Below are 57,671 nucleotides of genomic sequence, written 5' to 3'. Positions count from 1 at the left end.
ATTTCTTTGCCGGCTACATCGGCTTCTTGTTTGTCTGTATGCTGGCTTTCCGTTTGGGGTTCCGTTTTGCCATCAAGCGCGTGCGCTTGGGCGGGAAAGACCGCCGGGAAGTGTTGCTGGTGGGAAGCACGGAAAACAACCTGCAACTTTATTATGAACTGACCTCGGAGACGTGGGCCGGTTATGATGTGGCAGGGTATTTCGACAACGCTCCGAATCCCGATTTCCCGAAGGAGTGTCCTTATCGGGGAAAGCCGCAAGCGATTATTGACTTTTTGAAGGCTCACGGGCGCATCCGGGATGTGTTCTGTTGTCTGCCGCCGGCAGAGAAGGATATCATCTTGCAGCTCATCAATTATTGCGAGAACCACCTGGTGCATTTTTACAGTGTGCCGGACGTGCATAACTATTTTCAGAACCAGATGTATCTGGAACGGATAGGGATGGTGCCTTATTTGACGTTGCGGCGCGAACCGTTGAGCCGGCTGGGCAACCAGGTGCTGAAGCGGAGTTTCGACATCGTGTTTTCGCTCTTGTTTCTGTGCACGTTGTTTCCTGTCATCTGGCTGGTGGTGGCCGTTGTGACCAAAAGCACGATGCCGGGGCCCGTGTTCTTCCGCCAGAAACGGAACGGGCTGGACGACAAGGAATTTTACTGTTACAAGTTCCGCAGTATGCGGGTGAATATGGAGGCAGATAACGTGCAGGCCACGCGGGACGACCCGAGGGTCACGCGTTGGGGGCACTTTCTGCGCAGAAGCAACCTGGACGAGACGCCTCAGTTTTTCAACGTGCTGCGGGGAGACATGAGCATCGTGGGCCCCCGGCCGCACATGCTGAAACATACGGAGGAGTATTCGAAGCTGATTAACAAATACATGGTGCGGCATTATGTGAGGCCGGGCATCACGGGTTGGAGCCAAGTGTCCGGCTTCCGTGGCGAGACCAAGGCTTTGGGCGACATGGAGAACCGGATACGCAACGACATCTGGTACATCGAGCACTGGAGCTTTATGCTGGACTTGTATATTATATATAAGACAATGGCCAATGCTATCCGGGGAGAGGAGAATGCATATTAATAATTAAACAAACCTTCAAATAATAGAGTTAAGATGAAAAAATTTACAGCTTGTGTGATGCTGTTGCTGCTCTTTTGCTGCGGCGGCATCCATGCACAGACAGTCGAGGCAGACACTGTGGTAGGAGATGCGAGCCCGGTTGTACAACCGACGGAAGACCGCTACCGGGTGGTGACCAACCGTTTCTGGGACAACTGGTTTGTCTTGGGAAGCGTGGGCGGCCATGCCTTTTTCGGTGATTACGGTACGGTGGGAGATTTCAAAGGAAAACTGTCACCCGATTTCAATGTAGGTGTCGGTAAGTGGTTCACGCCGGGCATTGGTGTGAAGCTGCAGTTTGGAATCGGCAATTCCAGGGGATTCAGCAAAGAGGAGAACATGTTTACACAAGGCGAAAGCATGTTGGCAGATGACGGAACGCCTTATTGGGAGACCAAGTACAAATGGTGGGACTTGAACGCCAACGTCATGTTCAACCTCTCCCGCCTTTTCTGTGGATACGAGGGCATCAATTCAGATAAATTGATGAACCAGTTCATCCTGTCCGCCGGCCTGGGTGCATTGCATCATTACGGCATTTCGGCGCAGCGCAATGAATGGGCCGGACACCTGGAGTTGCAGTACAGTCGTTTCTTTACAAAGAAGAAAGCTGTTTCGCTGGACGTAAAGCTATATACGACGTTGTTTCAGACCAATTTCGACGGAGTGACTATCAAGCAAACCGGCGAAGGCAGCAAGTGGTTCGACAGCAACGTGGGCATCCGCGTGGGGCTGACGTATTACTTCAAGAAGCGTGGCTGGGAGCGTTGCGTGGCTTGCCCGGCACCGGTGTATATCGTGGAACCGGCTCCTGTGACCAATGTCGTGGAGACGAAATGTCCGGAGTATAAGTCTTTCGTGTTCTACGTGTTCTTCCCCAACAACTATTCCGGTCGTGACGATGCGCCTATCGTAGAAGGTGATGCCGTCAATGCCATCGACTACCTGGCATCGGGCATCTTCACGCAGAAGAAGTTCGTGGACGACGGACAGGTGGCTTCGCGCCTGAAGTCCGGCGCTTCGTTGAATCGGTTGGCTACGACGGATGTGCCGACAGGCAAGGCCAATGCCGAGGTTTCGTCCGACGGAGTGGCACGTGGCTATGAGATGAGCAAGAGCCCGATTTCGCTGGAGATGGATGCTGCCAGCCTGGAGGCTTTCAAGGCCCGTGAAGGGTATTACTACGCACCGGTGTACGGTGGAAACAAGACGTGGTACTACCGTGTGGACGATGAAACCAAGAACCAGAGCCTGCTGAGCGGCGACAATTACAAGGAGACTGCTTCGTATGCCCTGAATGCCCATGACGGTTTGGAAGTGGTGAAGCAGAACATGAAAGCCGATCCCGAGTCTGATACCTACAGTTTTGCCGATGTCTATGCAGCCATCGAGGGAGAGGGCGGCTACGTCGGTGCGTGTGCCGATTCGGCAACTGTACGTGCCATAAAAGATATCTTCGAGAATGGACGTATCTTGTATGTGCAGGCCGAGGGACTGGCTACCAGCCAAGACAATTATACGGGGGCTGATGCTGCCAACATCGGCCACGAACGCAACAAGACACTGGCCTTCAACCGTGCCTACACGGTTGTGAAGTGGCTGAAAGGAAATGAGAATTTCCGGAAAGTCGTAGGAAATAACTTTTCACTCAATGCCTTAACGGACCCGATTGCCACAGTGACCGACGAAAGCACGCGGGGATTGAACGCCAAACTGAACCGCTGTGTGAAAGTCAAGGTGCACTACGTAATCGAGTAAATATGGGTCATAATCGTTGTGAAACGATTTTTTGCTTCTTCCGTGCCAAGTGTGGCCGGAAGAACCGTTTGTTTGTTTTGTTTGCAGAGGGTGCCCATCGGGCACCCTCGTTTTTGAATGAAAGGATAAAGGATGTATGAAAAAGACTTTCGATAATGCGGTGCTACTCCCCGAAATCCAGCAGCTTGTGCGTCAGGGCTATGCCGTGACCATACCGGTGCGGGGCAACAGCATGCTGCCGTTTCTGGCCGATGGGCGCGACGCCGTTGTCTTGTGTGCGTACGAAGCGTCGTCTTTGCGCGTCGGGGCGCTGGCTCTGGTGCGGGCGGGCGACGGGCGCATCGTGTTGCACCGCATTGTTCGTCAGGACGGGCAGCGGTTGTGGCTGCAAGGTGACGGCAATGTGCATCAGACAGAAGAGGCTTCAGCCGCCGATGTGTTGGCCGTGGCGGTGTCGGTTGTACGCAAGGGGCGCACGTATCCCGTCAGCGGCCGGGCGTGGCGCATCTACTCGTGGTGCTGGCTGCATCTGGGGTGTTGGCGGCGTTATGTGCTGGCGGTGTATAGGAGGTTGGCGTTATGAGGGGGTGGTTTAAGAAAGAAAGTCTGGCCTATCTGTGGGGAGCCTCCGCCGGATGGAGGCGCAGTATCCTGCTGGACAGCCTGGTGGGCGTATGCTCTGTGCTGTTGTCACTGACATTCATCTATGTTTCCAAGCTGGCGATAGACGTGGCGACGGGAGCGGTTGCAGGCATCCGCTTGTGGCAAGCCGGGGCCGGATTGCTGCTTCTGCTGCTGTTGCAGTTGGGATGCAACGTGTGCGAGGGGTGGATTGGCGTGCGTATGCAGGTAGGTGCGGGCAACGGGCTGCGGCATCGTCTGTTCGCCCATCTGCTGTATAGCCGTTGGAACGAGCTGGAACGGTTTCACACGGGCGACGTCGTGAACCGCGTCGAGCGGGACGTCTCGGCTGTTGTGAGCTTGCTGACGGTCTCCGTCCCCTCCCTGCTGATTGTGAGTGTGCAACTGCTGGCGGCCTTCGCTTTCTTTTGCCTGCTGGACCCCTGGCTGCCTTGGGCCGTAGTGGCCGTGATGCCCTTGTTCCTGCCGGTTGCACGTTTCTATATGCGGCGCATGAACCGGTACACGCATGCCATCCGGCAGAGCGACAGCCATATACAGTCGTTGATACAGGAAAGTTTGCAGCACCGACTGGTGGTCAAGGCTTTGGAGCAGAACCGCCGGCACGTGGGCCGGTTGGACGAGCGGCAACAGGAATGGAGCGGCCAGGTCATGCAGCGCACCCGTTTCTCGCTGGCCTCGCGCCTGCTGGTTTCGCTGGCCTTTTCCGGCGGCTATCTGATAGCATTCTTGTGGGGGACGGTGCAACTGGGCGAAGGGCTGATAACCTTCGGCACGATGGCCGCTTTCCTGCAACTGGTGGGCAAGATACAACAGCCGGTTTTGGGGCTGGCACGCCTGCTTCCGGCCTTTGCCGAAGCCTTCACGGCTGCCGACCGTTTGCTGGAACTGGAACATGTATCGGTGGAGGATGCGGCAGAACCGCTTCGTTTCCGCGAACCGCCTGCTGTGGAAATCCGCGACCTGACGTTCCGCTATTCTCCCGGCGACCGGGCCGTGTTCACACGTTTCTCCTGCGATTTCCCTGCCGGCAGTTGCACGGCCGTGGTGGGAGAAACCGGCAAAGGGAAAACGACCCTCGTGCGTCTGCTGCTGGCGCTGGTCGCTCCCGAGCAGGGAACGGCCTGCCTGCGCGTGGGGCAGCGCGTCTGCCCCTTGTCGGCCGAAACCCGCTGCAACTTCACCTATGTGCCGCAGGGCAACACCCTGTTCAGCGGCACCGTGCGCGACAACCTGCGGATGGGCAATCCGCAAGCCACGGACGAAGACATGTGCCGAGCCCTGCGGACAGCCGTGGCCGATTTTGTCTTTACCCTGCCCGGCGGCCTCGATGCAAGCCTGGGCGAGCAAGGGGGAGGGCTGAGCGAAGGACAGGCACAACGCATCGCCATCGCCCGTGCTTTGCTCCGTCCTGCCGGCATCCTGCTGCTGGACGAGGCCACCTCGGCGCTTGACCCCGACACGGAACGGCAATTCCTCACCCGCCTGAAGCACGACTACGCCGGCCGGACCGTCATTTTTGTCACCCACCACGAGGCCGTGGCCGCCGGTTGCGAGCGGGTCGTCCGCCTCTGATTCCTCCTTATTCGAGTACGGCCACTCCCTGCTCCTCCAGTTGCCGAAGCAATTCCTGCACGTCCCTCCGTGCCACCTCCATGTCCACCTCATAGTTCTCGGCCAGCCGTAGCGCCAGTTCCTCGTCCGTGGCCGCCTGCTTCTTCAGTTCGTTGATGAGGAACGCCGATGTCTCGTTCAGCATCAGCATCTTCGAGAAATTGATTTGTTCTCCGCCGCCAATCAGGATTTGCTCGCCGGCGATGTCGTGGACCAGGAAGTCCGGTTTAAGGGTTGCTTTCATAGAAGTTATGGTGAAATAAAATATCTTTCGTAGAAATCACATACTCGGTATGGAATGATCTGCCAGTCTTTAGCCATCAATAGTTTACGGAGTTTGTTAGATTGCTGCTGGTAGTTCCGGTTTTTCAGCAAAACGACTTTCTCCTCTTCGGTGTGGCAGAAGTTTCCGCAAGACTGCAACAAGAGCTTTGAATATTCTATTTTTTTGATGATACTTTTAGCAATGTTTGCCACATTGTCCACGTCTAACTTGGCTTCTACTAATAGCAGCCAATCTTTTTCCAGGCAAACGACGAAATCCACTGTCTTGTCCCGTGATGAACCCTTTTTCTTTTTTATTTCGACGCGATCGAGATTTAAAGCCATTTCCTTGTCAAAGGGGCATGTCTTCTCTTCGTAATTCTCGGCTTTCAGGATATCGCTTATCAGTTCTATGCATTCAGCCATGAGCGGTTCTCCTGATGCGAACCGCAGTATGCCATCATTCCCCTTGAAATGGTGTTCCGATGGATTCTTCTCACATTTTTTCTTGATTGGCATACAGGTCTAATTTTTCGAACGATTTGTTGAATGACTCGAAAATAGGTTCAATGTCGTGCCCTAACGCTTTGAAATGGAAAAGGAATTTGTTCTTCTCGTCTTGTTCTTCCTCTGCTACGTAGAAACCTACGGCGGGCAGGCATTTCTCTTTCTCTGCGATGTATCTGATGGCGCTGACCATGTCGGTGCTATGGCTGGCAATGAAGAACTTTACTCCGACCCTTTTATGTAGCAAAACAATCAGGCGCGCATATTCCACAATCCATTGCGGATGCAGATGGGCTTCCGGTTCATCGATAATCAACAAGGTGTTCTCGTCTAAGAAACGGTTCTTTAACAGGAGTTGCAGCACGGCGAATGACTTGATGCCCGTGGCGCACTCTTGCAGGTCGAAACTTTGCCCGTCTTTTCTCGTATAGATGAATCCTTGGATAAGGTTGTCCTCATCGTAGGCGGCATCCCCTCCGATGATTTCATTCTTGATGATGTCGTTGATGCTTCTTTTGTAGCCTCTTCGGGGTGGTTGCTTGAGCAAGGTGTTCAATTCGTCCCAATAGGCTGGTTGCCCGGAATAGGGCTTCATGCCTATGAGCATGGGCGTGTCAATGTAGGCCACTTTTTTGATATAGTGCAGTAGGGGTATAGCCGATATGCGTCCGCCAAAGATGGTTTCGCCGTATTCTTTGACCGTGACGTTGGACGACAAGTCTGCGTCAAACACGTCGTAGATGCTCTCGCGCAACAATTTGTAGGGGCGTTGTATGGTTTCCTGTTCGGCTTTGGATACATAGTCTGCTATCCGGCTGAGCAGTGTGTCCAGCAGTTTCCGGAAGTCTTTGTCATTGTTGGCTTTCGTTGTTGACTGGAGAATATAGCGCAACCGTTGCGAGAGGAGGGACTTTCCTTCTTCCTGCAGGCTTTCTTCCATGTTCAGGAACTCCGAGCATAGGCTTCGGGCGCTTTCCAAAAAGGCGCGTGCATTTTCCAAATGGGTGAGGGGAGGGAACTTGTGGCGTGGGACGTTTCTGCGGGCAGACGAACCTATGGCATTCCTGGAATAATACATGGCCATCCGGAGTTGTTCCAGCACGCTACGGTAAGAATAGAGTTGCTCGTTTACACGGGCCAATGCCAACTCGTCGAAGGCATTGGCATTCCGGAACAAGTAGTATAACAACCGGGACAAGGTGCTTTTCCCGCATCCGTTTATGCCGGAAACCACCGTAATGCCGTCCAGCGAGATGTCTGCCTGATGGATGGCGCGCAAGTCTTTGACTGATAATTCGACGTACTTGTTCATGTTCGATTCCCCTCCTGTTTATTTTGCAAAGTAATGTTTTTTTCTTGGCTTTGCCAAATGAAAGGCGGTTTTATTCCGTGTGCTTGGTCGAATGAATGGAAAATCCTTTCATCCCGGGCGCAGCCGAGGGGGCTTACTATGCCCGGCTTGCTGCTGCCGCCACCGTTGCCTGCCGATGGCTGTATCGTTGCCCGATGATGGCGGCATCGCAGGGCGATGATGGCGGCAGTGTTTGGGAACCTTTACAAAAAGAGGGAAAGGGGATGCGCCATACTGCTTGTTATGAGGCATCCCCTTTTCCCGTTGTGGGAGGTATTTGTTTCCCTGTCTGTCTGTCATGTTGAGCGGAGCGCAGCGTAGTCGAAACATCTCGCTAAAAATATCTGCTTATGCTGCACATCGTGGAATCCCTCAGCTACGGGAACAGGGAAAACTATAACTTTACTCTTTTAAAAAATTATTGAATGAAAAATACTTTTCCAGGTTTAATATCTAATTTTTGAGGTTCTTTCCAATAATTACTTTTTGTGTTGGCATCTGTAGATTTTGGAAAAGCTTTAAGCAATTCGTCCACATCATACACGAGAACAATTACTTGTGTCGTGTTAAATTCAGGAGTACCAGTTGACCAATCATAGCTAAAATATTTTGCACCAGAATCGCTACTGGGATCTGTATTGTTATCTTTTATAAAGACATAAGAATAAAAAGGATCTTCATTATGCTCATCATAAGGAGTAATTAAATATTTGCTATTTGCAGTAGACACACCAAATCCTGTGAAATTTTGTGTAACAGTACCTTCTGTACGTGCATAGGTCACAGGAGTAAAACCTGTATATTCTTGTTCATTAGTTACATAGTAACCATCGGAATGTCCTTCTTTGTAGCTTGCAATTCCTGTATTTACATTGTAGAAATTGCTAAAGCAAGGGCCAATATATAGTTTCCCGTTCCATTCTTCTAATGAATGTCCTGTCTTGTCTACAAAATCATCTTCTTCTATAATATAATATTCATTTGTTCCTACATTTCCTGTACCTGGAAGAGTAAACGATGGAGCATCTAATTCTGTGAACAGAAAATATATTCTAAATGCAGAACATTTCCTTTTCATTACAAGTTCTTCACTTAGCCCATTTTCTCCTGTTATTAAGTCCGAAATCTTGTAATTTTTCTCGCTCCTATATAATTCCTTATTTTTTTGGGCATCTCTAATTAAAACTGATTGTCCAGTCACTGGGGATGCTTCTTCAGAGGTACCTTCCCATACTTCGTCCGGAATAGATGAAAAATATATTTGTTCATCTGCATTAAATGTTACCTCTCCTTTAGGTTGCCCCTCAGCATCTAAACCATTAATTAATGTTATAGTTCCATCTTCATTCTTTCTAATTTCAAACTGAAAGCCATCGCAACCGTTACAGCTAGGTAAATCATTTCTTATATTATACCTAACCCATTTATCTGCATCTGTAGTTGAATGAATATAAATGTAGTCATTCTGTAAAGGAGGATCTACAACTCCTCCATCTGGGTCGTCCGGTTCTGGATCGTATTTAGCCGTAAAGACACCTACTCCATCTATGGCTTTTGTTTGGGCATTAGCTGCTTCTTCTACTTGCAGGAATAGTATTCGTGTATACTCTCCTGGCTCAATATTTATTTCGTCATTTGATTTTGTACATCCCATTATTAACAAGCAAACAATGAGGCTTGATATGTATTTACTATTCATAAGCCGAAAAATTAAATTAGAATCCTCGTTCTTTTGTCGTTTCATTAAAATCTTCCCAATCAATTTCTCCCCTGAATGTATTGATTTTAATTTCAGATCTACCGACTTCAGAGGTAATGTTGCATGTGCTAAGAAGCATAACACTATTATCGCACACCGCCTCATTGAAGTCCCATTCCGCGACCCGCATCTCCGGTTTCACGTATTTCTTCTTTTTCTCCATAGATATATCTCTCTTTTTATTATTACACTTCTGTTTTCAGCGTGGCAAAAGTAGAGAATCGCCTCTTGACAGATGGGGCAAATAGTCACGATGTGTTGCCAAAAAGTCCCGATGCTGCTTGGGGGCTTTAGGGGTGAGCTTTTTCCTCTGTCGGGCATGGTTGTCGGCAGTCCGGAACCGTATCTGGGTTCTACCAAAGTCGTACCTCGCTCTTACCTGGTCCGTACCTCGTCCTTGTGTATACACAAGGACGAGGTACGGACCAGGTGGGACGGAGAAACGATTTTGGCAGGATGGAGCCGGGCAGGTTTTTGAAAATAAACGGGGAAAGTTGCCGGGGTGAGTTTTTATGCGTATATTTGCGGCAGTTGAATAATCGGAATGACTTATGCCACTGGAAGGATTACACGAGAGATACGTCAATTTCTATACCGACTTTGCTTTCAAGAAGCTGTTCGGCACGGAGGTGAACAAGGAGCTGTTGCGCAGTTTCTTGAACTCGCTGTTGGACGGTCAGGAGGTCATCACCAACCTGACTTACCTGAACAGCGAGCAGCTGGGTACGCAGGAACTTGACCGGAAGGCCGTGTTCGATGTTTATTGCGAGAACGACCGGGGCGAGAAGTTCCTGGCGGAATACGAAGACAGCCTCAAGGCTTTCCGTGACTGGTACAGCGTGCTGTCCACGGCAGAACACAAGGGCTTTGCATTGGGCATGGAGGAAGGCATGGCAAAGGGGGGGAAAGAACAAAGCCCTTGCCATCGCCAAAGAAATGTTGTCGGACGGAATGTCTGTGGATAGTGTGGCCCGTTATACGAACCTGCCTGTTGAAGACATAGAGCAATTGCAGAAGCTATGATTCCGGGCTTCAGCTTCTTTTCTCCAGATACTCTTGAAACACCTGTTTATAGCTGTCGCTGATGGGTATATAGGTCTTGCCGAAGACGATGCGTCCTCGGTCGATAACCCGTATCTTATCTTTGCGGATAATGTAAGAGCGGTGCACGCGCATGAACTGCGAGGGAGGCAGGAGGTCTTCCATGGCTTTCATGCTCATCAGTGACAGTACGGGCTTGGGGTTGTCTTCTTCGTAAATCTTGATGTAGTCCTTCAGCCCTTCGACGTAAAGGATTTTCCGCAGTTCTATCTGCACCAGTTTGTATTCGCTTTTCACGAAGATGCTGTCTATTTCGTCTTGGGGCGTGCGGTGCATCAGTTCGTGCTGGTGCAGGGCTTTGTTGGCGGCCTGCAGGAAGTCGGGGTAGGAGATGGGCTTTAGCAGGTAGTCAATGGCATTGACCTTGTAGCCGTCGATGGCATATTGGTCGAAGGCTGTCGTAAAGATAATGCACGTTTCGGGCGGAAGCATACGCGAGAACTCCAGCCCGTTCAGTTCGGGCATTTGGATGTCCAGGAATATCAGGTCGACTTGTTGGTTGGCCAGTTCTTTCATGGCTTGTACGGCGCTGGAGTATTTTCCGGCCAGTTCCAGGAACGGGGTCTTTCTGACATAGCTTTCCAGGAGGTCCAAAGCCAAAGGCTCATCATCTACGACGATACATTTCATACTGTCTTTATGGTTAGTTGGGAATAATATTCTTTCTTGTCTGGGCTGACTCCCTGCTTCCAGGAGTATCGGCCGGGATAGGAGAGGTCCAGGCGTTTCTGCACCTGTTCCAGTCCGATGCCGCTTCCACTTTTGTCAGTTTGTGTCTTGGGGTGATAACTGTTCTGTATATCGCAGCATATCTTTCCGGGGCTTTCGCTGAAATGGATGCGGATGAAGCTGGGCTCCGTGGGCGATATGCCGTGCTTGAACGCGTTCTCTATCAGCGATATGAAGATGAGGGGCGCAATCTCGGTGCGGCTGTCCGGGCGTATGTCGAAGCAGGTTTCCACGCTGACATTGGCTGCCAGGCGGATGCGCATCAGTTCGATGTAGTTGCGGATGAAGTCCATCTCCTTATCCAGTGTGACAGTTTTCTGCTGGTTTTCGTAGAGCACATAGCGCAGCAGGCGGCTCAGTTCCTGCACGGCTGTCTGTGCCTTGTCGGCGTCGAAGGCGATGAGGGCATAGATGTTGTTCAGTGTGTTGAGCAGGAAGTGTGGGTTGAGTTGGTTGCGCAGGTTCTTCAGCTCGGCTTCCGTGCGGCTTTTCTCGGCTTCGCGGCGGGCACCTTCTATCTGTGCCCAGCGTTTGCTCAGCCGGATGGCGGTGCTCAAGCCTACGGTGAGCACCATGGAGAAAGCGTCGCGCAGGAGGAAAAGCCACTTGGGTGGTCCGATGTGGAACGGTTTGTCAGGTCTGCCAGGCGGCTGGTGGCGGAACATGTATTCCTGCCAGAGATGCGAACCGAATGCCAGGCAGGCAATCAGTACGATATTTATCAGGATATACTCTTTTGTCCGTCCGCCGAATAGGTAGCGGGGGATGAGGAAGAGATAGTTGATATAGAACACGATGAGAAACGTCAAGGGCACGATGCTGCCGTGGCGCAGGTAGTCTCCCCATGTGAGGTTGACTCCGCTGCGGCTCATCATCAGGTAGGGGAAGCCGAAGACGATGCCCCAGCCGATGATGTGGATGGCGGCTTCGATGTAGCGCAGATGAGTGTCAGTCTGTTTCATACGGCAAAGATAGTGATTTGTTGGTTACGAGCTATGAGCTACGAGTGATAAGCTACAAGCTACGAGTTCAGTAATGAACCGTGGGGTTAGCTACGGGCTACAAGTATGTGGTATCTGTCATTCTGAGCGGAGCCCGTAGGGCGTAGTCGAAGAATCTCCCTATGGCTCCTGTCCCTTGGGTGTGCCGGAAGGAGATGTTTCGACTCCGGCTTCGCCTCCGCTCAACATGACAGCACACACTCTTGTTACTCATAAACCTGTTATTCGTAACTTGTAGTTTGTAGCTTTATTCATATCGTATGGCCTCAATCGGGTCGAGGTCGGCGGCTTTCTTGGCGGGATACCAGCCGAAGAACACGCCCGTGACGGTGCAGACGGCAAAGGACAGGAACACGCTCCACGGCTGGATGTAGATGGGCCAGTGGGCCACGTTCTTCACAATGAACGATGCGCCGCATCCGATGAGCACGCCTATCAGTCCGCCTGTGATGCTGATGAGGATGGCTTCGATGAGGAACTGGGCCAGGATGTCGATGCCCCGTGCGCCGACGGACATGCGCAGGCCGATTTCGCGGGTGCGCTCGGTGACGGAGACGTACATGATATTCATGATGCCGATGCCGCCCACCACGAGCGAGATGCCGGCGATGCAGGCCAGCAGTGTGGTCATCAGGTCGGTGGTGCTGTTCAGCATCGAGCTGAGTTCCTGCTGCGAGCGGATGGTGAAGTCGTCTTCATCTGAGGACAGGAGCTTGTGGTTGCGGCGCAGGATGGTGGTGATTTCGTCCGTGGCATAATCCGTCATGTCTTCGCTGAGAGCGGAGGCGAAGATGCCTTCCAGATAGGTTTGGGCCAGCAGGCGCTTCATCACCGTGGTGTAGGGGGCGAGGACGATGTCGTCCTGGTCCATGCCCATGGAGTTGTAGCCTTTGGCCTTGAGGATGCCCACCACGCGGAAGGGCACCTGGTTGAAGCGGATGACTTTGCCGATGGGGTCTTGCCCGTCGGGGAAGAGGTTGTCGACGATGGTCTGTCCGATGACGCAGACTTTGGCCGAGACCTGTATGTCGGCTTCGGTGAACATCTCGCCTTGCTCGACAGAGAGTTGGCGGATTTCGAGGTATTCCGTGCCCACGCCGTTGATGCTGGAGGGGTAGTTGTTGTTGCCGGCGATGAGCTGTCCGCTGCTGGAGACGTTGGGGCTGACGGCGGCCAGGAAGTTGGTCTCGTCGCGCAGGGCTTCGTAGTCCGTCAGCTTGAGTGTCTGCATCTCGGTGGGGTCCATGCGGACGCCGCCGCGGCGTTCGCCGCCGGGGTGTATCATGATGATGTTCGAGCCCATCTCCGAAATCTGGGCCTGGATGCTCTTCTTCGAGCCTTGGCCGATGGCGAGCATGGTGATGACCGAGGCCACGCCGATGATGATGCCAAGCATCGTGAGGAAGGCGCGCAGCTTGTTGTTGGCCAGGGCGCGCAGGGCTATCTTGAATAAGTTGGTTCCGTTCATAAGATATTATAAATAATGAAGAATTAAGAATGAAGAATGATGAATGGGGAATGACGAACGAGTGCTGTCGCCGCTGTCATTCTGAGCGGAGGCGGAGCCGGAGTCGAAGAATCTCCCTTGGGGCCTTGCCTGTTCGTGCGCGTAGTGAGATCCTTCGGCTGCGCCCTGCGGGCTCCGCTCAGGATGACCGTGCGTGCGGGTGACATTCTTCATTCCTCATTCTCCATTCTTCATTAAATTAGTCGTCGTCGTTCTTCGGCAGCGCGGCCAGTGCCTCGGCGGCCGAGAGGATGCGGGGATTCTCCTTGTCTTCGATGACGTGGCCGTCGCGCAGGCGGATGTTGCGGCTGCTGTATTGGGCGATGTCGGGGTTGTGGGTGACGAAGATGATGGTGCGTCCCTCGCGGTGCAGCTCTTGGAAGAGGACGAGTATCTCGAAGGACGTGCGCGTGTCCAGGTTGCCCGTGGCCTCGTCGGCCAGGATGACGGCGGGGTCGTTGACCAGGGCGCGGGCGATGGCCACGCGCTGCATCTGTCCGCCGGACATCTGGTTGGACTTGTGCTCCAGGCGGTCGCCCAGGCCGACGGCCACGAGGGCGTCGATGGCGCGGCGGCGGCGTTCGGCGGCGCTGACCGAGGGGTTGTACATCAGGGGCAGTTCGACGTTCTCTACGGCCGTGGTTTTCGGCAGCAGGTTGTAGTTTTGGAAGACGAAGCCGATTTTGCGGTTGCGCAGCACGGCGCGCTGGGGCTTCGACATGGTGCGCACGCTGGTGCCGTCCAGCAGGTATTCGCCGCTGGTGGGGGTGTCGAGGCAGCCCAGCGTGTTGAGCAGGGTCGATTTGCCCGAGCCCGAGGTGCCCATGATGGTGACGAACTCGCCCTCGTGGATGGAGAACGACACGCCGCGCAAGGCGTGCACCGTCTCGTCGCCCACTTGGAAGTCGCGGCGGATGTCGTGAAGTTCGATGACTGTTTTGCTCATATATATAATAATGTGTAATGAAGAATGATGAATGAGGAACGGGGATTTGGCCTGTTTTCTCAATATTTATTACTTGATTGAAAATGCGCCATATTGTCGTTGAAAATGCGCCATAGTCCCGTTAAAAATGCGTCAAGGCGCATTTTCAACTCCGTCAAGGCGCGTTTATAACTGCGTCAAGGCGCATTTTTAACTGCGTCGGGTCGCATTTTCAACTGCGTGCGGGCATCAGTCTTTTTTCTCCTTTTTCTCCTTGTCGCTTCCCGGAGGGCCGGGCATGAAGGGGCTGCGTTCGCCGCTCGTCTGGATCTCGGCCTTGGCAGCGGTGCCTCCGAACTCGGCGTCGGCCACGACGGTCGTGCCCTCGCCGATGCCGCCCAGGATTTCCGTGTAGGTGCCGTTCGAGATGCCCGTCTCGACGGCGTGGGCGGTGAAGGTGTTGCCCTCGCGTGTCCACAGCTTATGCTCGCCCTCGCAGTCGTTCACCACCGCATCCGCTCCCACGATGGGCCCGGCGGGCGTGAAGCGCAGCGCCTTGCTGGGCACGGCCAGCACGCCGGGCTTGTCCACGGTGTAGATGTTGATGTTGGCCGTCAGGCGCGGCTTCAGCTTCAGGTCGGGGTTGGGGGCGGAGATGACCACCTCGTATGTCACCACCGTGCTGCTGCTGGACGACGTCGACGAGGCGTCGCTCGACTCGCCCAGACGCACCTGCGTCACCTGCCCGGCGAAGGTCTGCCCGGGGTAGGCGTCGACGGTGAACTCCACGCGCTGCCCTTCCTCCACGCCGCCTATGTCGGCCTCGTCCACGTCGGCCACTACCTGCATCTGCGTCAGGTCGGCGGCAATGGTGAACAGCGTCGGGGTCTCAAAGCCCGAGGCCACGGTCTGTCCCTCTTCCACGTCCTTGCTGATGACCACGCCGTCGATGGGCGCGGTGATGGTGGCGTACGACAGGTTGCGCTCGGCTTTCTCCAAGGCGGCCCGGCTGCTGTCGAAGGTGCTCTTCGAGCGGCGGTAGTCGTAGAGGCTTTGCTCGTAGTCGGTGTCGCTGATGAGTTTCTTGTCGTGCAGGCCCTTGTTGCGGTTGTAGAGGCTCTCCTGGTATTCATACTCGGCCTTGGCGCCGTCATACGTGGCCTGTGCCGAAGCCAGGTCGCTCTCCAGCGTCACCTTGTCCATCTCGGCGATGAGCTGTCCCTGCTTCACCACGCTGTTGTAGTCCACGTAAATCTTGTCGATGATGCCGCTCACCTGCGTGCCCACCTCGACCTCGGTGACGGGTTCGATGCTTCCCGTGGCGGTGACGAAGTCGGCAATGTCCTGCCGGCCCACCACGGCGGTCTCGTACTTCACCTCCTGTTTCTTGGCTCCGCCGGACAATGCCCAGACGGCCACGCCTGCCACCACGATGACGGCGGCGGCGCTGAGGATGATTTTCTTCTTGTTCATATTCGGTATGCTTAAAGATTATATTATGAGTTAGTTTGCGGAGCAAGCGGCGTGCCTTCCCGTTGTATCTGTCATCCTGAGCGGAGCGTAGCGTAGTCGAAGGATCTCCTTCTGTTTTTCTATTTCCGTCTGGAGATGTTTCGACTCCGGCCTCCGGCCTTCGCTCAACATGACAGATTCTGTCGCGTCGTCCGCATCTTTTTGGTTACAATTTCATGATTTCCCCCTGATAGAAGCGCAGCAGCCCGGCGTTGAGCAGGGCCATGTATTTGGCCTGCAGCAGCGATTGCTGGGCGTTGAGCAGGTTGTTCTTCTCCGTCAGCAGCTCCACGGTGTTCTTCATGCCCAGGCTGAATTGCTCGCTGACGAGGTCGTAGCTGGTCTGCGAGCTTTTCACCTGTTGCAAGGCTGCCTCGTACTGTTGCTGGGCGCTGCGGGCGTCGAGCCAGTAGTTCTCGATGGTGCGGTACAGTTCCTTCTGGCTGTCCAGCAGGTCCAGTTGGCTGGTCTGCTTCTGCAGCTTGGCCTTGTTGACGGCGCTCTTGGTCTGTCTTTGGTTAAAGATGGGGATGCTCAGCGTTACGCCCAGCGAGTTGTTCCAGTTCTGTTTGATTTGCTCCGAGAAGCTGAAGTCGCTGCCGTTAGCGTTCGTGCTGCCGATGCCTGCCGAGAGGCTGATGCTGGGGATGTAGCCTGCGCGTGCCACCTTGATGCCCAGGTCGGCCGCTTCGATGTTCAGCCGTCCCGATTCAATCTCCGGGCGCAGGGCCAGGGCCGTGCGGTAGACGTCGTCCTTCAGGGGCAGGGGGTTGAGTACGTCGGTGTTGTCCAGCTCGGGCATGTCCAGTTGCATCTCGTAGTCGCCGTCCAGTTCCAGCAGTTGCTTCAGTTGCAGGCGGTAGTCTTGCAGCGTGGCTTGGGCGGTCACCACCTGGTAGTTGTCGTTGCTCACCTGTGCCTCCAGTTGGGCCAGGTCGGCGGCGGAGAGGCTGCCTGCGTCATACAGTTGCTTGCCCCGTTCGAAGGTGGCGCGGCTCACCTCGAGCGTGCCCTCGTTCACCTTCACTGCCTCGGCGGCGTAGAGTATCTGCATGTAGAGTTGCATGATGCTTTCCTGAATGGAGTTTTCGCTCTCGGCAATGGTCAGCTCGGCGATACGGCTGTTCAGCTTCTGTTGCTTGATGCCGTTCACGCGGCTTCCGCCGTTGAAGAGTGTCCAGTTGGCGTCTATGCCGTAGCTGCCGTTGTACGACGTCTTGCTTTGGCTTGTCGTGATGTTGTCGCCGCTGATGATGGTGCCGTTGTCCGTGTTCGGGCGGTTCACGATGCGCTGGCTCACGTTTCCGCTCAGGCTGGGGAACCACTCGGCCTTGGCCGTCTTCAGGTCTTCTTCTGTGCTTTGTGCGCTGATGCGGTTGCGCTGGATGGTGATGTTGTGTTGCAGGGCGTAGTCGATGCACGTCTGCAAGTCCCACCGTGCGGGCAGGCTGTCGGCTGCCGTTGTTGTGGCGTCCTGGGCCCACAGGGCTGTGCAGCCCAGGGCGCAACAAGCGGTCGCAATCAATCTTCTTACCTTTTTCATATCTTTGCTTATACTTGGTGATTCATGTTGCAAAATACGCCAATGTCCGTTTGGATTACAAAAGGATTGGACGTTGTGCCGCTTTTTATCGTCTGTTTCCGGTTTTCTGTCGACAAGTGCAAGTCCGTGCGCGGTTTTTCCCGAAGTTTGCAGCCGTTTTGTTTGGCAGATAACCAAAGGAACGATATATTTGTAATCGTTATAAACAGCGGATGCTTTCCCCGTGCTTTAACGCAGGCTGTTCCGTGCATGAACGATGGCTGTTCCGTGCGTGAACGATGGCTGTTCCGGAGATGGGCGCAGGGAGGCAGTCTTCTGCATGATAACCGTTAAACCTATGTGTATGATACAAACCGTGACAAACATCTGGCGCTTCTACCGCGACGGCTTCCGCGCAATGACGTGGGGGCGTGTGCTGTGGGCCATTATCTTGCTGAAACTGTTCATCATGTTCGTCATTCTGAAACTGTTCTTTTTCCCCGACTTTATCCGGGAATCGTCCGGCGGGTTGGACGAAGATGACTTCGTGAGCCGCGAACTGATAGAGCGCAGGGTGCCGGGTAATTGACGACTTCTCATTCAAACATTCACAACTAAAAACTGATTCATAATGGTAGAACACATTGACACCTCTCTGATTGACTGGTCGCGGGCGCAGTTTGCCCTGACGGCCATTTATCACTGGATTTTCGTACCGCTGACCTTAGGCCTGGCGGTGATTATGGGCCTGATGGAGACCATCTACTACCGTACAGGCAACGAGTTCTGGAAACGGACGGCTCGCTTCTGGATGAAACTTTTCGGCATTAACTTTGCCATCGGCGTGGCCACGGGCCTCATTCTGGAGTTTGAGTTTGGAACCAACTGGAGCAACTATTCGTGGTTCGTGGGCGACATTTTCGGCGCACCGTTGGCCATCGAGGGCATCCTGGCTTTCTTTATGGAGGCGACGTTCATAGCCGTGATGTTTTTCGGGTGGAACAAAGTCAGCAAAGGTTTCCACCTGGCTTCCACGTGGCTGACGGGCTTGGGCGCCACCATCTCCGCCTGGTGGATTCTGGTGGCCAACGCCTGGATGCAGTATCCCGTGGGCATGGAGTTCAACCCCGACACCGCCCGCAATGAAATGGTCGACTTTCTGGCCGTGGCCACTTCACCGATGGCCGTCAACAAGTTTTTCCATACCGTTCTTTCGGGCTGGGTGCTGGGTGCCATCTTTGTGGTAGGCGTCAGTTGCTGGTATTTGTGGAAGAAGCGCGACAAGCAGTTCTCTCTGGCCAGTGTCAAGGTCGCTGCATGGGTAGGCCTGGTGGCTGCCGTGCTTTCCGCCTGGACGGGCGACGGCTCTGCCTATCAGGTGGCGCAGAAACAGCCCATGAAGCTGGCCGCCATGGAAGGCTTCTACGAAGGTCAGGAAGGGGCAGGCCTGGTGGCCTTCGGCATCTTGAACCCGCAGAAGCAGGCACCTGATGACGGGGTAGACCCTTTCTTGATGCGCATCGAGATTCCCAAGATGCTCTCTTTGCTGGGCGAGCGTGACGCCAATGCCTTCGTGCCCGGCATCAACGACCTGTTGAACGGGGGATATAAGCTGAAAGACGGTTCCACGGCTCTCTCTGCCGAAGAGAAGATTGCACGCGGACAGGTGGCCATCACTGCCTTTGCCGACTATCGCACTGCCAAGGCCGAAGGCGACGAGGTCAAAGCGCAGGAAGCCGCCCGGGTGCTGAAAGAGAATATGCCTTACTTTGGTTATGGTTACGTCAAGAATGTCAACGAGCTGGTGCCCGACGTGCCATTGACGTTCTACATGTTCCGCATCATGGTGATGCTGGGCGGATATTTCATCCTGTTTTTCCTTGTCGTGCTGTTCCTTGTTTATAAGCGCGATCTCTCGAAGATGCGCTGGATGCATCTGGTGGCCATGTGGACCATCCCCTTGGGATATATCGCCGGACAGGCCGGTTGGGCTGTGGCCGAATGTGGCCGCCAGCCGTGGGCCATTCAGGACATGCTGCCCGTGTCTGCCGCCATCTCCAAGCTGGAGGTCGGTTCCGTGCAGACCACCTTCTTCCTTTTCCTGCTGCTTTTCACCGTTCTGCTCATCGCCGAGATTGGCATTATGCTGAAAGCCATCCGGAAAGGTGTGGAGCACAATTAATAATTAACAATTGACTATTAACCATTGAACATTATCGTTTATGAGCTATAGTTTTCTTCAACACTATTGGTGGTTTATCGTTTCCCTGCTGGGAGCGATTCTGGTATTCCTGCTTTTCGTGCAGGGAGGCAACTCTCTCTTGTATTGCCTGGGCAAGACCGAGCAGCAACGCAAACTGATTATGAACTCCACGGGGCGCAAGTGGGAGTTCACGTTCACTACGCTTGTCACCTTTGGCGGAGGCTTCTTCGCTTCGTTTCCCTTGTTTTACAGCACCAGCTTCGGCGGAGCGTACTGGTTGTGGATGATTATCCTCTTCACCTTCGTGCTCCAGGCCGTCAGCTACGAGTTCCAGTCGAAGGCGGGCAATCTGCTGGGACAGAAGACCTACCGCGCTTTCCTGATTCTGAATGGAGTGGTAGGTCCCATCCTGCTGGGCGGTGCCGTGGCCACGTTCTTCACCGGCTCGGCTTTCTATGTGGACAAAGGCAATCTGACAGAAGCCATGCCCGTCATCAGCCATTGGGCCAACAACTGGCACGGGCTGGATGCGCTGGGCAATGTGTGGAACGTCATCCTCGGCCTGGCCGTCTTCTTCCTGTCCCGCATCCTCGGCGCACTCTATTTCATTAATAATATAGACGAGCCCGACCTCGTGGCCCGCAGCCGTCGGACGTTGTGGGGCAACACGGCATTGTTCCTCGTGTTCTTCCTGGCTTTCCTGGTGCGCACACTGGTGGCAGACGGCTTTGCGGTGAATCCGGAGACGGGCGAGATTTACATGGAACCGTATAAGTACCTGAACAACTTCCTAGCCATGCCGCTTGTGCTCATCGTCTTCCTTTTAGGCGTGGTAGGCGTGCTGTGGGGTATCGTCCGCACGTTGTGGAAGCCCGCGTTCGACAAGGGCATCTGGTTTGCAGGCATCGGCACAGTGCTGACGGTACTGGCCCTGTTGCTCGTGGCCGGATACAATAACACGGCCTATTATCCTTCCAACGTGGATTTGCAAAGCTCGCTGACGTTGACCAACAGTTGTTCCAGTGAGTTTACGTTGAAGACAATGGCCTACGTTTCCATCCTTGTGCCGTTTGTGCTGGCGTACATCATCTACGCCTGGCGCAGCATCAACAACCGGAAGATGGATGTAAAGGAGTTGGAAGAGAAGGGCGAACACGCCTATTAAACTCCTGTTGGTACAGTAAAAGAAAAAGGCGCGGATTCCGCGCCTTTTTTCGTATGTTTTGGGGATGAAGTTCAGCTCTGCGCCTCGGCCTGCTGAATCATCTCTTCGCTGGCATACATATAGATCTCTACGCGGCGGTTCTCGGCAGCCGTTTTGGTCTCGTCGTATTCATCGTAGGCCACGCCTTTCACTTCCTTAAACTGTTTAGGTGATACGCCGCAGTCCTGCAAGTAGTTCTCCACGTTGTAGGCGCGTTCTTTCGAGAACTTCAGGTTCACTTCATACGTGCCGGCTTTGTCCGTATGGCCGATGATGGCGATGTCCGTCGTGGGGTCTTCGCGCAAGATTTCGGCCAGTTCGCGCAGGGCAGCCTTTGCCTCGTTGCTCAAGGCGGTGGAGTTGAAGTCGAACAGCACGTTGTCGCCAAAGGTCACCTTCACGGCTGCCAGTCCGTTGTTGTCCGTCACCTGTTCCACCTGCGCCTCTTCGATTTGGGCGGCCGCTGCGGCCTTCTTGTCCATCTTCTTGCCGATGATGACGCCCGCACCTGTACCTACCGCCGCCCCGATGGCCGCTCCGATGCCCGCACCCTTGCCTTTGCCTATCAGCCCGCCGATGATGGCCCCGGCCGTTGCACCCGAACCGCCGCCGATGATGCCACCTTTGGCCGTATTGTTCATGTTGTTAAATGTGCCGCAGCCCGCCAGCAGCAGACAGCTGCACAGGCTCAATGCCGTAAGTTTCATCTTGTCCATAGTTCTTTCTGTTTAAAGTTCATGTTGCAAAAGTAACACTCGCCGCCCGAAGATGGTTGCCTCCGCCGCGTTTTTTAGGGAATTTTGCCTATTTCTCCCGACCTTTCTCACCTAATGACCTTAGAACGTCCTATCTAATGACTTTAGAACTCCCGTTCTAACAACCTTAGACCCCCCGTTCTAAGGTCCTTAGAAATCGGCTGCCCGGCAGGGACCCGTGGACGAAGATTGTCACATAGATATCAGAAAAAGATAAAATCCTATCAATCTGTCTGGCCGAAAAAGCGTACATTTGCATCTGTAAGATTACCTAACTAAAAAAGAACTGAAAACCATGAATCTGAAGAAACAAGTGGCATCCCTTGCCGGGATGTGCCTTCTGGCAGGCGGATTGTTTGCCCAGAACGTGTGTGTATCCACCCCGCATACTTCGTTGTTGCTGAAAGCACCGGAGGGGGGTGAAGTGAGATTTTTATATTATGGTCAGAAACTGACAGAGGCCGATCTGAAAACTTACGAGGAAGATTGGGGAATGGATGCAGCTTATCCGGCTTACGGCTTGAACTGCATCACGGAGACGGCCATCAGCGTACAGCACCCTGACGGGAACTTGTCGCTGCAACTGGCGGTGGTAGACGTGGCTTCGTGGACGGATGATGTGTCCACCAAAACTGTCATCCGACTGAAAGACAAGGTCTACCCCTTCCATGTCAACCTTTGCTACCGTGCCTACAAGGATGTGGATGTCATCGAGGCATGGACGGAGATTGTCAACGGCGAGAAGAAGCCTGTCGTGCTGAACCAGTTTGCGTCGGCTTATCTACCTATTCGCCGCGGACAGGTGTGGCTCAGCCATTTGCACGGGTCGTGGGCTAACGAAGGGCTGTTGGTGCAGGAACCGCTGACGCCGGGCATGAAGGTTATCAAGAACAAAGACGGCGTACGCAATTCGCACACCGATCATGCCGAGGTGATGTTCTCGCTGGACGGGCAACCGCGTGAGAACGAAGGTCGGGTCATCGGTGCGGCACTGTGCTATGGCGGTAATTATAAGTTGCGTGTGGAGACGCACGATAATGACCTGCACCGGTTCTTTGCCGGTATCAACGAAGAGAACTCGGCCTATACACTGGAGAAAGGCGAAACGTTTGTTACACCACCTTTGGCACTGACGTACAGCCAGGAGGGACTAAGCGGGGCCAGCCGCAACTTCCACCGTTGGGGGCGTACCTATAAGCTGGCCAACGGTGACAAACTGCGCAAGATTCTGCTGAACAGTTGGGAAGGCGTCTACTTCGATATCAATCAGGAGGGTATGGACCAGATGATGGCCGACATCGCGGCGATGGGCGGTGAGCTATTCGTGATGGACGACGGATGGTTCGGCGGCAAGTACCAGCGCAACAACGATTCTTCTTCTTTGGGTGACTGGGTGGTGGACACGCGCAAACTGCCCGAAGGCATCGAAGGACTCTTGGCCGATGCCAAGAAGCACGGCATCAAGTTTGGCATCTGGATTGAGCCGGAGATGACGAACAGCAAGAGCGAACTGTATGAAAAACATCCCGATTGGATTGTGAAAGCGCCGCAGCGCGATGCTGTACAGGGACGAGGAGGCACGCAGCTTGTGCTTGACCTGGGCAACCCCGAGGTGCAGGACTTCGTGTTCGGCGTGGTGGACGACCTGATGACCAAATATCCGGAGATTGATTACATCAAGTGGGATGCCAATATGTCTATCATGAACCACGGCTCGCAGTACTTGCCTGCCGATCGCCAGAGTCATCTGTATATCGAGTATCATCGCGGGCTGGAGAAGGTGTGCCAGCGCATCCGTGCCAAGTATCCCGACCTCACCATACAAGCTTGTGCCAGTGGCGGCGGCCGTGCCAACTGGGGCATCTTGCCCTATTTCGACGAGTTCTGGGTGAGCGACAATACCGACGCCCTGCAACGCGTCTACATGCAGTGGGGCACGTCATACTTCTTCCCCGCCATCGCCATGGCCTCGCACATCAGCGCGACGCCCAATCACCAGACTTTCCGCAACATCCCGCTGAAGTATCGCATCGACGTGGCCATGAGCGGCCGCCTGGGCATGGAGATACAGCCCAAGAACATGACGGACGAGGAGAAGGCGCTGTGCAAGCAGGCCATTGCCGAGTATAAGACCATCCGTCCCATCGTGCAGCAAGGCGACATCTACCGTTTGCTCTCGCCTTACGACAAGCAGGGTGCCGCTTCGCTGATGTATGTCACTCCCGAAAAGGATAAGGCTGTCTTTTATTGGTGGAAGACCGAACATTTCGTCAATCAGCATTTGCCACGCGTGCCGATGGCAGGCCTTCAGGCCGATAAGCTCTATCGCATACACGAGTTGAACCGCATCGACAATGAACCTCTTCCTTTCGAAGGTAAGATTTTCAGCGGTGCTTATCTCATGGCCAATGGCTTGGAAATCCCCTATAATCACAAGGTAGATTATCACAAGCAGAGTGATTACGCCAGCCGCGTACTCTATCTGGAGGCTGTGGAAGATTAAGAAATACGGATATTTATTGTTTTTCATGATAAAAAGGGAGCAGGCAGGTGCCCGTGAGGGTATCTGCCTGCAATATTTTTAGCTGCCGGGTGTCAGTATGTTTTCATGATGGGAGCTCGCTGTTCGGTCGGTGTACCACAGACCGGACAGAAGCGGCTGTGACGGTTCCACCAGAGGATTTTAATGGCCTTAGAATTCACGCCCCGTGGCAGTCGTCTGTCCCTGCTCCGGGAGGGGCATCGGGGGTGAAAATGATAAATAGGTATCATAAAAAGATAAAATCCTATCAATTTATGTCCGGAAAGGCTTATTTTTGCGTTGTAATATTACCTAATTAAAAATTATTGAAAACCATGAACTTAAAAAAACTAATGACATCCCTCGCCGGGATGTGCCTGCTGGCAGGCGGGCTGCTTGCCCAAAACGTGTGTGTATCCACCCCAAACACCTCCTTGCTGCTCAAAGCGCCCAAGGGCGGAGAACTCAGAATCCTCTATTATGGCCAGAAACTGACCGATGCTGACCTAAAAACGTTTGAAGCCGATTGGGGCATGGATGCCGCCTATCCGGCTTACGGCCAGGACTGGAACTGTATGAAGGAGACTGCCATTGCCGTGAAACATCCCGACGGGAATCTGACGTTACAACTGGTTGTTGACGAAGTGCTTACGACCGATACCGATCATGCTACTGAAACTTGCATACGTCTGAAGGATAAACTCTATCCTTTCTATGTCAACCTCTGCTATCGTGCTTATAACGATGTGGATATCATCGAAGCCTGGACCGAAATCACCAACTGCGAGAAGAAACCCGTCGTGCTCAACCAGTTTGCGTCGGCCTACCTCCCTATTCGTCGCGGGGATGTGTGGCTGAGTCATCTTTACGGTTCTTGGGCCAACGAAGGCCAACTGGTTCAGGAACCCTTGATGCCGGGTGCAACCGTCGTTATCAAAGACAAAGACGGTGTGCGCAACTCCCACGCAGCCCATGCCGAAGTGATGTTCTCGCTGGACGGCCGCCCGCGTGAAAACGAAGGCCGTGTCATCGGCGCCGCCCTCTGCTACGGAGGCAACTACAAGTTGCGTGTTGAGACGTACGACAATGATTTCCACGATTTCCACGGCTTTTTTGCCGGCATCAACGAAGAAAACTCGGCTTATACCTTGGAGAAGGACGAAACCTTCGTCACTCCGGTTCTGGCTTTGACGTACAGCAACGAAGGCTTGAGTGGGGCCAGCCGTAACTTCCATCGTTGGGGCCGCGAATACAAACTGGCTAATGGTGACAAGTTGCGTAAAATCCTGCTGAACAGTTGGGAAGCTGTCTACTTCGATTTCAATCAGGAAATCATGGACCAAATGATGGCCGACATCGCAGAGATGGGTGGAGAACTTTTCGTGATGGATGACGGATGGTTCGGTGGGAAATACAAACGCAATACGGATAATTGCGCGTTAGGCGATTGGGTGGTAAATACCGAAAAACTGCCCGAAGGTATCGAAGGCCTGCTGGCCGATGCCAAGAAACATGGCATTAAGTTCGGTATCTGGATTGAACCGGAGATGACCAATACAATCAGCGAACTCTACGAAAAACATCCTGATTGGGTTTTGGAAGAACCGCACCGTGGAATCCTGCCAGGAGGACGAGGAGGCACGCAATTGGTACTCGACTTGAGCAATCCCGAAGTGCAGGATTTTGTCTTCGGGGTGGTGGACAACCTGATGACCAAATATCCGGAAATTGACTACATCAAGTGGGACGCCAATATGTCCATTACGAACCATGGCTCGCAATATCTGCCTGCTGACCGTCAGAGCCACCTGTACATCGAATACCACCGCGGGCTGGAGAAAGTCTGCCAGCGCATCCGTGCCAAATATCCAAACCTGACCATGCAGGCCTGTGCCAGTGGGGGCGGACGTGCCAATTGGGGCATATTGCCTTACTTCGACGAGTTCTGGGCGAGTGACAACACCGATGCTTTGCAACGCGTCTATATGCAATGGGGCACTTCTTATTTCTTCCCTGCTATCGCCATGGCTTCCCACATCGGTGGTGTACCCAATCAACTAACGTTCCGCGTCATTCCCTTGAAATACCGCATCGATGTGGCCATGAGTGGACGCTTGGGCTTGGAGATCCAACCCAAGAACATGACCGACGAAGAAAAAGCGTTGTGCAAGCAGGCTATATCCGAATACAAGATTATTCGTCCGGTGGTGCAACAAGGTGATATTTACCGTCTGCTTTCTCCGTATGACAAATTGGGTGCTGCTTCATTGATGTATGTCAGTCCAACGAAAGACAAAGCAGTCTTTTATTGGTGGAAGACAGAGCATTTTATGAATCAACATTTGCCCCGTGTGCCGATGGCTGGACTGGATGCCAACAAACTGTATAAAGTGCACGAATTGAACCGCATTGATAACGAACCGCTCTCCTGCGAGGGAAAAGTTTACAGTGGTGCTTATCTGATGGCTAATGGTTTGGAGCTGCCTTACAATCATAAAGTGGATTATCAGAAACAGAGTGATTACGCCAGCCGCGTACTCTATCTGGAGGCTGTGGAAGATTAAGAAGTACGGATATTATTGTTTTTCATGCTAAAAAGGGAGCAGGCAGGTGCCCGTGAGGGTATTGCCTGTTCCCTTTTTAGCTGCCAGTTGTCAGTATAAAAGTTTCCGGCGTGTGTCAAAACCATGTGGACGTTTGCTGATTTTGTTCGTGCGGTGGAGTTAAGGACGTTCTTTCAGCCAATGGTCGATGAGGCGTCGGGCGATGCTTAGTTTTTGTGGCAGTTCGGGCAAATGGTCGCGGTGATAGAAAGCGCCGGCACTCAGTTCATCGTCTTGCAGTTTGATGGTGCCGCTGGCATAGTCAGCGGTGAATCCTACCATGAGTCCGCTGGGATAGGGCCAGGATTGGCTGTCGAAATAGGTGATGTTGTCGATTTGCAGCCCTGTCTCTTCATGTACTTCACGGCGGACGCATTGTTCCAGTGTCTCACCGGGTTCCAGAAAGCCGGCTACAAGTCCGTAGAACGTACCCCGGAAGTTGCGCGCATGTACCAGTAATACTTCGTCGCGGCCACGGCGTATGAGGACAATAATGGCTGTTGAGATAGGCGGATAAATTTCATAGCCGCAGGCGGGGCATTTTTTCATGATGGGAGCTCGCTGTTCGGTCGGTGTACCACAGACCGGACAGAAGCGGCTGTGGCGGTCCCACCAGAGGATTTGGAAAGCTTTGCCCGCTGCTTTATACTCGCTGATAGGCAAGTAGTCAAACGAAGCCCGTAGGCCGGTCATTTGCCAATCTGCACCTTCGTTCACCTCATGGTCGATAGCAAGCGTGCGGATGGTGTTACCATTGGGCAGCAATACCTCGTGCGAGGGGAGGGGACGGTCTGCCAGGTCCTTGGGTAGTTCGCTTTCGTCGGGAATGCGGCAACGGTGTTCTCCGGCCTTCCTCAGCAGGAGGCGGTCATTGTAGAAAACGTAGGTTTGCATGGAGTTATTTTCGTGTCACAGGTATTTTCTGTACCCTTCGCAGGTGCCGTCCGCCTTCGAAACTTGTGTTGAAGAATGCCTCCATGATGGCATCTGCCTGTTCGTTTGTGATGAAACGGCCGGGCATGGCCAATACGTTTGCATCGTTATGCCGACGTGACAAGGCTGCCAGTTCGGGAGCCCAGCACAAGGCGCAGCGTATGCCTTGATGCTTGTTGAGGGTGATGCTGATGCCTTGTCCACTGCCGCAGATGGCAATACCCGGGTAACATTCGCCTGCCTCGATGGCTTCAGCCAAGGGGTGTGCATAGTCTGGATAGTCGCAGCTCTCTTCGCTGTAAGTGCCAAAGTCCTTGTAGGGCCATCCTTTTGCTTCGAGCCATTGTTTGACGTGTTGCTTCAAGGCGAAGCCTGCATGGTCGGAGCAGAGTCCAATGATTTTCATGCTGGATGATGTAGGATTAATGTAAAGGCTACGGGTTTCCGGCTGCAATTGCTTGCCGTCCGATATGACCCGTAGCCACTGATAGAGTAATTATAACATAGATTTAACCTGCTTGTATATATTTTCTGCCGTGAAGCCCAGTTTCTCATCCAGTACCTTGTACGGAGCTGAGAAGCCGAAAGAGGGCAGCCCCCATATCTTGCCTTGGGAGCCTACGAGCCCTTCCAGGGTAACGGGCAATCCTGCGGTCAGACCGAATACTTTGGCATTGTGTGGCAGGATGCTTTCTTGATAGTCGGTTGGTTGGGTACGGAACAACCCTTCCGAGGGAACTGACAGAATGCGTACTTTCACTCCGTCTTTGCGGAGCAGTTCGGCACCGGCTACCAACGTTGCTACTTCCGAGCCGGAGGCCAGGAGGATGACATCCGGATTTTCATCTGAGCCGGCCACGATGTAAGCGCCCTTGGCTGCCTGTTTATAGTCTGTGCCTTCGGGCAAGTTGTTGATGTTCTGGCGGGAGAAGATGAGACCTGTCGGCGTGGTCGTATTCTCCATGGCCAGACGCCAGGCTTCTGTGGTCTCTTCTGCGTCTGCCGGGCGGAGTACCAGCATGGAGTTGTGCCCTTTGTGGTTTTGCAGTTTTTCCATCAGTCGGATTTGGGCTTCCTGTTCCACCGGCTCATGGGTAGGACCGTCTTCACCTACGCGGAAAGCATCGTGTGTCCAGATGAATTTGACGGGAACTTCCATCAAAGCGGCCATACGGATTGCCGGCTTCATGTAGTCGGAGAATACGAAGAATGTACCGCAAGCCGGGATGACTCCACCATGCAGGGCCATGCCAATGCAGCAGCAGGCCATGGTCAGCTCGGCTACACCAGCCTGGAAGAAAGCGCCGGTAAAGTCGCCTTTGGTGAAAGCGTGCGTTTTTTTCAGGAAACCGTCGGTCTTGTCAGAGTTGGAGAGGTCGGCCGAAGCGACAATCATGTTTTCTACTTGCGTGGCCAATACGCCGAGCACAGTAGCCGATGCGGTACGTGTAGCCGAATTCGGCTTCTGTTGTACGGCACTCCAGTCGATTTGTGGAGCTTTGCCCGAGAAGAACAAGTCCAGTTTTGCGGCTTTTTCGGGGTTGGCCTTGGCCCATTCGGCTTTGATGGCATATTGCTTGGCTACCAGCTCTTTCAATTCGGCAGCTCGTTTTGCATATAGTTCAGCTACTTCTGGGAAAATGACAAACGGATTTTCCGGGTCTCCGCCCAGGTTTTTGATGGTGTTGATGTAAGCATCCCCACCGAGTGGTGCGCCGTGTGTGGCGCAGCAAGCTTCATAGCTGCTGCCATCTGCGCGACGTGCTCCTTTGCCCATGATGGTATGGCCGATGATGAGTGTCGGGCGTTCAGTTTCAGCCTTGGCTTCATTCAAGGCGCTGCGGATGGCATCGGGGTCATTTCCGTTGATTGTGATTGTTTTCCAGCCCCATGCCTCATATTTCTTGGCTGTGTCTTCACATGTTACATCTTTGGTCTTTGTGGAAAGCTGTATGTCGTTGGCGTCGTAGAACATGATGAGGTTGTCCAAACCCAGCGTTCCGGCGATACGGCCGGCACCTTGTGAAATTTCTTCCTGTATGCCACCGTCAGAGATATAGGCATAAATGGTCTGTGGCATGACTTCGGGGAAGCGGGCTTTCAGGAATTTAGCGGCAATGGCAGCACCTACGGCAAAGGTATGTCCTTGTCCCAGCGGGCCTGATGTGTTTTCAATGCCGCGCATGACATCCCGTTCCGGATGGCCGGGTGTCGGGCTGCCCCATTGGCGGAATTGTTGCAATTCGTCCAAGGTGAATTTACCTGTCAGTGCCAATGTGGAATAGAGCATCGGCGACATGTGCCCTGGGTCGAGGAAGAAACGGTCACGGGCTTCCCACGTCGGATTTTCAGGGTCGTATACCAAAAACTCAGAGAAGAGCACATTGATGAAATCAGCACCTCCCATGGCACCGCCCGGGTGTCCGGAGTTTGCTTTTTCAACCATCGAAGCAGCAAGTATGCGGATGTTGTCTGCTGCGCGGGTCATAAGTTTACTGTCATTCATATCTGTCAAAGGTTGATGAATATTTGATTTCCCTATAATATATAAGTCACTTTTCTTTGCTGCAAAGATAGGCGTTTATGGCTAATAATCTTTCAAAAAAAGTTTCTTTTCTTGGGTCGGAATGTTTCATGGAAGTAAAATATACTCTTCATGTCAGCTAAAAGCGGAAATAGCTGGATATAAAAAGAGCGGATTCAACATGCCTCTTCCTACGGAAGTTTCTGCCGAATCCGCTTTGTGCGTGAATGGAATGCATTAAAATCCACTTATTCCAACCTGCGGGCACCGTCACTAATGACGACATCGTAGATTTTAGGATTCCGGTTGAACTTCTTTCTAAATTCTTCTTTGGCCTTTTCGATAAAGGTGCCATACAACTCTTCTTTAACAAGGTTGATGGTACAACCGCCGAAGCCGCCGCCCATGACACGCGAACCCGTAACACCGCAATCGAAAGCCAGGTCGTTCAAGAAGTCGAGCTCTTCGCAGCTTACTTCGTACAGTTTGCTCATGCCGTAGTGCGTTTCATACATCTTTTGGCCGACTGTTTCATAGTCGTTCTTTTCCAAGGCATCGCATACATCCAATACACGTTGGATCTCTTCAATCACGTATTCAGCACGTTTGTAGTCTTCTTCGCTGATTTCAGCCTGTGCCTCCTGCAACATTTCCATGGTGCAATCGCGTAAGAATTCCACATGTGGATGTCTCTTCTGAATGGCAGCCACCACCGTCTCGCAGCTTTGGCGGCGCTTGTTGTAAGCCGATGAAGCCAATTCATGCTTAACCACCGAATCAACCAGCACCAAGCGGTAACCCTTTGGCTCAAAATGATAATACTGATATTCCAAAGACCGGCAGTCCAAGCGGATAAGGCTGTTCTTTTTGCCGAATACAGAAGCAAACTGGTCCATGATGCCACAGTTTACGCCACAGTAATTGTGCTCTGTAGCTTGTCCGACCTTCGCCAATTCGAACTTGTCTATTTTGTTTTCGCCAAACAAATCATTCAATGCATAAGCATAGGTGCTCTCCAATGCTGCCGAAGAAGACATGCCTGCTCCCAGAGGAACGTCTCCGGAGAAAGCCGTATTGAATCCTTTTACGTCTACACCCCGTTTGATCATTTCGCGGCATACGCCGAAAATGTACCGTGCCCAACTGGCCCGTGGAGCATCTTCTTCTTTCAAGCCAAACTCAACATAATCTTTCAGGTCGATGGAATAAGCCTTTACTACATCTGTCCCATTGGGTTTGATTTCGGCAATCATTCCCTTGTCAATGGCACCGGGAAAGACAAAGCCACCATTATAATCCGTATGTTCACCGATGAGGTTGATTCGTCCCGGAGCGGCATATATAGCTCCTGTAGTTCCATCAAAATGTTTGATGAAACGACTTCTTACGTGTTCTATATCCATATCATTTATGTATTAAAGATGACCAAACTCAATCAACAGGAATGTCCTTGTTAACATTCTTGCATCCTATCAGACTGTAGTAAAGCAGATAAGCCAACAAAATGATGATGAGCCAATAGCTTGGCATATAGCCTGCTGCATCCGAAATGAACTGCTGTACCAGCGGGAAGATGCCGCCGCCTACTACCATCATCATAAACAAGCCCGAAGCTTGTGCTGTATACTTACCCAGGCCTTCAACAGCCAGATTGAAAATACCACCCCACATGACTGACGTACACAAACCGCACAACACCAGGAACAAGGCACTTGCCGGCACTTGAGCAATTTGGAAACCTTCGCCTACTGTGTAGCCAGGCATGGAAACTGTGACAGTTTTGGGGATGAAAATAGCAATCAATATAAAGCAGATAGCCACCGACGAAGCAACAATCAATTGCGTGCGGCTGGCTACCTTACCGCTGATGGCACTACTTGCCAGACGTCCTACCAGCATAAGCAACCAATACATGGCAGCAATGGCACCTCCGATGGCTGCGCCATTAGCCGTCAGGCCTGCGCCCTTGTCACTCGCATCAGCCAGATAGAAGTTCAACGTTCCCGGGATACCGATTTCAATGCCCACATATACAAAAATACCAAAAATTCCCAATACCGTATGGCGGAAATTCCAGGGGCTGTATTCGAACTTTTCTTTCTTCTGGGGACCTTTTTTCAAGTGAGGTTCAGGAATGCTGACGCAGGCAATAATCAGGAATGCCACTACAAACACGCCCATAGCGATGAACAACAGCGGAGTGACATCAGACATGGCTGTCTTGTCGGTTACGGTACCAATCAGTGCACCCACAAACAACGGAGTCAGCGTACCTGCCAATGAGTTCAACGCACCACCCGTTTGGATGAGTTGGTTACCACGGTTTCCGCCTCCTCCCAGCAGGTTCAACATAGGGTTGACCACTGTATTCAGCATACATACGCAGAAACCGCAGATGAAAGCTCCTAACAGGTAGATGATGAAGTTCAGTTTAATAATATAATCACCCATGGTGAATACACCGGTTTCTGCCCCGCAGAAGCTGGAAAGATATTGAGTGAACAAACCAATGAAACCTACTGCCATAGCGATAAGGGCAGTCTTTTTATAGCCGATTTTAACGAGCATGTTACCGGCCGGGATACCCATGAACAGATAAGCCAGGAAGTTCATCATGTTACCCATCATTCCCAGTGTGTTTGCACCGGCATACTCGTTTTTCCAAATCGTGCCAAAGGGAGCGGCCAAATTGGTTACGAAGGAAATCATTGCAAACAGGAAACACATTGCAATGATAGCAATAAGGTTTCCGTTTTTCTTTTCTTGTGTCATAGTTTTTTTAGTAATTACAGATTTATAAATTTAGTTTATTATTCATTTTCTCCTTGTATTCCAAATTTGTAGACCGTGATTTGTTGATATTCATCGCCCGGCAACAGTACGGCAGACGGGAAATGAGCCTTGTTAGGGGTATCCGGGAAGCATTGGGCCTCAAAGCAGACTGCACTGCGCGCCGGGAATGTAGCGCCATGGCTGCCTGCAAATCCGTTCAGCCAATTACCCGTATAGAGCTGCACGCCTCCCTCCGTCGTATAAACTTCCATCATACGTCCGCTCGAAGGACACAGACAAGTCGCTGCCAGCTCCAATGCACCACGCTCACCTTTATTCAGTACGTAACAGTGGTCATATCCTGCTCCGTTTTTCAACTGTTCAAAGGTATCATCTATCCGTTCGCCCAATGCATGGGGTGTCCGGAAGTCCATGGGAGTACCTTCCACTTTCAGAATCTCTCCCGTGGGGATAGAAACCTCGTCTATGGGAACATAAAAATCAGCGTTGATAGTTACAATGTGGTCTAATGCGGTAGGGGTGGGATTGGCGATGCCCGCCAAGTTGAAAAATCCGTGGTTTGTCAGGTTGACGACGGTAGCTTTGTCTGTCGTGGCTCTGTATTCGATGGCCAGTGCATTTATTTCGTCTTCCAGCCGATAAGTAACTTCCACTTCCAGTTTGCCGGGAAAACCCTCTTCGCCGTCAGCCGAAGTATAATTGAATATGACGGTTGTCGGCGTCGGCTGTACAGCATCCCATACGCGGGCGTGGAATCCTGTCGGCCCTCCGTGCAGTGAGTTGGGTCCATTGTTGATTGCCAACTGGTGCTCTTCGCCATACAAGGTGAACTTGCCTTTGGCAATACGGTTGCCATACCGGCCGATGATGGTGCTTAAGAAAGGCTCCGGGCTGTTGATGACATGCTCGATGCTGTCATGTCCCAGAATAACATTGCCATAATGGCCGTTCTTATCTGGAACCATAATCGAAAGCAGCGCACATCCATAGTTCGTGACAGCCACTTCCATGCCTTTGGCATTCCTTAATATATATAAATCGGTTTTTTCCCCATTTATGTCTTTTTGAAAATCTTGCCTTTTCAGGCCCGACAAATTGTGTTCTGTTGTAGCAGTGTTTGTCATATCATGGTAGTTTAAATTAATTTTCTTGCAAATAAAGAGAATTTCTTTTGTTCTCCCAAGTAATTGGTAGAAAATATAAGAAGCTTTTTAGGAAAGTTTAGCGTTTGGGAAAATCTTCTTTTCCCGGTTGTCTTCTTTTATTTCTTTATCCAAATTTTGATAGACTACTTATTTTTTTGTATGTTTGCCCCCATAATCAATGTAAATCACATTATTAAAGATTTTATTAAAAACAAATGTATCCTTTAAAGTTTGAGCCTATCTTAAAGCAAACGCTTTGGGGAGGCGACAAGATTATCCCGTTCAAACATCTGAATGAATCTCTCCAGAACGTGGGAGAAAGTTGGGAAGTATCTGCAGTAGAAGGCAGTGAGTCCGTGGTTGCCAACGGTCCTGACAAGGGATTGACCTTGCCCGAAATGGTGCGCAAGTACAAAGAAGAATTGGTGGGTGAGGCCAATTATGCCCGTTTTGGCGAAAAGTTCCCCTTGCTCATCAAGTTTATCGATGCCAAGCTGGATCTTTCCATCCAGGTGCATCCCGACGACGCATTGGCCAAGCAACGCCACAACAGCTTTGGAAAAAATGAAATGTGGTATGTCATCGCTGCCGACAAGGGCGCAAAGCTCATCTCTGGTTTTGCCAAGGAAATCACACCCAAAGAATATAAGGAACGCGTGCACGACGGAACTTTTGCTGAAGTATTGCAGACTTGCAACATACAGCCCGGCGATGTCTTTTATGTTCCTGCGGGACGCGTGCATGGCATAGGTGCAGGAGCTTTTGTAGCCGAGATACAGCAGACTTCTGACATTACCTACCGTATCTTCGATTATAACCGTAAAGACAAAAACGGCAAAACGCGTGAATTGCATACCGCACAGGCCGTAGACGCCATCAATTTTTCCGATGTGCAAGATGACTTCCGCACTGCCTATGACCACGTTCAAAACGAACCCGTCGAAGTGGTAGCATGTCCTTATTTTACAACCTCCGTATATGACATGACAGAGGAAATCTCTTGCGATTATTCGGAACTCGACTCTTTTGTCATCTTCATCTGTGTCGAAGGCTCCTGCCGCTTGATAGACAATGAGAAGAACGAAATTTCTTTGCAAGCCGGAGAAACCGTACTCTTGCCTGCCACAGTGCAAGAAGTCACTATTGTACCGGAGAAGGCAGTGAAACTGCTCGAGACTTATGTATAAGAGACTTGTGGAATGTTTCCCCCTGTTTCCCGCTTCTTTTCTTGACTGTATGAAAGAAAGAGGAGCGTAAAAGTCAGAGCATTCTTTTCAAGGCGCGGGTTACACGGCTTTAGCAGATTATGCTGTGGTCATTTATCTGCATCATCCGTGAAATCTGCGCCTGATTAATGTCCTCTCCGGCGGGAATAGACTGGTGGTAGCATGCTTCCTTTTGGCTTTTTGTAAGAGAAAAGTATATCTCATCCTTTTTTTTAATACCTTTGTAATGTCAAAGCCATACCTTTGTGGCCAAAAGCATACAGTAAAACCATGTATTCAGTAGAAACTCTTGCAGATGAACGCTCATTGGTTCTTCGTCTGATAGACGGAGATGAGGATGCTTTCTGCGAATTGTATGCAGCCTACAAAGAGCGGTTGCTCTATTTCGCCATGCGTTTCCTGAAGTCTAAAGAATATGCAGAAGACATCTTTCAGGACACGTTTGCTGTCATCTGGCAAGGCCGCCGTTTTATCGACCCCGATGCTTCTTTTTCTGCCTATGTGCATACCATTGTGCGCAACCGCATCCTCAACCAGCTTCGCACTTTTGAACAGCAAGAACGCCTGCGCGAACATATCCTTTCGCAAGCGGTGGATTACAGCAATGACACGAAGCAGGAAATCCTGTTCAACGACCTGCGCCGCCTCATTGCCCAAGCTTTGCAGTTGCTGACGCCCCGCCAGCGCGAAATCTTTGAGATGAGTCGTGAAAGACAGTTGTCACACAAGGAGATAGCCGAGCAACTGGGCATTTCCGTCTATACAGTGCAGGAATCCATCTCTACTTCACTAAAGACCCTTCGCGAGTACCTCCGTAAGAATGCCGTGATAAGCGTAGATGCCATTCTGCTTCTTGTTTGCCTGAATGTGTTATAAAAAAAGTTAACGAGACCCCTGTCTTTCCTTCTTCGCGTGTACTTTGATAAATAAGATTCGCGCAATAAGAGCTTGCTCAAAAAAAGAGATTTGTCATGTTGGATGGAATATCGTCTGAACGTTCTACTCTACAAATCATGGGTATTTCCGGTTATTTAGGGTATGCCCGGCAAATAATTTTGAGCAGGTTCTGAGCACATAAAATTCAGATAAAAGATGAAATCAGCAGGAAACGACAAAAAATTGTGGCAACGATACGTTGATAATCTTTATACAAAAGAAGACCTTCGCCAGCTAAGCGACAAATTGAAAGACCCGCAGACGACAGGGGTACTTCACGACCTGATGTCCGACATCTGGGAGGAGTCGGCCGCCCAGTCCTCGGGCAGCCTTTCAGACCGCGAGCGATATAAAGAGGAAGCCCGCCAACTCTTGCAGCGTCTTCGCCCTGCTCCTCGTTTCCCCTTCAGGCGTTTGGCGGCCGTTGCCGCTTCTGTGGCCGCTGTTTGCTGTTTGGTGCTGGGGGGCGTATATTTTTGGCAGACGAGGCAACAGGTGGACATTAACTATCTGGAAGTTTCCACCTCTTATGGAGAGCGTAAGGAAGTCCGTTTGCCAGACGGCACTTTCGTGATGCTGAACGCCTGCTCTTCTGTGCGCTACCCCGAACACTTTGTAGGCGATGAACGTCGGATCACGCTCGAAGGCGAAGGCTACTTCCGTGTGCGCCATGACGATAGCCAGCCTTTCCTGGTCGTGACCCCCAGCCTCCGTGTGCGTGTGTTAGGCACCTGTTTTGATGTGAAAGCCTATTCTTCCGACCAGATGATGTCCGTAGACGTGGAAGAAGGCAAGGTGCAGGTCGACCTGCCCGAAGCCATGATGCGCCTGACGGCCAACGAGCGTGTGCTTATCAATACCCTTTCCGGCGAATATGCCAAGCAGAAAGAAGAAGGAGAGGTGGCTTCCTGGCGTACAGGCAGCCTGCGTTTTTACCGCACTCCGTTGTTCGACGTGGCTCGTGAACTGGAGCGCCGTTATCATTGCCGCATTGTCTTTGCCGACGGGGTAGGTTCGGACAATCTTATTTCCGGCCAGCATGACAACAAAACCTTGGAAGCAGTCCTGCGCTCCATCGAATATGCCAGCGGCATCCACTACCGCGCAGAGGGAGACAGCATCGTGCTCTACAAATGACAGGCAGAAACCTATTTTCAAGTCCCTTGAGTTGTGAGGGGTGGTCTACGCTGCCCAATATGTTCCGTTCGGCAGGCACGTACATCACTTTCGAGATACTGAAGAAAGTTTTCTCCGGGTTGATTTCCATGATGTGCAGTTGTTCACCCAGATACTCGAACAAGTAATGAAATCCTTTGAAACGTAGCTTCGTTTCTGGTCTGAAATAGCTGTCCAGATGGTTGTAGGCTGCATATGTTTTCCTGAACCTGGAATAGCGCATGATGTATTGTGCTGTCAGAGAATGTCTCATCAACGCTTTCTCCAACCACGAAAAAAGCGAGTAAAGTTTAGCAACGGTGCTTTTCCCGGACCCTTGTTCACCTATCGTGACTGTCATTTCTCCGGATGGTTACTTTCGCTTCTTTGATAGGGCCGAAGTTACAGATATATAATCCCTCTGTGTGGAGCATAAACGTATGTTTTTGCATATGTAGCGATTCTTGTTGGAAGCAAGAATAGGGAACTGAGTTTTTTTCTTTTTGCCATTTGCATGACCTGTTTCTCCCATCCAATTTCTTCCTACCAAAGTCGTACCTCCTCCCTACCTTCTCCCTACCTCGTCCCTGTCATACACAAGGACGAGGTAGGGAGGAGATACGACTTTGGTGGCTGTTTGATAAGGCTCGATAAGGCGTTTACATTGCTGGCGGCGCGTAGCTTGTGTGTGTCGATGAAGTCTCCGGACAAAATTTCCTTCTCACGACCTGTGCGGGTAATGGTTTTCAGCATAATGTGTGGCAGTTTCCCGCTTGGAGTCATAGAAAAATTCAAGGCTGCAATACCCCGCAATCAGGAAAGAATTTGTGGGGGTCATGTCATTTCGGTTTAAACGTTGCGTAATTACCGTAACATAGAGCCTGTCGTTTTAAAAATCGCTCTCTCTGTCATGTTGAGCGGGGCGAAGCGTAGTCGAAACATCTCCCTAATACTTTTCAGGCGCGTAGTGAGGTCCCTCGATACCCCCTCTTGCTTCCTCCGTTATCGGGGGAGAACAACGTTCGGGATAACAGGGAAAATGAATTTTAAAAAGATTCTTGGGGTGAGCAAGCAATCAGCCATCGATTTCCTTTGCTAAATAAAGTTAACAAGACCCCTGTCTGTGTGCAATGAAGTGTATAGTAAGATGAAAACAGATTATTCATTCTTAATTTTACAGGCCATGAAGAAAGCACCTACTTGATTGCTTACAAAGAAAAGGGGCCGGCTCCAGGAACCGCCCCTGCGTCATGCGGACGCATGTCCGAATGTTTCGAGGCTGTCGGGCATCGCATCGCAGTGTCGCAAATGTTTGTTCTTAACAATTTATTCAATCATTAAAAACGCGCAAATTTATGGATTATCTTTCGAATGTTGAAAGAAAAGGTAGAAATGTAAACTCATTTTCGGCATTTTTGCTATTTCTATGTATGGTGCTGATGCCCGGATGGGTGTTGGCGCAAGAAAAGACTGTCACGTTGGATGTGCGGCAAGTCAGTTTGGAGTCCGCACTGAAGCAGATAGAGCAGCAGACCGGTTTGACTTTTTTTTATGACCAGGCGGTGGTCGATGCGGCTCCGGCCGTGACCCTCCGTGTGTCCAATGCTTCGCCGGATGCGGCTTTGGACGAGATTGCCCGGCAGACGGGACTGAGCTTCAATAGGGATAATAATACGATAACGGTAGGGAAAAGCAATTTGAAAATGGCTCAATCGGGGAAGCGTATCTCTGGTATGGTTTTAGACCATACAGGATTGTCTATAATTGGAGCCAACGTGATGGTGAAAGGTACCACCAATGGTGTGGTGACGGACATGGATGGACGTTATACGTTGAATAATGTACCGGAAGATGCCGTCATTCAAGTATCTTATATTGGTTATCAGACCCAGGAATTTAAGGCGGGCAGTAGTGGTCTGGCTCGTGTTGTGCTTTCTGAAGATACGGAGATGCTGGATGAAGTAGTTGTGGTGGGTTATGGTGTACAGAAGAAGAGCGATGTTTCTGTTTCGGTGGCTTCGGTAAAGGCTGAAGCTTTAGCCAATAATCCGGCAACGGATTTCCGTCAGGCATTGGTCGGGAAGATGCCCGGTGTGCAGGTAACTATTCCTAGCGGAGACCCAGAGGGAAGTGTGAGCATTCGTGTGAGGGGTATTAGTACAGTCAATGCTGGCAGCGATCCGCTTTATATTGTAGACGGTGTGCCTATGGAGCGTGGTTTTGCCAATTTGAATACGAATGACATAGAGTCCATCGAGGTCTTGAAAGATGCCTCGGCGGCTGCCATCTATGGTAGCCGTGGTTCAAACGGCGTCATATTGGTTACTACCAAACGTGGTAATACAGAGAAGCTAACGGTACAATATGATGGTTACTATGGTTTTCAGAGTGTTTCAAAGAAATTAGACATGATGAATGCTTATCAGTATGCGGAGTTTGCTCGCGACGGTCATAATAATGCTTATCTTTCGGAAGTACCCGGTGCTTCGCCCGACGATCCGAACAGCATACGTCCTCAATCTTATCACCAGATTCCTCCCGAACTGTTTCCTTATTTAGAGGGCGTACCAGGGTTGACGGATACCGATTGGCAAGATGCTATTTTTCGTACAGCAGCTACGACAGGGCATAACATTTCTTTGTCTGGTAAGACGCAAAGCATTAATTATTTCGTATCTGGTAATTACATGAGTAAAGAAGGTATCATTATCAACTCGGATTTCAAGAAATATAGCATGCGCATGAATTTGGATGGCAAGTTTAATCGTTTGAAGTTCGGAGTAAATTTCGCACCTTCTTATTCTACTTCCAATCGGGTAGACGCCTCCGGTGCTAATGGTATTGTACAATCTGCTTTAATGATGCCGCCTGTATGGCCTGTATATAATCCTGATGGCAGCTTCAATTATCAAGGTAACGGTTACTGGAGAATTGGCACTGATTATCAGCATAATGAAGTGCTGAACCCAGTGGCTATGGCTACATTGGCTTCAGATGTGGTAGACCGTATGTCTCTCACTGGAAAAGTTTTTGCAGAGTTGGAATTGTTTAAAGGGCTTTCTTATAAGATTTCTTTTGGTGGTGATTATTATGGGGCACACAATGATACTTATCGTCAGTCGGCCCTTCCATTAAGAGGGAAAGATTATTATGACACTCCCTCTAATCCGGAAGGATATAGTTCCTCTTCGTTATATTTTAATTGGTTGATTGAAAATCAGTTGACATATACAACGACCATAAATGAAAAACATAGCATAAATGCTATTTTAGTACAGTCCGCACAGAAAGAAACTGCAAAAACTAATAGTGTGACGGCTACGGATTATCCTAATGATTACATACAAACAATAACTGGGGGTACGGTGGTATCGGGCAGTTCTAACAAAACCCAATGGTCGATAGCTTCTTATTTGGCACGTGTACAGTATGGCTATGAAGGAAAATATATGTTGTCGGCAGCTATCCGTGCAGATGGTTCTTCTCGATTTGGAAAAAACAATCGTTGGGGATATTTCCCTTCAGTTTCTGCAGCTTGGCGTATCAGTGAGGAAAACTTTTTTAAAGAAACCAAATTCCTGTCATTTATCAATGATATGAAGATTCGCCTAAGTTATGGTGTCACAGGTAATTTTCAGATTGGCAATTACGAACATCTGGCTACTTTGTCGTTCGATGATTATATCTTAGGTTCAGGACAGGGTGCACTTGTTCCTGGATATAAACCCGATAATATAGAACGTGATGATTTAAGTTGGGAAAAGAACAAAATGGTTAATGCAGGTGTTGATGTACAGATGTTTAACGGATATCTGGGTGTGACGGTTGATTATTATAATACAAATACCTCGGACATGTTATTAAGTGTTCCTGTACCTTTGTTGACAGGTTATAGCACTTCTTTAATGAATATAGGTAAGGTGAATAACCGTGGTTGGGAAATCGGTTTGACATCTCAGCAGAATTTTGGTAAGGATTTTGGTTATCAATTTAATGCTAACTGGGCTAAAAATACGAACGAAGTAAAGGCTTTAGGCCCGGGTGATGCACCGATTATCTCCTCGGGAAGTGTGGAACATGCTTATTACATTACAGAAGTAGGACAACCCATCGGAAACTATTATCTGTTGGTGCAAGATGGTATTTTTGCAACGGAAGAAGACTTGAAAAAGTACCCTCACTTTGATAATACTCGGGTTGGTGATTTTCGCTTTGTGGATGTGGATGGAGATGGCGTGTTGGATTTGGATAAAGACCGTACCGTTGTTGGTAATTATATGCCAGATTTTACGTATGGTTTTGGTGGAAAGGTTTGGTATAAAGGTTTTGATTTCGACATTAATTTCCAAGGCGTTTATGGGAATGAGATTTTGAATTTAAATCGCCGTTATATTGATAATATGGAAGGCAATGTGAATGGAACAACCATAGCTTTGAATCGCTGGCAAAGTGAAGAAAATCCGGGTAATGGTCAGATTAATAAAGCCAATCGTAAACAGACGGGTTACAACGGACGTACATCGACGTGGCATATCGAAGATGGCTCTTATTTACGTTTACAGAATGTATCATTGGGATACACCTTGCCTCAGAAATGGACTCGTCGTTTTAGTGTAGAGCGTTTGAGACTTTACGTTTCTGGACAGAATTTGGTGACCTTTACCGATTATAGTGGTTATAATCCGGAAGTGAATGCACGTCCGGATAGTGCCTTGACTCCCGGTGAGGACTATGGTACTTATCCTTTAGCAAGGACATTTATGTTTGGCATCAACTTAACTTTATAAGAATAAGAAAATGAAGAAACATATCTATTTATGCTTGTTGGCAGTTTTAATGTTGCCTTCTTGCACCAATGATTTTTTCGAATTGGATCCGGCAGACAAGGTCGTCATTGATAAAGTTTTTCAAACGGCAGATGACTATAATTTGGCAGTCGTGGCATGTTATGCGAAGTTGCAGTCGCAGGTAAATTTCTATACAGAGTGTTGTGAGTACCGAAGCGATAATCTTTATTTGAGTGCACCGACATCGGGTACGCAAGACCGTTATGACATTGATCAATTTGCGGAAGTGCCTTCTAATGGTATCTTGGATGATTATTGGGCCAATTTTAATAATAATGTGTATCGCTGTAATATGGTGCTTGACCGTATAGACGGTGCTTCTTTTGACGAAAGTCTGAAGAAACAATATAAGGGTGAAGCTTTGTTTGTTCGTGCCTTGAATTACTTTAATATGTACCGTGTCTGGGGGGGCGTACCGGTGGCGCGTCAGGTGTTGAATGTGTCGGAAGCTTTGCAGACAAGACGTGCTACTGATGAGGAAATGTATAACTATATAGCTGGTGATTTGAAGTCTATCATTGATGAAAACATGCTTCCGGCTTCTTATTCGGGGGACGACATCGGTCGTGCTACCTCGGGTGCGGCTATGGCATTGTTGGGTAAAGTCTATTTGACCTTCCATAAGTGGCAAGAAGCTGCTGATGTTCTTTCGCAATTGCGCGGGAAATATGAACTGTTGAAACCCGTGCAAGATGTGTTTGATGTGGAGAATAAAATGAACCGGGAAATCATTTTTGCTGTGCGTTTCAATAAAGAAGTGGAAAACGAAGGACATGGTTACTGGTTTAGTACAACTAATTTAACGGATAATACGAATCAATCGGAAGCTCTTGTAAACTGTTATGAAGCCAACGATGCCCGCAAGGCTTTGATTACCTATGTGCAGGCTGCCAACAATGTCTGCCTGATGCCTAAGTTTATGGATACGCGGAGCACTACTTATAATGTAGTGGGCAATGACCAAATTTTGTTGCGGTATGCTGATGTGCTTCTGATGTATGCTGAAGCTTTGAATGAATTGCATTATGATGCATCTTCGTCTTCTGTGGCATTGGAATGTTTGAACGACGTACGTACACGTTCAGGTATCGAGGCGTTGGACGCTTCGGATGTGCCTGACAAAGCAAGTTTCCGCAAGGCTATTTTGGACGAGCGTCAACGAGAGTTCCCTTATGAGGGGCATCGTTGGTTTGACTTGGTACGCATGGGATATGCTCAAGAAGTGATGGGTATACAGGATTATCAGCTTTTATTCCCGATTCCGCAGAATGAGATGGAAAAGATTGGGAATACGGATATTCTGTGGCAGAATCCCGGGTATGAAGGTGCTAATTAATAAAGAAAGGAGATTTTACTTATGAAAAAGATAGTATATGGCTTGTTTGCTGTCTTGTCTTTGCTCTTTGTTGCCTGCGAAGACGATTTGCCCCAGGCCAGTTGGGATTTATACGAAGTTAATGATTTGACTATTACGCCTTTGGATGCCAGCGCGGAATTGTCTTGGACACCTTCGGACGAGGCTCAGCCTACGGGATATTACATTTCGTGGACTTCCGGATCATTGGAGGCCACAGGCGGAAATCTAACTATAAATGATGCTTCACAGTGTAGTGCGTTGATAGAAAATCTTGTCAATAAGGTTGCTTATACTTTCTATGTACAAGCGGTTTATAATGGTAAACGTTCGGGACGGGTATCGGCATCGGTCACCCCGGTTTCTTCGTTGATTCCTCCTACTGCGTTTACTGCTGTTGCCGGTGATTCTCGTGTTCGTTTGAGCTGGACTAAACCGGCTTCGGACATGGTGAAAGGATATCAGGTGAATATAGAACCAGATGGCCGGACTATAAATATTGAGGATGCGGATGCAGAAACTTATATTGTACCGGACTTGGTAAATGGACAGGAATATACCATTTCTTTACAGGCTGTTTATGATAAAGGAATTTCGGAGGCTGTAACGGCCACTGTGACTCCAGGAGAAGTATCTCCGTTTGTCGGGCTGACAACTTATGTTTTGGCCGGCGAAGAGTTGACAATGAGTTACAACGACATGTATTTCATGGGCGAAGTGCAAGCTGTGGCATGGACGTTTGGAGATGGTACGCAAGCTGATGGAGCGGAAGTTTTCAAGGCTTATGAGAATGGCGGAGAATATACTCTGGAGGTAGAGGTGACTTATGCGGATGGTTCGAAAGAGACGGCAGAGCAGACTGTGTATGTGATTGATGTCGCTTGGGAGACTTCGATGGGATATATAAAGGCTTCTAATCCTGTGTTTTCGCCGGATGGCAGCACATTCTACTTGCCTACGGCGGATAAGGTGGGAGATTTGAATGCTTTTGATGCTGCGACAGGCGAGAAGAAATGGACTTTTGCCATATCCGATGCGATTACATATGGCGGTGGATCTGCCGTAGGGCCGGATGGAGTTATCTATCAAGGGGCTCGTAATTCTACCTTATATGCAGTGATGCCCGATGGCAGTGCAAAATGGCAATATGCCACGGGAGCTGACAACACGAGATTGGATTGTTTCCCGGCCGTGTCGGCTGATGGCACAACGGTATATGCTTTGGATGGAGACAATATGCTCCATGCGGTAGATACCAGCAACGGAACGGCACGTTGGACGAAAGCGTTGGAGGGTACGGCTAACAAGGCAGCAGCCATTGCTATTGACCGTGATGGAACTGTCTATGTAGGCACGCGCAGTTATGTTTATGCCTTTACAGCAGATGGTGAAGAATTGTGGAAGACATCGGCGGCTGTTACAGAGATTGGTTCTTTTGCTATTGATGGCGGAACGTTGTATGCTGCACAAGCTGGTGGTGCCGGATTAATAGCTATCAATACAGCCGACGGGCAAATGAAATGGACTGTTGGTGCTAATGGTGATGCTTATGCACCTATTGTAAGCAAGGATGGCACGGTCTATTTCGTTGATAAGGGAGGCAAGTCGTTGTACGCAGTCAGTGCCGACGGTTCGTTGAAGTGGAAATTTAATGCAGGGGCTGCTTTAACCTATTGTTTCCCTGTATTGGATGACAAAGGCATTATTTATTTTGGTGCTTCCAATGGTGTCATCCATGCTGTTGATTCCTATACTGGAGTAGAGGCTTGGCAGATGGATACAGATGCTTCCGGCGATAATGCCAAGATAATGGCTGGTTTAACCATCGGCATGGACGGTAAATTGTATGTCGGCTATATTGGCGGAAATTTGATAGCCATACCTGTATTTGCTTTGCCTGAGACTTCTACGTGGAGTTGCCGTGGCGGAAACATTCAGGGAACTTGTCAATATTGAGTATAATGTCGAATCCTGTCATTCCGTAGCAAACGGGATGGCAGGATCTTAATAGCTATCTTTATGAAGAATTTTTTATATCTGTTTTTGTTTGTGATGGCAGGCTTCTTCTGTGTGGCCTGTGGGGGAGATGAGGCTGTAACAACACCTCCTGAAGAGGAAAATAATCAGACTTCTCAGCAAGAAGAAGCTGCTGGCATTTTGCAATCGTTGTGGAATACTACGCCTCTTTCTCCACAAGACAATGAGCGCCTGCAAGTGTTTGACAAAATACAAGGACTGGCAGACCTTTGCTCTGCTGATTATTTTGAGGATTATTTGAACAGTTCCGACCAATTGGCAGAGAGCAAAGAAAAGTATGATGTGTTGCTTTCTGTGTATAGGCAAGCTTTTGACCGCGTCTTGGATGAGGTGGCAAACGATGTTGTGGAGGAGGGTACGGCACATATCTGGATGTTGTATAATATGGGATATGTCATAAAGACTCCTTCCGGCTGTTTTGCCATAGATATAATGCATCGTTGGGCAGACAAGTTAGAACCTTATCTGGATTTCTTGTGTGTCACGCATAATCATCAAGACCATTATGATGAAGGTTTGATAGAGGCTATGTTGGAGGCCGGAAAGCCGGTTTTATCCAACTATATTGCTGAAGGGAAAGATTATACTTCGACAGTACCGACAACTTATACAATAGGAAACTTTTCCATTCGTACTTCTATCACAGATCATAATAACTCGGGGCTCTCAAACTTTGTTACAGTGTTTACAATAGATTGCGGTGCCGATAGTAATCACCTGACATTGATGCATACAGGTGATTCTAATTATAAGCCTTCGCAATATACGAATATCTTAGGTTCAGTAAACATCTTGATACCGCGTTACGCGCCTAATGCATTGACGGAAAACAATATCATAGGAACAGGAAGTGGGCAGACACAACCGGATTATGTTCTTTTGTCTCATATTTTGGAGTTGACTCATATTAGTGCCGAGGAATCCAGGTGGAGCCTTCCTATGGCTTTGGAAAGGGCTTCTCAAATACAATGTGACCAGACGTATGTACCGATGTGGGGGGAGAAACTGGTTTGGAAGAATAATGCTTTAAAGTCTGAATGATATGAGAAGATTCTATTTTTGTTTGGCTTTGTCATTGGCTATCATAGTGTGGTCGTGTGAAAGCACGCCTTATAAAGTGGGAACTACGACTGCTATTTGGAAGACTCCTACTGTGAATGATTTTATTGAAGCCCGTCAGCAAGGAATTGAATATGTAGAGGTGGCTTTTAATAAGTGTTATAGAGGAGTTCCGGAACATGAGGTAATTCCGCGAATCAAATCTTTGTGTGCCCAAATTGATAGCGCGGACATGGAAGTTTGGTCTATTCATTTGCCTTTTTCTCGTACGTTGGATATTTCTGTATTAGATGATTCACTTCGTGATGCCAATGTCGCTTTTATGGCAGAAATGATAAAGCAAAGTGCGCAATTCAATCCGGCTCGTTTAGTTTTGCATCCGAGTTCTGAACCTATTCCTGATAGTATTCGTGCACAACGTTTAATGAATGCCCGTAAGTCAATTGCTAAGCTAAAGGTTTGTGCGGATAGCATCGGTGTGGAACTGTGCATTGAGAATTTACCTCGCACTTGTTTGGGAAATACACCTGAGGAACTTTTGGAGATTATTAAAGATATACCAGGTGTAAAGGTATGTTTTGATACTAATCATTATACGCAAGGTTCCACAGAGCATTTTATGGATGTGTTGGAATCTTACATAGGAACTATCCATGCTTCTGATTTCGATTTCGAGAATGAATGTCATTGGTTGCCGACACAAGGAAAGATTGATTGGAAACGGCTTGTTACCCGTTTAAAAGAATCTGGCTATCAGGGAATCTTTATGTATGAGGCAACTAAGGATTGCGAAAATGGAAAGAAACGACCTACACCTCAGAGGGTGAAAGCTACGTTTGATGAAATAATGAATAGGTAGTGAATGGATGTATATGAGTATTGTAAAATGAACTAATGATAATTTGAGAAAGGAAAAGAAGTATGAGAAAGGTATGTCTTGCATTTTTTTTGATATTATATGCTCCGTTGTTTATTTGGGGGCAAAATGATGTTTTTGACGTCCGTAAACAGTTATCCGAAAATTCGGAGGAAATTCTGGTTGTATCTCATCGGGGAGACTGGCGTAATGCACCGGAAAACTCGTTGCAGGCCATTCAAAATTGTATTGATATGGGAGTAGATATGGTAGAGGTGGATCTGAAAAAAACAAAGGACGGGCATCTGATACTGATGCACGATAAAACGCTCAATCGTACTACAACAGGAAAGGGGAAACCGGAAGATTATACGTTGGCGGAATTGAAAGCGATGCGCCTAAAGAATGGAGCTGGTTGTAAAACTCGCCATCAAATTCCTACGTTTGAAGAGTGTATGTTGCTGTGTAAGGGGAAAATCATGGTGAACGTGGACAAGGGGTATGATTACTTTAAGGAGGCGTATGCCATTTTGAAAAAAACGGGTACTGTGAACCAGTGTGTGATGAAAGCTGGATTGCCTTATGAGCAGGTAAAAGCGGAGAATGGTGAGGTGCTGGATGAGATGGTTTTCATGCCTGTGGTGAATCTGCATAAAGAGGGGGCAGAGGATGTCATAGACGGTTATCTGGAGCATATGAAGCCGAAAGCTTTCGAGCTGGTGTTTGACAACGATGGGCCGGAGGTGTTGAGGTTGATAAAGAAAGTGCGCGAGAGTGGTGCGAAGGTATTTATCAATAGTTTGTGGCCGGAGCTTTGCGGAGGGCATGACGATGACCGTGCGGTGGAATTGGGAGAACCGGAAAAAAGCTGGGGGTGGATTGTGAAGCAAGGGGCTAAATTGATTCAAACTGATAGACCGGCTTTGCTTTTGGATTATCTGGAGGAAAAGGGATTGCGTGAGTAAAATAGGAATTTAGACCACAGATAACGCAGATAATACTGGATTAAACACAGATTTTAGTATTTAGATTATTAAGAATCAGTGCTTATCCGTATAATCAGTGTCATCTGTGGTTAATCCCGCTAAATTATCATTTATGTGGAAATCTATACTTGATTTTTACAGGGTTTCGCAGCCGAAGCTTTGTAACGGGGAAGGCATATCTGAACAGAAACGACGTTTGCGTCGTCTTCAGTGGTCGACTTTTTTGACTGCTACGATTGGTTATGGCTTGTATTATGTTTGCCGATTAAGCCTGAACGTGGTGAAAAAGCCTATTGTGGAGGAGGGCATCTTTTCGGAAACAGAGTTGGGCATCATCGGTTCGGTATTGTTTTTTACGTATGCCATAGGTAAGTTTACCAATGGATTCTTGGCTGACCGGAGCAATATTCGGCGTTTTATGTCTACGGGATTGCTGGTGACGGCTTTGGTTAATCTTTGTCTGGGGTTTGTACATTCGTTCCTCTTGTTTGCCATTTTGTGGGGGCTGAGCGGATGGTTTCAGTCGATGGGGGCTGCTTCGTGTGTGGTAGGGCTGTCGCGTTGGTTCACGGACAAAGAGCGTGGCTCGTTCTACGGCTTTTGGAGTGCCAGCCATAACATTGGCGAGGCGTTGACGTTCATTGTGGTGGCGTCTCTGGTCAGTGCATTGGGATGGCGTTTCGGTTTCTTGGGAGCTGGATTGGTGGGGCTGCTGGGAACGCTGATTGTATGGAGGTTCTTTCATGATACGCCGCAAAGCGAAGGTTTGCCTCCGGTGAATGTGCCCAATGTTGAAAAGGTAAAAAGTGAGGCTGAGGCCGATGCTTTCAATCGGGCACAGAAGGCGGTATTGCGTAATCCGGCCATCTGGATATTGGCGCTCAGTAGTGCTTGTATGTATGTCAGTCGTTATGCGGTGAACAGTTGGGGCGTGTTCTATCTGGAGGCGCAAAAAGGGTATTCGACGTTGGATGCCAGTTTCATTATTTCTATTGCTTCTGTGTGTGGCATTGTGGGGACTATGTTTTCGGGCGTGATATCAGACAAGCTGTTTGGAGGAAAAAGAAATATGCCGGCTTTGCTGTTTGGACTGCTTAATGTCTCGGCCCTTTGTCTTTTTTTGTTGGTGCCGGGCGTGCATCTGTGGGTCGATGTGTTAGCCATGATTCTGTTTGGGCTGGGTATCGGAGTGCTGCTTTGTTTCTTGGGGGGACTGATGGCGGTGGATATTGCTCCGAGGAATGCCTCTGGGGCTGCATTGGGTGTAGTAGGCATTGCCAGTTATGTGGGGGCAGGCCTTCAGGACGTGATGAGTGGTTTGCTGATAGAGGGTAACAAGCGTATGGTGGATGGTGTCGAGGTATATGATTTTACATATATTAATTGCTTCTGGATTGGGGCAGCCGTTCTTTCCGTGTTGCTGGCTTTGTTGGTTTGGAAAGCGGGTACTCGTGCGGGTTGAATGAAAAGTCTGTTCAGGTGAATTTAATCAAAATAAAAGGTATGTTAGCGAGAAAAAAGTTTGCGTATGTTTTGGTACTGTTGTGGATGTTGTTGTTTGGAGGGAAAAGCGCTCTGAACGGGCAGGAACACGACTTTTGTACTTGGATGAAATTGGGGATGGAATATGAAGTGATGCCTAAATGGACATTATCCAGTGACTTGGAATGGCGGACAAAAGGTGATGTCGCCGAGCAAGACCGCTTGGGGTGGAGTGCTGATGTGGAATATGAAGCGGTGCCTTTCCTGAAAATAGGCGGAGGATATGAGGTGCATTATCGGAATCGTGGAGAAGAAGATGGGTGGAAGTTCCGCCACCGTTATCGGTTGCAGGCTACCTTTTCGGCACGGGTGCATCGGATTAAGCTTTCTTTGCGCGAGAGGTTTCAGCAGACATGGGATGATGTGGAAAATGAATTGCGCTTGCGCTCTCGCCTGAAGTTGGCGTATGACATTCCCAAATGCAAACTGGAACCTTATGTTTCTGTGGAGATGTATAACGGATTGGCACGTGGAGAAAAGTTTGATGTGACACGAATGCGTTATCGGACGGGCGTCAGTGTGCCTTTGGCCAAAAACTGGGAGGCGGAAGCTTTTTATTGCCGACAGGTGGAGGAGGAGAAAGGCAAGCATGTGTTGGGAATAGAATGTGTGTATAAGTTTTAAGTTTGTCCTCCTGTCAGTTTGGCAGTTCCTCTGACAAAAACTAATAATTGGCTCAGAAGGATGTTTTTGGCACGTCGTTTGTTTTATGAATAGCGTCTGCCACAAGGCGGATGAAGTAACAAGAATAGTAACAAATAAAAAATAACGATCATGGGAAAAATTATTGGTATAGACTTAGGAACTACAAACTCGTGTGTGGCTGTATTTGAAGGCAACGAACCGGTAGTGATTGCAAACAGTGAAGGCAAGCGTACGACTCCTTCCGTAGTGGCATTTGTGGATGGCGGTGAACGTAAGGTGGGTGATCCTGCCAAGCGTCAGGCTATTACGAACCCGAAGCGCACGGTATATTCTATCAAACGTTTCATGGGTGAGAATTGGGCTCAGGTGCAGAAAGAGATTTCGCGTGTGCCTTATCCCGTAGTGAATGATAACAACATGCCGCGTGTGGATATTGACGGTCGTCACTATACGCCGCAGGAAATCTCCGCAATGATTCTTCAGAAGATGAAGAAAACTGCTGAGGATTATCTGGGACAGGAGGTGACAGAGGCTGTTATCACGGTGCCTGCTTACTTCTCTGACTCTCAGCGTCAGGCTACGAAAGAGGCTGGTCAGATTGCCGGTTTGGATGTTAAACGTATTGTGAATGAACCGACGGCAGCAGCCTTGGCCTATGGTATTGATAAGGCCAACAAGGATATGAAGGTGGCTGTATTCGACCTGGGTGGCGGTACATTTGATATCTCTATCCTGGAGTTTGGCGGCGGTGTCTTTGAAGTTCTGTCCACGAATGGTGATACCCACTTGGGCGGTGATGACTTTGACCAGGCTATCATTAATTGGCTGGTTCAGGAGTTCAAGAATGACGAAGGTGCAGATTTGACGGCTGACCCGATGGCTATGCAGCGTCTGAAAGAAGCTGCCGAAAAGGCCAAGATTGAGTTGTCATCTTCTACGTCTACTGAAATCAACCTGCCGTATATCATGCCGGTAGGTGGAGTGCCCAAGCACTTGGTTAAGACCTTGACACGTGCTAAGTTCGAGCAACTGGCTCACGACTTGATTCAGGCTTGTCTGGAGCCGTGTAAGAAGGCTATGAGCGATGCTGGTTTGAGCAATTCGGATATTGATGAAGTCATCCTGGTAGGTGGTTCGTCTCGTATCCCGGCCGTTCAGAAACTGGTTCAAGACTTCTTTGGTAAGGTGCCTTCCAAGGGCGTAAATCCTGATGAAGTGGTTGCCGTAGGTGCTGCCATCCAAGGTGCCGTATTGAACAAGGAGGCTGGTGTAGGTAACATCGTATTGCTGGATGTCACTCCGTTGACATTGGGTATTGAGACCATGGGTGGAGTGATGACAAAGTTGATTGATGCCAATACGACTATTCCTTGTAAGAAGAGCGAGGTATTCTCGACGGCTGCTGATAATCAGACAGAGGTGACTATCCACGTGCTGCAAGGTGAGCGTCCTATGGCTGCGCAAAACAAGTCAATTGGTCAGTTCAACCTGACAGGCATTGCGCCGGCTCGTCGTGGTGTTCCTCAAATTGAGGTAACATTTGATATCGATGCCAACGGTATATTGAAAGTGTCTGCCAAGGATAAGGCCACGGGCAAGGAACAAGCCATTCGTATCGAGGCTTCTAGTGGTTTGAGCAAGGAAGAAATCGAGCGCATGAAGGCTGAAGCTACTGCCAATGCGGAGGCTGATAAGAAGGAACGTGAGAAAGTGGACAAGCTGAACCAGGCAGACTCCATGATTTTCACGACTGAGAATCAGTTGAAAGACTTGGGTGATAAGCTTCCTGCTGACAAGAAAGCTCCTATTGAAGCTGCTCTGCAGAAGTTGAAAGATGCCCACAAGGCTCAGGATTTGGCTGCCATTGATAGCGCCATGGCAGAGCTGAACACTGCTTTCCAAGCCGCCAGCGCAGAGATGTATGCACAGAGCGGCGCTCAAGGTGGTGCAGGCGCACAAGGCAATGCTAATGCAGGTGGTCAGCAGGCTGGTAATAATCAAAATAACCAACAGGGTGACAATGTGCAGGATGCGGACTTTGAGGAAGTGAAATGATTCCGATAAGTAAATACATACTAAATCGCAAGCAAAAGCGTGCAGCTCAATGAGTTGCACGCTTTTTGCGTTTATGGGGTTCTTGGTTTCTATGGCTTTTTTACGCCCTTTTTTATCTCTTATTTGCGACATATTTGCGACAAGACAAAAAAGTAGATAGTCGTTCCTTAAAACATTGTTTTCTATTAATAATCAGCATATTAATGTGATGTTCGTTTTAAGATATCTGCGAGTTTTTGTATCTTTACGGTTGAAAACTTGCAGATTATATGATAAACAAGACCTGTTTTTTGCAAGCGTGCAGGAATCGAACCTACTATCGCACACTTGAAATCAGACTTCCGTTTAGGACGCAACTTTTATAAAGGTGTGTTCGGGGATGCCGTCAACCTGCTTTTTGCCGCAGCAGCATACAACTTCAAAAGAGCCATGAGGACTCTTTGGGCAATTATTGAAAATATCTGCAAGATACTATTTCATCACAATATCCCGGAAATGTGCACTTTTTAAGGGACGACTAGATAATGTGGAACTAAATTCTGGGTCTTCCGAAATTTGGAGTGATGGATATTTGAGTGTTGTATATAGACAAGTCATGCGACCTAAGCATAACAACCTGTTTCTTAGCTTGTTTTTACATCTCCATGCGTTAAAATGCTATTGCCTCTTTCGTGATGGCGGATTATAACTTTTGGATATGTGTAATATTGACTATCAGTAATATACAGTATCATACAAATTCTTTAATCTCCGATATTCAATCACTTAGAGTTATCACTCCAAATGTCGGATGAGCCTTATCCAATCCCGGCATCTTCTTTGATACAGAAGCCTCACCAGCAGGAAAATATGCTTTAAAAACCTGACATAAAAAACTCACGGTGTCACTGCGCTTCTTGCCCATGTTGGAGAAAGCGGAGTAAACATAGTACATGAGTTCTTGCTGACTGCACATTTCGTTTGACTGGATTGTGATTGAGGGCGGAAGAATCAAGTCATGTTCTGCAAATGCGTAGGCACTGGCAAGAATCGCCTTTTGCTCCTCTTCACTGAACATCTTGATTTTTTCGGCAAACCATTCAAGTTCTCCTTTTTGAAGTGCTTGTTGTTCACTCTGGCGTTCCATTAGAATGGATACTTTCTCTTGCTCTTTTTCAGTAAGGGCTTCTTCGAGCACGCGGTTCTTACGTTTTAGGACATTGTACTTTTCCATACAAGCAATGGCAATGCAGAGATAACCTACGGCTACGGTAAGCACCAATACTGCATGAAATCGGAACTTGGACGGAAAATCCGGCAAAGTATCAATATAGTCGCAGACGATAAGAGCAACTACGAGCATAAGCGCAGCTCCGACATACATTGTCCGGACTTTGACTTTTTGGCTCGCAGGAGAAACGCTCATAAGCAAGGCTATCGCCAAAGCTGCGACCAATAAGATGGAGACCAAGATAAAGATTGTCATGTGTCACGCCCTCCTTATTATGATTTTACGATGATACGCCAATAGCCTGCCTTGTCAGAACCTTCATGGACGAGGATGCCCCTGTCACGGAGATTTTTAATCTGTTTCTTAACTCCATCTAATGAAATGCCCAATTCAACGGCCATTTTTTCACGGGTTATCATTGGATTTGATATAACCATGTCTATGATGCGTTGAGCAGTCCTGCCCACTGGTCTATTCAATTCGTTTTTTACAGGGTACTTTTTGAGGGTACTTTCATTATTTACAGGGTACTTTTTCTCCGAAGCTCCTCCGTTTACAGGGTACTTTTTGAGGGTACTATTTACTCTGTCGGCCACCTCTTCTACGGAGATTCTACCATTCTCGCCCCAATTCAGATTATAGAAAGTGGTGAAGAATGAGGATGCTTCGGTTTTATAGAGAGGTTCTTTGCCGGGCATGAAGTTGGGGAGCTTCTCGGTCAGTTCGCACATCTTGCGCAGACCGGAGCCACGCTTCTCCATGTAGTCGAGCTGGGTAAACATGTCGGCAATGACGGGGTTGCGGCGTTTTCTTGCTGTTGTTTGGGCGTAATGCCCCAATTTCAATTACAAACATGCATAAAAAAGTTCATTTTCCGTCCGGTTAGAATGGGAAAAAACGGATTAGGGAGAAGAAATTCATAAAATCCATTCCTGAATGTAATTACATGATGGATTTCTGAGGATTTTCTATACCTTTGTATTTGTGATAATTAATAACCAAAGGAATCGTGGCGAAGAATTTTGAAATACGGAACAGCACGGCGGAGTTTCTTACCTTTATAGCTGAAGGTAAGGAAAGTGGTATTCAAGTGTTATATAAAGATGAAACTATATGGGCAACACAAAAAGCAATGGCTGAATTGTTTGGTGTTGACAGAACTGTCATTACAAGGCATTTGAAAAATATCTTTGATAGTTCTGAATTACAGCAACATTCAGTATGTGCAAAATTTGCACATACTGCCGGGGATGGTAAAACATATAACACTGCGTTCTACAATCTCGATGCCATCATATCCGTAGGCTATCGTGTTAATTCCGTTCGTGCCACGCAATTCCGCCAATGGTGTACATACGTTTTACGTCAGTTTGCCATCCGTGGGTATGTCATAGATAAAAAGCGAATGGAAAACGGCTCATTCATCGGAGAGGATTATTTTGAGCATCTGCTTGCCGAAATTCGCGAGATACGGCTGAGTGAACGGCGTTTTTACCAGAAACTTACAGACATATATGCCACGGCCATAGATTATAACAAGAGTGCGCCCACGACACGAATGTTTTACAAAAAGGTGCAGAATAAAATGCACTATGCGGTGCATGGACATACTGCTGCGGAATTGATAGTTGACCGTGCGGATGCACAAAAAGAGCACATGGGCTTGACCACCTGGGAGAAGGCACCGGATGGTAAAATTGTAAAGCCGGATGTAAGCGTTGCCAAGAATTATCTCAAAGAAAATGAACTGGAAGCAATGGGACGCATCGTCAACAGCTTTCTTGATATAGCGGAAGATATGGCGAAACGCCATATTCCAATGACAATGGAGGATTGGGCTAAACGTATAGATAAATTCTTAGACGTAACGGACAGGCCGATTCTTTCCGATGCTGGAAAGGTCACGGCTGAATATGCCAAAGAGTTTGCTGAAACAGAATTTGAAAAATACCGTGTCATTCAAGACCGCCTGTTTAAGTCTGACTTCGACAAACTGGATGACAAAGATTTGCCTTCACTTGATTTTATACCTAGGAACTCATAAAGAAAGCGCAATAGTTTTTTGAAGAAACCTTTAGTGATGCTGTTTTAGGTTATCATTTAACATTGATATTTTTATCGTTTTTCTTTCGTTATTTTCAGCGAAAAAACATATTTTTGCGGCATAGAGCTGTGGTTGCTTATGAATGCTTATTTTCGGGTTTGCATGATATTTGCAACACGTTCACGCAAGTCGCTGATAGATATAATGTGTTGATTTTTAGGAAGAAAACTATGGTTGTGTTCGGTGTGGAACGTAACACCTAGTACAGACTGATAAAATCAGGGTGTATTCCTGCCGTTAACATTGGCACACGCCTTATACGCATTAAGCGTTCTGACATGGAGCATCTTTCCCTTACCCGTCCGGAGAGCATTGCTGAAAAAAGAATGATTCATGTTTTGCATGAAAAAGGTAAATATGTGAGAAACAATATGTACCTTTGCAATTGTATATTGTATGCGTTTTCAATTAATTGTAGTATTAATTCTTAATTATAACAACATCTTAGTAGAAAGTATTAGTATATAGTTTTAGACATCCTAGATTCAACTGAATACCGAACTTGCACTTTATTATATGTCAGTTTAGTTAGGATAACAAGGATGTCTGCGCTACATAATATGGGCGTGGATAGAAGGATTGTTGTCTGACGTGGGCTGTGCAAGGCCTTGGTACCAACCAGAATTCTCTCACGCCCTTTTTCTTTAAGAGGGCGTTTCCGCTAAATGGTCATGATTACACGAAATCTGAGAATTCATGGTGACAACATTGTTGAGTGTGAAAGAACGCTTAAAATGATTGCCGAAGCCTATAATTCAATTTATGAGTTACAAAAAAGTCCTGTATATTTCCCCAAATATTCAATCAAAACTAAGGATTGTCTATTTGTTATTGAACTGCTTTCAGGTCATGGTAGATGGAGCGATATCGATTTAGGAGATATTATCTACAAGGCAGGAGGACGATTGAGAGAGTCTGCTGACTCATATTTGACCGAAATTTCAGGAACACAAGAAACAGTTCTGCTTGGAATCGAATACTGTTCAGCCTTACCTGCAGGCAATAATGCTTGGCAACGAAATGGTCGTGCGCTTGCAAGCGTATTTGCGAATGTGCCATATTTGTATTATGCTGAGATAGGTGGTGTTGAGTTAGATGAAAATCGAAATCCTAAAGCACCACGTTACCCAAATCCAGCAGTCCCCTTCTCATATGTTTCACTATCTCATGATATGAATAGTGTATGCCTCCCTGTTTATAGAGCTCATCCATCGATGACTTCACAAAACTTGGTTACATATAAATCTGCATTGGGCTATAGTGACGGACTCGTTTTCATTCGCCAGATTCTTAACGGAGAAGATACAACTTTAACAGTCAACAGTCTTAAAGACAAAGCTGTAAAAATGGTTGAAATTTTATCTAATGGCCGGAAGAAGAAAGACACCCTTAAAGGTAGGGAATGGAAAGCGTTTCTTACTTCCACGAATAGACCTACATGGCTTGTCCTGAATTACAAAGAAGAATGGCAAAAGAAATCATCTGATAAAGTTCTTGTGTCAGATACTTTTAAATTGCTAAAGTCTAAGATCAAAACGCTATCAGTAGTGCCTATCGTAGCAAAAGATTTGCCATTTTGTATTGTTCCACAGCGGAGTCTTACATCTTTGAAAGCATGGATCAAAGAAACATACAATGGTTTGGACGCTTCTTTTGATTTGGAAA

Annotated in this window: 42 protein-coding genes and 3 pseudogenes (2 of these 45 cut by a window edge); 25 read left to right on the top strand and 20 right to left on the bottom strand. The window is 49.1% G+C overall.

Translation table 11 applies throughout. The annotated features are described in order from the left end of the window. From M3090_RS00710 to M3090_RS00695, 4 genes are all read left to right on the top strand, one after another. Positions 1 to 1,082: the 3' portion of an undecaprenyl-phosphate glucose phosphotransferase gene (locus M3090_RS00710; protein ID WP_249053477.1), read on the top strand. 325 nt of this gene lie to the left of the window's left edge; only the last 1,082 of its 1,407 coding nucleotides appear in the window; its start codon lies beyond the left edge, outside the window; its stop codon occupies positions 1,080 to 1,082. A gap of 33 nt (positions 1,083 to 1,115) precedes the next feature. Next, positions 1,116 to 2,879 carry a hypothetical protein gene (locus M3090_RS00705; protein WP_249053476.1) on the top strand — a complete coding sequence of 588 codons (1,764 nt, stop codon included), beginning with the start codon at positions 1,116 to 1,118 and terminating at the stop codon, positions 2,877 to 2,879. A 160-nt stretch (positions 2,880 to 3,039) separates the two neighbouring features. Next, entirely contained in the window at positions 3,040 to 3,462 is a 423-nt protein-coding gene (locus tag M3090_RS00700) for a helix-turn-helix transcriptional regulator (protein ID WP_249053475.1), read from the top strand. After that, on the top strand, positions 3,459 to 5,096 hold the full coding sequence (locus M3090_RS00695; RefSeq protein WP_249053474.1) for an ABC transporter ATP-binding protein: 1,638 nt from the start codon (positions 3,459 to 3,461) through the stop codon (positions 5,094 to 5,096). The genes M3090_RS00700 and M3090_RS00695 overlap by 4 nt, the downstream gene beginning before the upstream one ends. Positions 5,097 to 5,103: 7 nt before the next feature. Here M3090_RS00695 and M3090_RS00690 read toward each other — a convergent pair whose 3' ends face one another. The 5 genes from M3090_RS00690 to M3090_RS00670 all read right to left on the bottom strand — a co-directional run bounded on the left by M3090_RS00690 (position 5,104) and on the right by M3090_RS00670 (position 9,179). After that, on the bottom strand, positions 5,104 to 5,379 hold the full coding sequence (locus M3090_RS00690) for a PqqD family protein (protein ID WP_249053473.1): 276 nt from the start codon (positions 5,377 to 5,379) through the stop codon (positions 5,104 to 5,106). A 5-nt stretch (positions 5,380 to 5,384) separates the two neighbouring features. After that, positions 5,385 to 5,918 carry a hypothetical protein gene (locus tag M3090_RS00685; protein WP_249053472.1) on the bottom strand — a complete coding sequence of 178 codons (534 nt, stop codon included), beginning with the start codon at positions 5,916 to 5,918 and terminating at the stop codon, positions 5,385 to 5,387. Further along, positions 5,896 to 7,218, bottom strand: coding sequence for an AAA family ATPase (locus tag M3090_RS00680; protein ID WP_249053471.1), 1,323 nt, complete (start codon positions 7,216 to 7,218; stop codon positions 5,896 to 5,898). Before M3090_RS00680 ends, M3090_RS00685 begins: the two co-directional genes overlap by 23 nt. Positions 7,219 to 7,675: 457 nt before the next feature. Further along, positions 7,676 to 8,956 (bottom strand): hypothetical protein, encoded by a 1,281-nt coding sequence (locus M3090_RS00675; RefSeq protein WP_249053470.1) that lies wholly within the window; start codon positions 8,954 to 8,956, stop codon positions 7,676 to 7,678. A 16-nt stretch (positions 8,957 to 8,972) separates the two neighbouring features. Then, positions 8,973 to 9,179, bottom strand: coding sequence for a hypothetical protein (locus tag M3090_RS00670; RefSeq protein ID WP_249053469.1), 207 nt, complete (start codon positions 9,177 to 9,179; stop codon positions 8,973 to 8,975). A 388-nt stretch (positions 9,180 to 9,567) separates the two neighbouring features. Here M3090_RS00670 and M3090_RS15895 point away from each other — a divergent pair. Then, a pseudogene (locus M3090_RS15895) lies at positions 9,568 to 9,840 on the top strand (PD-(D/E)XK nuclease family transposase); the annotation flags it as partial. A gap of 208 nt (positions 9,841 to 10,048) precedes the next feature. On the opposite strand, the gene M3090_RS00660 reads toward M3090_RS15895, so the two are convergent. The 6 genes from M3090_RS00660 to M3090_RS00635 form a co-directional block, all read right to left on the bottom strand. Further along, positions 10,049 to 10,747 carry a LytR/AlgR family response regulator transcription factor gene (locus tag M3090_RS00660; protein ID WP_249053468.1) on the bottom strand — a complete coding sequence of 233 codons (699 nt, stop codon included), beginning with the start codon at positions 10,745 to 10,747 and terminating at the stop codon, positions 10,049 to 10,051. After that, positions 10,744 to 11,808: a sensor histidine kinase gene (locus M3090_RS00655; RefSeq protein WP_249053467.1), complete on the bottom strand. Its 1,065-nt coding sequence runs from the start codon at positions 11,806 to 11,808 to the stop codon at positions 10,744 to 10,746. Before M3090_RS00655 ends, M3090_RS00660 begins: the two co-directional genes overlap by 4 nt. Before the next feature lie 286 nt (positions 11,809 to 12,094). Then, positions 12,095 to 13,315, bottom strand: a complete 1,221-nt coding sequence (locus tag M3090_RS00650) for an ABC transporter permease (RefSeq protein WP_249053466.1) — start codon at positions 13,313 to 13,315, stop codon at positions 12,095 to 12,097. A gap of 238 nt (positions 13,316 to 13,553) precedes the next feature. Further along, the gene (locus M3090_RS00645; RefSeq protein WP_249053465.1) at positions 13,554 to 14,300 is read right to left on the bottom strand and encodes an ABC transporter ATP-binding protein; all 747 of its coding nucleotides are present in this window, start codon (positions 14,298 to 14,300) and stop codon (positions 13,554 to 13,556) included. Between the two features lie 228 nt (positions 14,301 to 14,528). Continuing rightward, positions 14,529 to 15,752 (bottom strand): efflux RND transporter periplasmic adaptor subunit, encoded by a 1,224-nt coding sequence (locus M3090_RS00640; RefSeq protein ID WP_249053464.1) that lies wholly within the window; start codon positions 15,750 to 15,752, stop codon positions 14,529 to 14,531. Positions 15,753 to 15,957: 205 nt separating this feature from the next. Further along, a complete protein-coding gene (locus tag M3090_RS00635; RefSeq protein ID WP_249053463.1) occupies positions 15,958 to 17,334 on the bottom strand; it encodes a TolC family protein in 1,377 nt (458 codons plus the stop codon). Between the two features lie 343 nt (positions 17,335 to 17,677). Here M3090_RS00635 and M3090_RS00630 point away from each other — a divergent pair, with 343 nt between their 5' ends. The 3 genes from M3090_RS00630 to M3090_RS00620 are packed head-to-tail and all read left to right on the top strand — an operon-like array spanning position 17,678 to position 20,681. After that, positions 17,678 to 17,902, top strand: a complete 225-nt coding sequence (locus M3090_RS00630; protein WP_249053462.1) for a DUF4492 domain-containing protein — start codon at positions 17,678 to 17,680, stop codon at positions 17,900 to 17,902. Between the two features lie 42 nt (positions 17,903 to 17,944). Then, a complete protein-coding gene (locus M3090_RS00625) occupies positions 17,945 to 19,495 on the top strand; it encodes a cytochrome ubiquinol oxidase subunit I (RefSeq protein ID WP_249053461.1) in 1,551 nt (516 codons plus the stop codon). 40 nt (positions 19,496 to 19,535) lie between these two features. Further along, positions 19,536 to 20,681 carry a cytochrome d ubiquinol oxidase subunit II gene (locus tag M3090_RS00620; RefSeq protein WP_249053460.1) on the top strand — a complete coding sequence of 382 codons (1,146 nt, stop codon included), beginning with the start codon at positions 19,536 to 19,538 and terminating at the stop codon, positions 20,679 to 20,681. A 71-nt stretch (positions 20,682 to 20,752) separates the two neighbouring features. Here M3090_RS00620 and M3090_RS00615 read toward each other — a convergent pair whose 3' ends face one another. Further along, positions 20,753 to 21,436 (bottom strand): OmpA family protein, encoded by a 684-nt coding sequence (locus M3090_RS00615; protein ID WP_249053459.1) that lies wholly within the window; start codon positions 21,434 to 21,436, stop codon positions 20,753 to 20,755. Between the two features lie 334 nt (positions 21,437 to 21,770). On the opposite strand from M3090_RS00615, the gene M3090_RS00610 reads away from it, so the two are divergent. Next, positions 21,771 to 23,978: an alpha-galactosidase gene (locus M3090_RS00610; RefSeq protein ID WP_249053458.1), complete on the top strand. Its 2,208-nt coding sequence runs from the start codon at positions 21,771 to 21,773 to the stop codon at positions 23,976 to 23,978. 353 nt (positions 23,979 to 24,331) lie between these two features. Next, the gene (locus tag M3090_RS00600; protein ID WP_249053457.1) at positions 24,332 to 26,560 is read left to right on the top strand and encodes an alpha-galactosidase; all 2,229 of its coding nucleotides are present in this window, start codon (positions 24,332 to 24,334) and stop codon (positions 26,558 to 26,560) included. Between the two features lie 159 nt (positions 26,561 to 26,719). Here the strand turns inward: M3090_RS00600 and nudC are convergent, their stop codons facing one another. The 6 genes from nudC to M3090_RS00570 form a co-directional block, all read right to left on the bottom strand. After that, complete coding sequence (nudC, locus tag M3090_RS00595; RefSeq protein WP_249053456.1) at positions 26,720 to 27,493, bottom strand: NAD(+) diphosphatase; 774 nt, start codon at positions 27,491 to 27,493, stop codon at positions 26,720 to 26,722. A 4-nt stretch (positions 27,494 to 27,497) separates the two neighbouring features. Beyond that, positions 27,498 to 27,938: a ribose 5-phosphate isomerase B gene (gene rpiB, locus M3090_RS00590; RefSeq protein WP_249053455.1), complete on the bottom strand. Its 441-nt coding sequence runs from the start codon at positions 27,936 to 27,938 to the stop codon at positions 27,498 to 27,500. Positions 27,939 to 28,028: 90 nt separating this feature from the next. Next, the gene (locus M3090_RS00585; protein ID WP_249053454.1) at positions 28,029 to 30,038 is read right to left on the bottom strand and encodes a transketolase family protein; all 2,010 of its coding nucleotides are present in this window, start codon (positions 30,036 to 30,038) and stop codon (positions 28,029 to 28,031) included. 266 nt (positions 30,039 to 30,304) lie between these two features. Beyond that, positions 30,305 to 31,459, bottom strand: a complete 1,155-nt coding sequence (gene galK, locus M3090_RS00580; protein ID WP_249053453.1) for a galactokinase — start codon at positions 31,457 to 31,459, stop codon at positions 30,305 to 30,307. 28 nt (positions 31,460 to 31,487) lie between these two features. Continuing rightward, complete coding sequence (locus tag M3090_RS00575; protein ID WP_249053452.1) at positions 31,488 to 32,828, bottom strand: MFS transporter; 1,341 nt, start codon at positions 32,826 to 32,828, stop codon at positions 31,488 to 31,490. A 38-nt stretch (positions 32,829 to 32,866) separates the two neighbouring features. Beyond that, positions 32,867 to 33,973 (bottom strand): aldose epimerase family protein, encoded by a 1,107-nt coding sequence (locus M3090_RS00570; protein WP_249053451.1) that lies wholly within the window; start codon positions 33,971 to 33,973, stop codon positions 32,867 to 32,869. A gap of 236 nt (positions 33,974 to 34,209) precedes the next feature. Here M3090_RS00570 and M3090_RS00565 point away from each other — a divergent pair, with 236 nt between their 5' ends. The 13 genes and pseudogenes from M3090_RS00565 to M3090_RS00505 all read left to right on the top strand — a co-directional run. Then, on the top strand, positions 34,210 to 35,181 hold the full coding sequence (locus M3090_RS00565) for a type I phosphomannose isomerase catalytic subunit (RefSeq protein WP_249053450.1): 972 nt from the start codon (positions 34,210 to 34,212) through the stop codon (positions 35,179 to 35,181). 309 nt (positions 35,182 to 35,490) lie between these two features. Then, a complete protein-coding gene (locus M3090_RS00560) occupies positions 35,491 to 36,096 on the top strand; it encodes an RNA polymerase sigma-70 factor (protein ID WP_249053449.1) in 606 nt (201 codons plus the stop codon). Between the two features lie 216 nt (positions 36,097 to 36,312). Further along, positions 36,313 to 37,293 carry a FecR family protein gene (locus M3090_RS00555; protein WP_249053448.1) on the top strand — a complete coding sequence of 327 codons (981 nt, stop codon included), beginning with the start codon at positions 36,313 to 36,315 and terminating at the stop codon, positions 37,291 to 37,293. Between the two features lie 1,373 nt (positions 37,294 to 38,666). Then, complete coding sequence (locus M3090_RS00550) at positions 38,667 to 42,098, top strand: TonB-dependent receptor (protein ID WP_249053447.1); 3,432 nt, start codon at positions 38,667 to 38,669, stop codon at positions 42,096 to 42,098. A gap of 10 nt (positions 42,099 to 42,108) precedes the next feature. Next, positions 42,109 to 43,494, top strand: coding sequence for a RagB/SusD family nutrient uptake outer membrane protein (locus M3090_RS00545; RefSeq protein WP_249053446.1), 1,386 nt, complete (start codon positions 42,109 to 42,111; stop codon positions 43,492 to 43,494). A 21-nt stretch (positions 43,495 to 43,515) separates the two neighbouring features. Then, positions 43,516 to 45,468, top strand: a complete 1,953-nt coding sequence (locus tag M3090_RS00540; RefSeq protein WP_249053445.1) for a PQQ-binding-like beta-propeller repeat protein — start codon at positions 43,516 to 43,518, stop codon at positions 45,466 to 45,468. 63 nt (positions 45,469 to 45,531) lie between these two features. Next, entirely contained in the window at positions 45,532 to 46,590 is a 1,059-nt protein-coding gene (locus tag M3090_RS00535) for an MBL fold metallo-hydrolase (protein WP_249053444.1), read from the top strand. Between the two features lies 1 nt (position 46,591). After that, entirely contained in the window at positions 46,592 to 47,467 is an 876-nt protein-coding gene (locus tag M3090_RS00530; protein WP_249053443.1) for a sugar phosphate isomerase/epimerase family protein, read from the top strand. Positions 47,468 to 47,529: 62 nt separating this feature from the next. Continuing rightward, positions 47,530 to 48,429, top strand: coding sequence for a glycerophosphodiester phosphodiesterase family protein (locus tag M3090_RS00525; protein ID WP_249053442.1), 900 nt, complete (start codon positions 47,530 to 47,532; stop codon positions 48,427 to 48,429). 133 nt (positions 48,430 to 48,562) lie between these two features. Continuing rightward, positions 48,563 to 49,912, top strand: a complete 1,350-nt coding sequence (locus M3090_RS00520) for an MFS transporter (protein WP_249053441.1) — start codon at positions 48,563 to 48,565, stop codon at positions 49,910 to 49,912. Positions 49,913 to 49,953: 41 nt separating this feature from the next. Beyond that, positions 49,954 to 50,616 (top strand): DUF2490 domain-containing protein, encoded by a 663-nt coding sequence (locus M3090_RS00515; protein WP_249053440.1) that lies wholly within the window; start codon positions 49,954 to 49,956, stop codon positions 50,614 to 50,616. 150 nt (positions 50,617 to 50,766) lie between these two features. Continuing rightward, the gene (dnaK, locus tag M3090_RS00510; RefSeq protein ID WP_249053439.1) at positions 50,767 to 52,692 is read left to right on the top strand and encodes a molecular chaperone DnaK; all 1,926 of its coding nucleotides are present in this window, start codon (positions 50,767 to 50,769) and stop codon (positions 52,690 to 52,692) included. Positions 52,693 to 52,977: 285 nt separating this feature from the next. Then, positions 52,978 to 53,202: pseudogene (locus tag M3090_RS00505) on the top strand (transposase); the annotation flags it as partial. A 247-nt stretch (positions 53,203 to 53,449) separates the two neighbouring features. Here M3090_RS00505 and M3090_RS00500 read toward each other — a convergent pair. Together M3090_RS00500 and M3090_RS00495 are read right to left on the bottom strand one after the other, a co-directional pair. Then, positions 53,450 to 54,157 carry a hypothetical protein gene (locus M3090_RS00500; RefSeq protein ID WP_249053438.1) on the bottom strand — a complete coding sequence of 236 codons (708 nt, stop codon included), beginning with the start codon at positions 54,155 to 54,157 and terminating at the stop codon, positions 53,450 to 53,452. Between the two features lie 17 nt (positions 54,158 to 54,174). Continuing rightward, positions 54,175 to 54,708: pseudogene (locus M3090_RS00495) on the bottom strand (ATP-binding protein); the annotation flags it as partial. Between the two features lie 203 nt (positions 54,709 to 54,911). On the opposite strand from M3090_RS00495, the gene M3090_RS00490 reads away from it, so the two are divergent. Beyond that, positions 54,912 to 55,946 carry a virulence RhuM family protein gene (locus tag M3090_RS00490; RefSeq protein WP_249053437.1) on the top strand — a complete coding sequence of 345 codons (1,035 nt, stop codon included), beginning with the start codon at positions 54,912 to 54,914 and terminating at the stop codon, positions 55,944 to 55,946. A gap of 794 nt (positions 55,947 to 56,740) precedes the next feature. Then, positions 56,741 to 57,671: the 5' end (the start) of a hypothetical protein gene (locus M3090_RS00485; protein WP_249053436.1), read on the top strand. It continues 944 nt past the right edge of the window; 931 of the gene's 1,875 nt are visible here — the first part of the coding sequence; it begins with the start codon at positions 56,741 to 56,743; its stop codon lies beyond the right edge, outside the window.

Origin of the sequence: Bacteroides sp. ET71, from assembly GCF_023336905.1 — a bacterium.
Taxonomy (GTDB): Bacteria; Bacteroidota; Bacteroidia; order Bacteroidales; family Bacteroidaceae; genus Bacteroides.
This window is presented reverse-complemented; position numbering and strand designations above follow the sequence as displayed.

Coding starts and splice junctions, on each gene's coding strand:
- M3090_RS00705 (WP_249053476.1), top strand. CDS start 1,116: ATGAAAAAATTTACAGCTTGTGTGATGCTGTTGCTGCTCTTTTGCTGC.
- M3090_RS00695 (WP_249053474.1), top strand. CDS start 3,459: ATGAGGGGGTGGTTTAAGAAAGAAAGTCTGGCCTATCTGTGGGGAGCC.
- M3090_RS00690 (WP_249053473.1), bottom strand. CDS start 5,379: ATGAAAGCAACCCTTAAACCGGACTTCCTGGTCCACGACATCGCCGGC.
- M3090_RS00685 (WP_249053472.1), bottom strand. CDS start 5,918: ATGCCAATCAAGAAAAAATGTGAGAAGAATCCATCGGAACACCATTTC.
- M3090_RS00680 (WP_249053471.1), bottom strand. CDS start 7,218: ATGAACAAGTACGTCGAATTATCAGTCAAAGACTTGCGCGCCATCCAT.
- M3090_RS00675 (WP_249053470.1), bottom strand. CDS start 8,956: ATGAATAGTAAATACATATCAAGCCTCATTGTTTGCTTGTTAATAATG.
- M3090_RS00670 (WP_249053469.1), bottom strand. CDS start 9,179: ATGGAGAAAAAGAAGAAATACGTGAAACCGGAGATGCGGGTCGCGGAA.
- M3090_RS00660 (WP_249053468.1), bottom strand. CDS start 10,747: ATGAAATGTATCGTCGTAGATGATGAGCCTTTGGCTTTGGACCTCCTG.
- M3090_RS00655 (WP_249053467.1), bottom strand. CDS start 11,808: ATGAAACAGACTGACACTCATCTGCGCTACATCGAAGCCGCCATCCAC.
- M3090_RS00650 (WP_249053466.1), bottom strand. CDS start 13,315: ATGAACGGAACCAACTTATTCAAGATAGCCCTGCGCGCCCTGGCCAAC.
- M3090_RS00645 (WP_249053465.1), bottom strand. CDS start 14,300: ATGAGCAAAACAGTCATCGAACTTCACGACATCCGCCGCGACTTCCAA.
- M3090_RS00640 (WP_249053464.1), bottom strand. CDS start 15,752: ATGAACAAGAAGAAAATCATCCTCAGCGCCGCCGCCGTCATCGTGGTG.
- M3090_RS00635 (WP_249053463.1), bottom strand. CDS start 17,334: ATGAAAAAGGTAAGAAGATTGATTGCGACCGCTTGTTGCGCCCTGGGC.
- M3090_RS00630 (WP_249053462.1), top strand. CDS start 17,678: ATGATACAAACCGTGACAAACATCTGGCGCTTCTACCGCGACGGCTTC.
- M3090_RS00625 (WP_249053461.1), top strand. CDS start 17,945: ATGGTAGAACACATTGACACCTCTCTGATTGACTGGTCGCGGGCGCAG.
- M3090_RS00620 (WP_249053460.1), top strand. CDS start 19,536: ATGAGCTATAGTTTTCTTCAACACTATTGGTGGTTTATCGTTTCCCTG.
- M3090_RS00615 (WP_249053459.1), bottom strand. CDS start 21,436: ATGGACAAGATGAAACTTACGGCATTGAGCCTGTGCAGCTGTCTGCTG.
- M3090_RS00610 (WP_249053458.1), top strand. CDS start 21,771: ATGAATCTGAAGAAACAAGTGGCATCCCTTGCCGGGATGTGCCTTCTG.
- M3090_RS00600 (WP_249053457.1), top strand. CDS start 24,332: ATGAACTTAAAAAAACTAATGACATCCCTCGCCGGGATGTGCCTGCTG.
- nudC (WP_249053456.1), bottom strand. CDS start 27,493: ATGCAAACCTACGTTTTCTACAATGACCGCCTCCTGCTGAGGAAGGCC.
- rpiB (WP_249053455.1), bottom strand. CDS start 27,938: ATGAAAATCATTGGACTCTGCTCCGACCATGCAGGCTTCGCCTTGAAG.
- M3090_RS00585 (WP_249053454.1), bottom strand. CDS start 30,038: ATGAATGACAGTAAACTTATGACCCGCGCAGCAGACAACATCCGCATA.
- galK (WP_249053453.1), bottom strand. CDS start 31,459: ATGGATATAGAACACGTAAGAAGTCGTTTCATCAAACATTTTGATGGA.
- M3090_RS00575 (WP_249053452.1), bottom strand. CDS start 32,828: ATGACACAAGAAAAGAAAAACGGAAACCTTATTGCTATCATTGCAATG.
- M3090_RS00570 (WP_249053451.1), bottom strand. CDS start 33,973: ATGACAAACACTGCTACAACAGAACACAATTTGTCGGGCCTGAAAAGG.
- M3090_RS00565 (WP_249053450.1), top strand. CDS start 34,210: ATGTATCCTTTAAAGTTTGAGCCTATCTTAAAGCAAACGCTTTGGGGA.
- M3090_RS00560 (WP_249053449.1), top strand. CDS start 35,491: ATGTATTCAGTAGAAACTCTTGCAGATGAACGCTCATTGGTTCTTCGT.
- M3090_RS00555 (WP_249053448.1), top strand. CDS start 36,313: ATGAAATCAGCAGGAAACGACAAAAAATTGTGGCAACGATACGTTGAT.
- M3090_RS00550 (WP_249053447.1), top strand. CDS start 38,667: ATGGATTATCTTTCGAATGTTGAAAGAAAAGGTAGAAATGTAAACTCA.
- M3090_RS00545 (WP_249053446.1), top strand. CDS start 42,109: ATGAAGAAACATATCTATTTATGCTTGTTGGCAGTTTTAATGTTGCCT.
- M3090_RS00540 (WP_249053445.1), top strand. CDS start 43,516: ATGAAAAAGATAGTATATGGCTTGTTTGCTGTCTTGTCTTTGCTCTTT.
- M3090_RS00535 (WP_249053444.1), top strand. CDS start 45,532: ATGAAGAATTTTTTATATCTGTTTTTGTTTGTGATGGCAGGCTTCTTC.
- M3090_RS00530 (WP_249053443.1), top strand. CDS start 46,592: ATGAGAAGATTCTATTTTTGTTTGGCTTTGTCATTGGCTATCATAGTG.
- M3090_RS00525 (WP_249053442.1), top strand. CDS start 47,530: ATGAGAAAGGTATGTCTTGCATTTTTTTTGATATTATATGCTCCGTTG.
- M3090_RS00520 (WP_249053441.1), top strand. CDS start 48,563: ATGTGGAAATCTATACTTGATTTTTACAGGGTTTCGCAGCCGAAGCTT.
- M3090_RS00515 (WP_249053440.1), top strand. CDS start 49,954: ATGTTAGCGAGAAAAAAGTTTGCGTATGTTTTGGTACTGTTGTGGATG.
- dnaK (WP_249053439.1), top strand. CDS start 50,767: ATGGGAAAAATTATTGGTATAGACTTAGGAACTACAAACTCGTGTGTG.
- M3090_RS00500 (WP_249053438.1), bottom strand. CDS start 54,157: ATGACAATCTTTATCTTGGTCTCCATCTTATTGGTCGCAGCTTTGGCG.